Consider the following 56,653-nt stretch of genomic DNA (forward strand, 5'->3'; position numbering starts at 1 on the left):
GGCCGCGACCCTCGAGGTGATGAGCCGCGACGCCCAGCTGGCGCGTTACGTGAAGCAGCCGGCGTAAGGTGCGCCGCCGCTGGCGAAACTCTCGCGCCATTATCGTCCGGCGCGGGATGTGCTGAAGGCTGGTGCGCATGGCGCACGGTCTATCATCGCGCCACGGCACTCGCGACGTCTGAACGCCAGACAAAAAGAAGCCCGCCGATTGGCGGGCTGCTTTGTTTCTGGACGGGGCTTAGTTGCCGTATACCGGGAACTTGGCGCACAGCGCCTTGACCTGCTCGCGCACGCGGCCTTCGACTTCGTCGTTGCCGATGTTGGCCAGCACTTCGCAGATCCAGCCGGCCAGCTGGCGGCATTCGTCTTCCTTGAAGCCGCGGGTGGTCACGGCCGGGGTGCCGATGCGCAGGCCCGAGGTGACGAAGGGCGAGCGCGGGTCGTTCGGCACGCTGTTCTTGTTCACGGTGATGAAGGCGCGCCCCAATGCCGCATCAGCGTCCTTGCCGGTGATGTCCTGCTTGATCAGGCTGAGCAGGAAAAGGTGGTTCTCGGTGCCGCCGGAAACCACGTCGTAGCCATTGTCGATGAACACCTGAGCCATGGTCTGGGCGTTCTTCACCACCTGCGCCTGGTAGGCCTTGAACTCGGGCTGCAGGGCTTCCTTGAAGCACACCGCCTTCGCCGCAATCACGTGCTCCAGCGGGCCGCCCTGGCCGCCGGGGAATACGGCGGAGTTGAACTTCTTCTCCAGCTCTTCGTTCTTGCGCGCCAGGATCAGGCCGCCGCGCGGGCCGCGCAGGGTCTTGTGGGTGGTGGTGGTGACCACGTCGGCGAACGGCACCGGGTTGGGGTACAGGCCGGCAGCGACCAGGCCGGCGACGTGGGCCATGTCGACGAACAGGTAGGCACCGACCTTGTCGGCGATGGCGCGGAAGCGCGGGAAGTCCAGCACCTGCGAATAGGCGCTGAAGCCGGCGATGATCATCTTCGGCTTGTGCTCGACGGCCAGGCGCTCGACTTCGTCGTAGTCGATCAGGCCGGCATCGGTGATGCCGTACTGCACGGCGTTGTAGATCTTGCCGGAGAAGCTGACGCTGGCGCCGTGGGTCAGGTGGCCGCCATGGGCCAGGCTCATGCCCAGCACGGTGTCGCCGGCATTCAGCAGGGCCATGTATACGGCGCTGTTGGCCTGGCTGCCGGAGTGCGGCTGGACGTTGGCGTAGTCGGCGCCGAACAGCTGCTTGGCGCGGTCGATGGCCAGCTGTTCGACCACGTCGACGTACTCGCAGCCGCCGTAGTAGCGCTTGCCTGGGTAGCCTTCGGCGTACTTGTTGGTCAGCACGCTGCCCTGGGCTTCCATCACCGCCGGGCTGGTGTAGTTTTCCGAGGCGATCAGCTCGATGTGTTCTTCCTGGCGCTGGGCTTCCTGCTCCATCGCGGCAAACAATTCGGCGTCATAACGGGCAAGAGTCAAATCACGGCTGAACATGGCATTCCCCTGAGACAATCAGCTGGGCGGTAGAAGGAGGGGGCGGATTCTACCGCAAAGGTCGCATTCAGGCATATGAAGGTCGGTCATGAGGCTGACAAATGGCCTTCATGCAGCCCCGCGCCTTCAACTGAGCATGAACAGCGCGGCGCCGCCGAACTGCGCGCTGAACTGGCGCGCCTGCATCGGCTTGCCGAGCAAAAAGCCCTGCACCTCGTCGCAGTCGTGCATGCGCAGGAAGTCGAGCTGCGCCTGGGTTTCCACGCCCTCGGCGATCACCGCCAGGTTCAGGCTGTGGGCCATCGCGATGATGGCGCGGGCGATCTGCGCGTCCTGCTCGCCCTCGGGCAGGCCGTCGACGAAGCTGCGGTCGATCTTCAGCACGTCGATGGGGAACTGCTTGAGGTAGTTCAGCGACGAGTAGCCGGTGCCGAAATCGTCCACCGCGATGCACAGGCCCAGGCGCTTGAGGTCGGCCAGGGTCTGCATGGCGCTGGCCACGTCCTGCATCAGGATGCTCTCGGTCAGCTCCAATTCCAGGCAGGCCGGCGGGATGCCGCTATCGGCGATGATCGTGGCGATGCGTTTGTGCAGGTTGCCCTCGGCGAACTGGCGCGCCGACAGGTTGACCGAGATCTTCGGGATGCGGACGCGCTCCTCGTGCCAGGCCTTGAGCTGGCGGCAGGCCTCGGCTAGCACCCAATCGCCGACCTGTACCACCAGGCCGAGTTCTTCCAGCACCGGAATGAAGTCGTTCGGCGGCACCAGGCCGCGTGTCGGATGGCGCCAGCGCAGCAGCGCCTCGACCCCCGTCAGGCGCCGGCCGTCGCCGGAGAACTGTGGCTGGTAGTGCAGCACGAACTGGCCCTGTTCCTGGGCGTGGCGCAGGTCGCTCTCCAGCTCCAGCCGCTCCAGGGCGCTGGCGTTCATTTCGCTCTGGTAGAACTGGAAGTTGTTCTTGCCGCGTTCCTTGGCGTGGTACATGGCGGTGTCGGCGTTCTTCATCAGCTGGCTCAGCTCCTCGCCGTCCTGCGGCGCCAGGGCGATGCCGATGCTGGCGCTGACGAAGAACTCTCGCCCTTCGAGCACGAAGGGCCACGCCAGGCTGTCGAGGATCTGCTCGGCGACGTGGATCGCGCGGTTCAGCGCGCCCTCGCGGGTGGCGCGCGGCTGCAGCAGCAGGGTGAACTCGTCGCCGCCCATGCGCGCCACGGTGTCGTCGCCGTCGACGCAGGCCGACAGGCGCAGGGCCACGTCCTTGAGCATGCGGTCGCCGGCGGCGTGGCCGAGCGAGTCGTTGATCGGCTTGAAGCGGTCGAGATCGAGGAACATCAGCACCACCCACTCCTGATGCCGTTCGGCATACTGCAGGGCGCTGTACAGGCGATCCTGGAACAGGGTGCGGTTGGGCAGGTGGGTCAGGGCGTCGTAGTAGGCCAGGCGATGGATGCGCTGTTCGCTGGCCTTGCGCTCGCTGATGTCGCTGAAGAAGCACACGTAGCTGACCAGGTCGCCTTCCTCGTCGTGCACCGCGGTGATGCCGACCCAGGCCGGGTAGTTTTCACCGTCCCGGCGCTTGAGCCACACCTCGCCCTCCCAGCTGCCGCGCTGGTTGAGCTGGCCGAGGATGTACTGCAGGTGCGCCGCCTGCTGGCGGTCGGCGGTGAGCATGCCGGGCATCTGGTCGAGCACCTGCCCGGCGGAGTAGCCGCTGACCCGGCTGAAGGCCTTGTTGACCTGGACGATGTAGCCGGCCGGGTCGGTGACCAGGATCGCCGCGGTGGAATGCTCGAACACCGTGGCGGCCATGCGCAGGTCCTTCTCCGCGCGGCGCTGCTGGCTGATGTCGCGGCCGACGCCGAGGATGCCCTCGAAGCGTCCGTTCTCGTCCCACATCAGCACCAGGCGCAGCTCCACCGGGATCTTGCGGCCGTCGGCGCGCAGGCAGTCGAAGACGAACAGCTGATCCGGCAGGTCCTTGCGCAGACGCTCGAGGCGGTCGCGCTCGCCGAGGGCGTCGCGGATGCCCTCGAGCAGGATGTACAGGCCGGCCAGTTGCTTGGGGTTGGCCGCCAGGCCCTGGAAGCCATGGGCCATCATCCAGTCGACGGAGTAGCCCAGCACCGGTTCCACCGAGGGGCTGACGTAGTTCAGCGCCAGGCCGCCGTCGGTGGAGAAGATCACGTCGCTGATGCTTTCGGCCAGCAGGCGGTAGCGCTGCTCGCTGTCGCGCAGCGACTGGTTGCGCTCGATCTGTTCGGTGATGTCCTTGGCCACGCCGATCAGGCGACTGACCCGGCCACGCGGATCGCGTGCCAGGGCCTGTTCGCGGATGCTGAACCAGCGCCACTGGCCGTTGCGGTGGCGCCAGCGCAGCACCGATTCGAGCAGCAGGCCGTCGCCGATGACCTTCTGCAGGTTGCGGATGCGCCAGTAGTAGTCGCTGTCGTCCGGGTGCAGCACCTGCTCCCAGAACTCCCCGGCCATCGCCTTGAGTTCGCCGACGCTGTAGCCCAGCTGCAGGCCGAGGCTGTGGTTGCTGAACAGTACCTGCTGGTTCTGCATGTCGTGCACGTAGAGCAGGTCGGGCACCGAGCGAACCACCTCGGACCAGAAGCGCTCGCGCTCGATCAGCGAAAGCTCGATGCGCTTGCGGCTGGTGATGTCGCCGATGCTCAGGGTCACCGCCTGGTAGTCCTGGATCATCTCCGGCAGGCGCAGCACCAGCCAGACGTGGCGCTGCAGGCCCTGGGCGGTGACCAGCTGGGTCTCCAGTTCGACCAGGTTGGGCCCCTCCAGCACGGCCACGGCCAGCCGGTAGCGCAGATCGTCCGGCTGCAGCGGGCCACAGTCGATCAATTGCTGCCAGGCCTGCTCGGTGGACCTGACCCCGAGCAGGTTGAGCGCCACCTGGTTGGCTTCGGTGATGCGCAACTGCTCCAGTAGCAGTTCGTGATGCCGCGCGTCGGCCTGCAACCAGCGCTGCAGGCTATCGCCGTCGCGCAGCCGCTGCTGCAGCAGGAAGCTGCGCAGACCGCTCAGGTCGAGTACGCACAGGGCCACGCCGCTGCCTTCGAAGATGTCCTGGTAGCGTCGGCGGGTCTCCTGCAGCACGCGCATGGCCTGCTGCTCGTCGGTGACGTCGCGCAGCACCCAGACGTAGCCGGTCTGACGACCGCCTTCGCTGATGTCGCTGCGGGTCACGGCGAACAGACGCGCCCGCCCCAGCTCCTCCACCCGCACCAGCTCAGGCCCAAGCTCGCTGGCCTGCTGCGGGCTGTTGAGCAGCAGCGGGTCGAGATCGGGCAGCAGCTCCAGCAGGTGGCGATCCCCGGCCGCCTGGCTGCTCAGGCCGAACAGCGCCTCGGCCTGCGGGTTGAGGTAACGCAGGCGACCGTCGGCCTGCGTCACCAGGATGCGTTCTTCCACCGCGCCGAGTGCGCTGGCCGCCTGGCGCAGCGAGCGCCGCGACTCGGCGTTGAGGCGCTGCAGGCTGCGCTGTTCGCGCTGCAGGCCGTACAGGGTGGCCAGGGTCAGCAGGCTGCACAGGGCGAACAACAGGAACTTGCCGGCCAATAGCGGCATCAGCTGGCTGCCGGCACGGTCCGCATCGAACAGTGCGCGCAGTTGCCAGTCGCTGCCGCCCAGGGGGATCTGCTCCAGGCTCTGCGCCTGCTCCTCGGCGGTGACCGGGGCGGCGACGCGACCGCCCTGCTGCAGATCGTCGGCGCGGGCGATCACCCGGCGGCTCGGCAGATCCTCGAGCAGCCAGCGGTGGTCGCTCTGGTGCTGTTCGCGCAGCCAGCCGCGCAGCGCGCGGGTGCTCATGCGCAGGATGCGCGCGCTGCCGTCGGCCTGGCGCAGCAGCAGGTAGAGCGCGCCGCCGTCGCGGGCGTCGAAGGCGAAATGGTAGGGGGCCGCGCCGCTGCGCTGCAGCAGGTCGTGAATCAGCGTCAGGTCGGTGGCGGCTGCGGCGCTGTCGGCCAGCACCTGGCCCCGGGCGTCCAGCCAGGCCAGGCTGTGCAGGGTCGGGAAGATGCCGCGCAGGGGGATGAGCAGTTCGTCCGCGCTGGCGCTGCCCGGTTCGACGCCTTGCAGCATGGCCTGGCCGGCCTGCGCCTTGAGGCGCATGCCCAGGCTCAGATGCTTGGCCAGCTGCTCGCCATAGCTGCGGCTGAGCCGCTGCTGGTTGTCCAGCAACTGGCGGTATTCGTGCAGCAGCTGCCAGGCCAGCAGCCCCAGCATCGCCAGCACCAGCACCACCAGGGCGCGCTTGAGCGATTCGCGGCGGCGCGGTGCGTGCGACTCTCCCTGAGACGACGAAGGCGATGATGAGGAGGTCGACACGTCTTAGAACCTGTTCAAAAGTCTCGCGAGCTAGAGCAATGCAAGGCGCTACGTTACTAACAGCCTCCGGCTGGCCAAAACAGGCGAGGGGCGGTCGGAGTCGCGGGCGACTTTACGAGTTGTAAATGAGCAGTACTCGCTCCGCTCGCCCTTCGGGCCGGTCTAAAGGCTGTTCGGTGGCAAGCCACCGTCCGAGCCTGTTTTTAACGCAGCAGTGCCGACGCGCAGCAGACTTTGAACAGGTTCTGAACCTGCAGCTACTGCGGAGTGTCGGGCGCGCGGGCAAGCCTGCGCTCGCGCGAGTCGGCTAGCATGCCTGCAAACATGGCCAAGTGCCAGCCGAACCGACGAGCGTAGGTTTGCCCTGTCTCGCGCATTCCGGTAGCTTTGCCCCGCGCGCGTTCTGTTCATCTGCGCGGTACTTGGCGTTCGCCACAGCAGGGGCTAAGGTCTCTGCGCTTCGCGCCCGCGGCGCGCCGTTTTTACCCCTATTCCCATCAGTCAGGTTATCCATGGCTCAGTGCGTGGATCTGCGCTATTAGCTTTTAGTCACGTTTTACGATCTTCAGTCGATCCCTTGCGATCGTTGGCTTTCCAGCCTATTCAGCACGGTTTTTCCTCTCGATCTTGTGTTATGGCAGAGATTTTAGTTAGCTTTCGCTGATTCTGGGTCAAATTTAGGCTCCAAAACCTAACTTTTTTCGAAGTGCTCCTGTGATCGCTCCGGCCAGGTTTCGCCAGCAGATTTCCTCTCGTGAGAACAGCAGATAAAGTTCCTCTTATATAAAAGGCTTATTACTTCTCAGGGCATCCACAAGTCGGGCTTCCGCGATGCTGTCGAGAAAACTCAAACAGTGCGGGTGAGGTGATGACGGGCGTCTAGGTTAGACTCGCGTTTTTACGCGTATTCCAAGGAGCAGTTACGTGAACACGGAAAACCATTCCCAGACGGCCGCCTTTCTCTGGTCGATTGCCGACCTGCTGCGCGGTGACTTCAAACAGTCGCAGTACGGCCGCATCATCCTGCCGTTTACCCTGCTGCGGCGCATGGAATGTGTGCTGGAGCCGACCAGGGAAGCGGTGATCCGTGAGTCCTATGCGCAAGAGGGCCGGCCCGATCTGGTGCGTGAGCGGCTGTTGCTGCGCGCGGCCGGGCAGCAGTTCTTCAATGCTTCCAAGTTGACCCTCGGCACGCTGTCCGACACCCAGACCGCCGCTGACCTGATGAGCTATGTGCAGTCCTTCAGCAAGGACGCCCGCGAGATCTTCGAGCACTTCCACTTTGAAGACTTCGTGCAGCAGCTCTCTGCCGCCAACCTGCTGTATCAGGTAGTGCAGCGCTTTGCCGCCACCGACCTGAGCCCCGAGCGCATCAGCAACTTCGGCATGGGCATCATCTTCGAAGAGCTGATCCGCAAGTTCGCGGAAAGCTCCAACGAAACCGCCGGGGAACACTTCACCCCGCGCGATATCGTGCACCTGACCACCTCACTGGTGATCACCGGGCAGGACGACAAGCTCAAGCCCAACAGCATCGTCACCATCTACGACCCGACTGCCGGCACCGGCGGCTTCCTCTCCGAGGGTGACGAGTACATCCAGTCCATCAGCCAGCAGGTCACCGTGTCGCTGCATGGCCAGGAGCTCAACCCCGAGTCCTACGCCATCTGCAAGGCGGATATGCTGATCAAGGGCCAGGACGTCACCAACATCAAACTGGGCAACACCCTGTCCGACGACCAACTGGCCGACAGCCGCTTCGACTTCATGCTCAGCAACCCGCCATTCGGCGTGGAGTGGAAGAAGGTACAGAAGCAGATCACCGACGAGCACAGCGACAAGGGCTTCAACGGCCGCTTCGGCCCCGGCCTGCCGCGCGTGTCCGATGGCTCGCTGCTGTTCCTGCTGCACCTGGTCAGCAAGATGCGTGACCCGCGTGAAGGCGGCTCACGCATCGGCATCATCCTCAACGGCTCGCCGCTGTTTACCGGTGGCGCCGGTTCGGGCGAGTCGGAGATTCGCCGCTACCTGCTGCAGAACGATCTGGTCGAAGCCATCATCGCCCTGCCCACCGACATGTTCTACAACACCGGCATCGCCACCTATGTGTGGGTGCTGAGCAACCACAAGGCCGCCGCCCGCCAGGGCAAGGTGCAGTTGATCGACGGCAGCCAGCACTTTGCCAAGATGCGCAAATCCCTCGGCAGCAAGCGCCAGTACCTCACCGACGAGCAGATCGACGAGCTGGTGCGCCTGTATGGCCGTTTCGAGGAAACTGCGCAGAGCAAAATCTTCCCCGTTGAAGCCTTCGGCTATCGACGCATCACCGTCGAGCGCCCGCTGCGCCTGAACTTTCAGACCAGTGCCGAACGCATCGCCAAGGTGCTGGAAGAAAAAGCCATCGAGAAGCTGGAAGCCTCGGCCCGCCAGCGGCTGATCGAAGCCCTGCAAACCATGGATGCCAGCGTGCTGCACCGCAACCGCGAGCAGTTCAGCAAGTTGCTGAAGAAGGCGCTCAACGCCCGCGACGTATCCCCCAGCACGCCCGAACTGAAGGCCATCCTCAGCGGCTTAAGCGAGCGCGACCCCGAGGCGGATATCTGCCTGGTCAAAGGCCAGCCGGAAGCCGATGCCGGCCTGCGCGACAACGAAAACGTGCCGCTGGGCGAGTCGGTGTACGACTACTTCGAGCGCGAAGTGAAACCTCATGTGCCGGATGCCTGGATCGACGAGAGCAAGCGGGATGCGCAGGACGGCGAAGTCGGCGTGGTCGGTTTCGAGATTCCCTTTAACCGCCACTTCTACGTATTCCAACCGCCGCGCCCGCTGGAAGAGATCGACCGCGACCTTAAAGCCTGCACCGACCGCATCAAGCAGATGATAGAGGGGCTGTCGGCATGACAAATTTGTCGGGAGCAAATTTGAACAACGGCGCAGCCGTTGGCCCGCAGGGCGAGGGCATGGATAGCCCGAGTACGTTTCCGACATATCCGGAATACAAGGATTCCGGCGTGGAGTGGTTGGGAGCAGTGCCGGCGCACTGGGCTTTTACACCTATAAAGCACCTCGCATTACTCAATCCCAGGAAGTCAGACTTCGCTGGTGATACGGAGCAGCTGTGTAGCTTCGTACCTATGGAAAAGCTAAAGACAGGCGTCGTGCAGTTGGATGAAGAGCGTCCAATCGAGGAGGTTATTGGTGGATACACCTACTTCGAAGACGGTGATGTGCTGCAGGCTAAGGTCACGCCTTGCTTCGAAAATAAGAATGTTGCGATTGCCAAGGGGCTGACCAACGGAATTGGCTTCGGCTCTAGCGAAATAAACGTGCTCAGACCCTATCAGGGCGTTAATGCTGAGTACCTTTATTACCGCGTGCAGGAAGACAGTTACATGAGCTTCTGCACGTCCAGCATGATCGGCGCTGGCGGGCTGAAGCGGGTGCCCACAGATGTGATCAATAACTTCAAGATCGCAGCGCCAACGCTATGCGAACAAACCCAAATCGCCCGCTTCCTCGACCACGAAACCGCCCGCATCGACGCGCTGATCGAAGAGCAGCAGCGCCTGATCGAACTGCTCAAGGAAAAGCGCCAGGCCGTGATATCCCACGCCGTCACCAAAGGCCTCGACCCCACGGTAAAGATGAAAGACTCCGGCGTGGAGTGGCTGGGCGAGGTGCCAGCGCATTGGGATGTGCTTCCTGTGTGGATGCTTTTTCAAATGGGACGAGGAAGAGTTATTAGTCACGACGAAATCTCTGAAAATAGTGGTGATTATCCGGTTTACTCTTCGCAGACAGAGCGCGATGGAGTTATGGGTAGCATCAATACATATGATTTTGAGGGCGATTATTTGACGTGGACGACAGACGGGGCGAATGCTGGAACTGTATTTCGTAGGTCTGGAAAATTTAATTGCACTAACGTGTGCGGAACATTGCTTCCCAAGAGGAAAGATGACGATTTAAGGTATTTTGTCGATGCAGTGGGTATATGTACTGCAGCATTTATTCGTCACGACATTAACCCAAAGTTAATGAACAATGTGATGGCATCTATCAAAGTGCCTGCACCTCCTCTAATGGAGCAAACAGCAATTGCTGCTTATGTGAGCGCTTTCAAGGATAAAGAAACAGTGCTAATCCAAGAAGCATTCACTGGCATCTCCCTGCTTCAAGAACGCCGCTCCGCCCTAATCTCCGCCGCCGTCACCGGCAAAATCGACGTGCGCGACTGGCAGCCACCGGCCAGCACCCAAGCCCCCGAATCAGCAGTAGCAGAGGCCAACTAAATGGCGGATAGCAAGGAAGCCCAGTTCCAGCAGGACATCATCACCGCCATGGTCGCCCAAGGCTGGCTCACCGGCCCGGCCAGTGGTTACGACCGGCGCACGGCGCTGTATACCGAGGACTTTTTCGGCTACTTCAAGGAGGCCTGGCCGGAGCGTTGGGACAAGTTCGCCAAGGCCAACCCCAACAACCCGGAAGCCGTGCTGGTGCAGAAGCTGGTGCGCGAGCTGGAGCAGGACGGCACCCTGGACGTGCTGCGCCATGGCTTCAAGCTGCCGGGGGTGAAGATCGAGGCGTGCAGTTTCAAGCCCGACCACGGCATGAACCCGGACACTCTCAAGCGCTACCGGTGCAACCGCCTGCGCGTGGTGCCGGAAGTGTCCTACTCGCCGCACTTCAGAGAAGGTGAGTACAACCCGCGTCTGGATCTGGTGCTGTTCGTCAACGGCATTCCTGTCGCCACGCTGGAGCTGAAAAGCGAGTTCAAGCAGAGCGTGGAAAACGCCAAGCGCCAGTACCGCTACGACCGTCCGGTAAAAGACCCACTGACGCGCAAGCCCGAGCCGCTGCTGACCTTCAAGCGCGGCGCGCTGGTGCACTTTGCCGTGAGCCAGGATGAGGTGGCGATGACCACTAAACTGGCCGGCAAGGAGACCTTCTTCCTGCCGTTCAACCTCGGCAGCCTCGACGGCGGCGCCGGCAACCCGCCCGCGCCGGATGACAGCCAGTACGCCACCGGCTACCTGTGGCAGCGCCTGTTCCAGCCGGATGCCTGGCTCAAGGTGCTGGGCCGCTTCCTTCACCTGCAGAAGAGCGTGAAGGAAGATGCCGATGGCAACCGCATACCGAAGGAAACCCTGATCTTCCCGCGCTACCACCAGTGGGAAGTGGTCAACAAACTGATCGAGACAACCCGCGCCGAAGGGCCGGGCAAGCGCTATCTGATTCAGCACAGCGCTGGTTCCGGCAAGTCCAACTCGATTGCCTGGACGGCGCATCAATTGGCCTCGCTCTACGATGCTGACGGCCAGCGCCTGTTCAACTCGGTTATCGTGATTACCGACCGCACCGTGTTGGACAAGCAGCTGCAGGACACCATCTACCAGTTCGAGCACGCCCAGGGCGTGGTGCGCTGCATCACCCGCGATATCGGCAGCCAGAGCAAATCCGAGCAACTGGCCGAGGCGCTGGCCGAGCAGACGCGCATCATCATCGTCACCATCCAGACCTTCCCGGCGTTGTTTGATGCGCTGGACAAGTACCCGAGGCTTGCCAGCGGGCGCTATGCGGTGATCGCCGACGAGGCGCATTCCTCGCAGACCGGCTCATCGGCCAGCAAGCTCAAGCAGATTCTCGGCAGCGATGCTGTTGCTGGCAAAGAAGGGGACGCCGAAGAAATCAGCGCCGAAGAGCTGCTGGACGCAGCCGTGGCCGCCCGCGCGCCCAACGAGCGCATCAGCTACTACGCCTTTACCGCCACGCCCAAGGCCAAGACCCTGGAGCTGTTCGGTCGCCCGGCCAATCCGGCATTGCCGGCAAGCGCCGACAACAAGCCCGAGGCGTTCCACCTGTATTCCATGCGTCAGGCCATCGAGGAAGGCTTCATTCTCGATGTGCTGCAGAACTACACCACCTACAGCACCGCCTGGAAGATCGCCCACCCGGACGGCGACGACGAGGAAGTGGACTCGAAGAAGGCGCGCATGAAGCTGGCGCGCTGGGTACGTCTGCATCCTTACAACATCAGCCAGAAGGTGGAGGTGATCGTCGAGCACTTCCGCGCCAATATCCGCCACCTGCTGGGCGGCCAGGCCAAAGCCATGGTGGTCACCAGCAGCCGGCAGGAAGCCGTGCGCTACCAGTTGGCGGTGCAGGCCTATGTGAAGCAGATGGGCTACAGCGATGTGCACCCGCTGGTGGCCTTCTCCGGCAGCGTGCTGCCGGATGGGGTGATCCCCGAAGAGGTGACGGAAAGCAGCAGCCTGCTCAACCCCGGCCTGAACGGGCGTGATCTGGCGGAAGCCTTCGACACCCAGGACTTCAATGTGATGATCGCCGCCAACAAGTACCAGACCGGCTTCGATCAGCCTAAGCTGTGCGCCATGTACGTGGACAAGAAGCTGCAGGGCGTGGACTGCGTGCAAACCCTGTCGCGCCTGAACCGCACCTTCGGCGACAGCAAGCCGACCTTCATCCTCGACTTCTTCAACGATCCTCAGGACATTCTCGACGCCTTCCTGCCGTACTACACCAAGGCAGAGCTGACCGATGTGACCGATCCGCAGCTCATCTATGACCTGCAGAAGAAGCTGGATGCCGAGGGCATCTACCACTGGGAGGAAGTGAGCGCTTTCGCGCTGGCCTTCTTCGACCCCAAGGCCGCCGCCAGCAAGCTCAGCTACTACTGCGCGCCGGCCAAGGAGCGCTTTGCCAAGCGCTACAAGCTGGCCCAGGAATCACGCCAGCACGCGCTGGACTTCAAGCGTACCGCCGAGCGCAACGGCGACAGCGTGGGCCTGAAGAAGGCCGAGGCGGCCGTGAAGGAAGCCGGCGAGCAGGTGGATCAGCTCGACCTGTTCAAGAAGAACCTGCAGAGCTTCGTGCGTCTGTACGAGTTCCTCTCGCAGATCATTCCCTATGAGGATCGCGAGCTGGAGCAGCTGTGTGTGTATGCCAAACACCTGCACCCGCTGCTGCGCGTGGATCGCCTCGATCAGGAAGACGTGGACGTGGGCGAGCTGCAACTGACCCACTACCGCCTGACCAAGCGCGCCGAGCACCAGCTGCGCTTGAGTGAGGAGCAAGGCGACTACGGCCTCGACCCGGCCACGGGGTTGGGCAGCGGCAAGCCCCACGACCCGGAGAAGAAGCGGCTATCGGAAATCATCGAGGCACTGAACGATATTTTCGGCGCGGAGGTGAGCGATGAAGACCAGCTGCAATTCCTCACTGGCATCGCCAACCGCATCAGCCGCCAGGAGGATGTCATGGCCCAGGTGAACAACCACTCGGTCGAGCAGGTTATGCACGGCCTGTTCCCCAAACGGGTGCTGGATACCGTGCTGGACGCCATGACCGACAACGAAAAAATGTCGCTGGAAGTGCTGGATAACGAGACCAAGAGCCGGGCGTTTGCGTTGGTGATCTTGAAGATGCTGACGGGGGCTGGAGGTTTGGGGCAAGGTAACAGCGGCGCTGCTGTCTGACCTTCTTGAGCCTGGTATTACTTGCTCTAGTTAGATTTCAGATGGCTTTGGCAGAAGGCTTGAAGGTTCGCAGGCGAGTTCGCCTGCGATGCGGTAGAGCTTCTCGACGGTGATGTTGACCTCGCCACGCTCGATGCGACCTACATAGCTGCGGTCGAGACTGCACGCCAGCGCCAGTGCATCCTGGGAAATCCGGCAGGCCTTCCTCTGCATTCGGATGCGTTCCCCTAACGCCTTCGCCAACTTATCCATGACCGTCTCAATTCAACTTGAGGCGGCAATATCGTGCGTTTGCGGACGTATAGGCCACGGATTATAATCCGCATTTTCGCGCTATTTCTTCTGGTGCCCTCAATGAAATCGGCCTCGTTTATCTTCGACAGGCGTCTGTATGAGCTGCTTCAGGAGCCAGGGCGTACATCGTTTACGACCCGCGAACTGCGCGATGCCTATGCCGCTCGCTTGAGTGGCACACAATTTCGTATCGCCGATGTGCGCCGCTATGTGTATGAGCAGATTCGCCGATTAGTGCGCGCGGGCTGGGTTTCACCGGACGAGGACCGCCGTGTTCGAGGGCAGGTTTACCACCTGCAGCCGATTCCGACACATCTGCAACTCGAACTGATAGACAACGGTTTTGAGAACAGCCTGATGGCCGCCGGAATGCCCGAGCCAGGCACAGCGGTACGCGATGCGGAAGCTTTGCCGCTTGAGTCGTCAGCCAATACGGATTTGCAGTTGGAAGCGCTCCACAAGGAAATCCGCTTGGACTTTCTCACTTCAATGGGCGAGGCAGAGCGATTCAAACTGCTTCTGGAAGAAATGCCGCATTTACGGGACAAGCTTGAAGGCGATTACCTGGAAGCCAGGGATCGCAGTTCTCGCCTCTTGGGGCATCTGCGCGCCATTGAAAAGACCCTCAAAACGCTAGCTGCGCCACGATGAGCCGCTCGCTACGGAGCTGGCAGAACAGCTGCATCACTCGGGCGTTGGAGCACTTTACCGTCACGCCGCACTTCTTCTGCCAGGCAACGCCGGGAGCCGGAAAGACGCGCATGGCTGCAGAACTGGCCAGCCGACTGCTTGAGCAGGACAGAATCGATTTGGTGCTGTGCTTTGCGCCGTCCTGCCAGGTCGTGGAGGGTTTTCGTTCGACCTTTGCGGCTGTGCTAGGCAGGCGTCTCGACGGCCAGATAGGTGCCGTGGGCGCGGCTTATACCTATCAGGCTATGGAATACCGTGATGAGGGATTCTGGCAGCTGCTTGATGACTACCGGGTGTTCGTGGTCTTCGATGAGATCCACCATTGCGCCGGCCACGATCCGCTGCTCAGCAATGCCTGGGGGCAGCAGATACTGCATCGGATACAGGACCGGGCTGCCTTCACGTTGGCCCTGTCTGGCACGCCCTGGCGTTCGGACGACAAGGCCATCGCATTGGCTCGCTACTCTTCGCCCGAGGGGCATTTGATCTGTGATTACCGTTATGGCTTGAAAGACGCCATTGCCGACGGCGTGTGCCGATCCCCTCGCATTGTTCTGCTCGACAATCAGAAGGTGAAACTCACGGAAGAATTGGGTGCGGGTAGCTCCGTTAGGCTGTTTCCCAGCATCGCCAAACTGTTGGGCGAGTCACCTGTCACCTATGAGGAACTGCTGCGTCATGACGAGGTGATCAATCCAATCCTCGATCTTGGCTGCAGCAAGCTGAACGAGCTACGCCAGATCAAACCTGATGCCGCTGGTTTGGTGGTGGCCACCGACATCGAACACGCCCAGCAAGTTGCACTGGCTCTAGAAGCAATGGGTGAAGAGTGCCGCATCGTGACCAACAAAACCCCGGATGCGCAGCAGGTGATCAATGCATTCCGGAGCAGCGCCTGCCGCTGGATTGTGGCCGTCGGAATGATCAGCGAAGGCACCGACATTCCCCGCCTGCAAGTGTGCTGCTATCTCAGCCGTATCCGCACCGAACTGCATTACCGGCAAGTGCTGGGGCGAGTGCTGCGGCGCACAGGTGAGTCCGACGACCAGGCATGGCTATTCATGTTGGCGGAGCCAACGCTTCAGGGCTTTGCGGAGCGAATTGCGGATGACTTGCCTGATGACCTGGCAGTTTTGAGCGATGTGCAGATGCCTGGTTTTACTCCAGGGTCCAGACCTGAGCCGATGGGCACTTTGGGTCATGTCGAAGGTTTCGACGGTGCGGGGTTAGGTGGTGCAGAACCGGGTATTGGACCGCAGCCTACGGACATCATTTCGCTGGATGGCTTTGCAATTGAGCCCGCTTACCAGGTCAGCTTTTCCCAGCATTATCGGCAGCAGCTACTGGCTTGTTTTTGATGCTCAGCCAGTCGAGGGTGATCCAATGATGTTGGTGTTCATGATTCCATAACCGGCCGGCGTCGTGTGGAACGTAATCGTGAGGTGTGCATGGAGATTAAGTCGCAGGCATTGGTCGATGTCGTTGAGGATGTGATCTGCGACGTGTGCCGCTCTGGCACGGGTATTCCCGGCTATGGTCCCCAATACGGCAAGCTTGAAGCCCAATGGGGATATGGCTCCCAGCATGATGGGCAGCACTACCGGGTGCATCTCTGTGAGCCCTGCTTTTTCAGGGTGCTGAGTGGGTTGCGTCGGGAGCGTATGGTCAATGGTATGTTCGATGATGATCAGCCATTTGCTTCCGAAGATTTTGGTCTGGTCAGCAAAGACAACTACTGGGGAAAAAACTGATTGTAGGGTTGAAAATCCATCAGCCGCACCACGTCGAATCGCGGACAAATTAGGGGTAAGCGCGCGGCTTGCCCGTTCTGGTCTCGTAGATTGGAATAATTGAATAAGGAGGTAGCCGCTTTGACCCTTCCGCATGAAAGAACCCGGAGTGTCGTCAAGACCGAAGCTTTTCTCCGCGACCTCTCTCGTAACACCGAACTACCTGATGACATTCGCAGCTATGCGAAAAGCCTGCTCAGACACTACCCGTCCGCCGATCAAGTTTTCTCGCTGGGGCGCCTCGAAGAGTGCCTGGTAAACGACGCTCAAGATGATGAATATCGGCGAAGGGTGATTGCGTTCCATCAGCCGCTTTTCAGTTCGTCGTTAGACTTCACGCTATAGGCGTGAACGCCACGATGCTCAGCACTGATCAAGCCCAGACGGTATCCGCTCGGATTGCGCAACGAGTCAAGCGCCTACCTAAAGGGCAACCGTTCAGCATTAGTTGTTTCACAGGGTTTGGAACGAAAAACGCCGTATCCAAAGCAATATCTCGGCTGGTCAACCGGGGCGAGCTCGAAAGGGTGTATCGCGGGATTTATATGCGCCCGAAACCCGGACGCTACGTTGCCAGGGCTCGCCCCAATCCCTGGAAATTGATTAGCCTGATTACCAAGCAGAAACGCTTGTCTCTGCAGATCCACGGCGCCAATGCCGTCAGAAGGTTTGGGCTCAGCACCCAGATGCCACTCATTCCAATCTATTACACCAACGGAGCCAGCCGTTCAGTATTCATAGGGAAAGCTGAAATTCGGCTGATACACGCGGCACCGATGGTCATGCAGCATGCCGGTACTGAGGTGGGTGCCGCTATCAGTGCATTGTTTTATCTCGGTAAAGGCGGCTCAACTCCTGAATGTATTGCGGCGATCAAGAAAGGGCTCAGACCTGAAGACTTAGTCAAATTGCTGGCCTGCAAACTGCCGAAATGGATGCGAACGGCATTGGAAGCGCAATAGCTATATCGCTACCTTGCGAGCCGCAGGGTAGGGGCTGTAAGAACCAACGTGTTGCCGCCTGTGCATTTTCCACCCACATGCCGGAATTTCATTGACCCAGTTTCGAGCACCAAACGAGTTGTAGAATTTCGCTTTCAGACTGCTGGGTTGGGTCAGAATAGCGTCGGCACCTGGGTCAAAAATGCATTGGCGGTAACATTTGATGTTTGCGGCAGCACCGCCTCCTGTTCCGGATTGGCACAGCAAAAGACTTGATTCGAATTCGGAGGAAACATGGGTATTTCGTATTACCTTGCATGTTTGGAGACCCGGCAATATGTCTGGGTTGGCAGGCTTGACCCACAGGGGGAGGTGCCGGTGACGGATGTCGAAGGCTCCATCGCCATGTTCGCGCTGGTGAATCGGAACAAACCGTTGGTCGTCGTGAGCGAAAGCCATCCGATCCTCGAAGAGGGAATGGAGTGGTCGCCGCCGGCAACGCAAGAAACGTGCAGCGGACAACCATGACGAACCAACGCCAACCGCATCTCCGGACACTCGTCGCGTTACGAGTCATGGCACAGGTCGTCGACGAACAGCTTGAAGTGTTGGCGCTGATGGGAAATTGACCCAGTCGGATTGCTGATTTCTGCATCAGCAGCTGTGGATAAGCATACTCAGCGCAGCTGCTTTTGAATCCTCCTTTGGATAGCCCAGTTCAGTTGTCGAAGACCTGCCACATCCACCGCTGACATGGCACACCAGACCATGCTTGAGCTAACGCAGCGGGGCTGGAAAATCGGCAAAAGGCGCTCCGTTGCGCAGTGCCCCCGGTTAACCTCTTTTTACGAGCACGAGGACTGCCCGATGACAGAGACCCATGAAGACACCAATTGCGATGTATGCGATGCGCTACCACTACGAGAGTGCCGGGATACGGCGAGCAGTTCGGGACGCTCCAGGCGCTCTGGGGCTATGGCGCAGGGCATGATGGCGAACGCTATCGAGTCAACCTATGCGAAAGTTGCTTTTTCGCGGCTCTAGCGTTTTTGAAGCAGGAGCGCCGCGCGCAGAATCTGTTCAGCGATGAGCAGCCCTGCGAGCAACGCCCATTCGGACTAGTCGACCGTGATGACTACTTTGGCGATTCGTAGCCATATCGTAGAGATGAGGTTGTTGGCTCGCCAGCATCGAGCTCAGGCCATGTCAGCACGACTTCTCGCTACAATGGCGTCACCCCGCAATCGTCTAGGGATCTAGCTTGACTGACACAAAACTCACTGAAGTCGAGATGCGGCGCGCACTCGGTCTCGATCCCGCACCATCAGAATCGAAGCAGCCCATACCCAAACAGCACTCCACCTTCACACTCGTTGAATTGAGCGTGCGCAAGAACGGTGGCTCGCCGTTCCGATTCGAGCACCGCTCCCGCTCCATCTGTACTCTCGCTGCCCAACTCGAGGCCGAGAAAGCAGCACGGGAGAAAGGGTATGAGGTCTGGGTCGTGTTGGATATCAGGCAGGTTTCATCATAGAGCCGCAACTGCCGCCAGTCAGTCCAGCCTCGCTGATTGCTCTGGGGCAATGAACGCTTGAGTCAACTAGAGCGAGTCAGTTCGCACTCGGGCAGCTCTTGGCCGGCACCTGTCTCTTCCAGGGTAGGCCGCCTCAAGCCCTTACGTTACCGTCCATAACTGATCAATCCGCGTCGTATAGCTCGGACTCATCATCTCTCGCCGCATGCCCCAGTCCGGATTCGCCGGCACTCCCGCAGGCCGCATGGTTCCACGCCCCCATCGTGCATTGATCGCATCCATCACCCCCATCACCCGCTCAGCAGCCACCGGCGGTGTCGCGACGAACAGGTCATCGGTGAACTCGCCACGCTGGCGCAGATCAAGCAACAGGATCTCCGCCTTACTGAATGCAAAGCCGGCCCGGAAGATCAGTTCCAGCCCTGCGGAGGCGGCCTTGGTTATCAGTCGGGTATCGTCGGTCGGATAGGGCAACTCACAGATAATGCCCTTGGCGAACTTCAGCTCGTCCGGGTTGAACATGCCGGTGCGAATGCTGATCCGTACCTTCTTGCACAGGGAGCGCTGCGCGCGGAGCTTTTCGCAAGCCCGAGCGGCGTAGGTGGCCACCGCTTCACGGATCGGCGGCAGCTCATGCAAGCGTTTGCCGAACATCCGGCTGCAGCAGATCTCTTGCTTCTGCGGTACTTGTTCCTCGAGCGCCAGGCAGGATGTGCCGCGCAGTTCACGGGCCGTCTTCTCCACCACTACCGAGAACTTGCTGCGCAGTGTCCAGGCGTCAGCCTGGGCAAGATCCCAGGCAGTACGAATGTTCATGTCGGCCAGGTGGGCGGTCATTTGCCGGCCGATGCCCCAGACCTCGCTGACATCCATCACCCTCAGCAGCTTGTCGCGCTTTTCGGGCTGGCGGATATCCACAACGCCACCGGTCTGCCGCTGCCATTGCTTCGCCGCACGATTGGCCAACTTGGACAGGGTTTTGGTCTGGGCAATGCCCACCCCCACCGGGATGCCAGTGCAGCGCAGCACCCGTGCACGCATCTCCCGCCCCAGCCTCTCCAAGCTGCCAGGCATACCGGTCAGGTCGGCGAACGCTTCATCAATGCTGTACACCTCAAGCACCGGAGCCATCCCCTCGAGGATGGTCATCACGCGCTGACTCATATCGCCGTAAAGCGCGTAGTTGCTGGAGAACGCCAAAATGCCGTGCTGCCGAAGCTTTTGCCTGATCTGAAAATACGGTTCACCCATCTTGATGCCCAGCGCCTTGGCCTCGGCCGAGCGGGCGATCACGCAGCCGTCGTTGTTCGACAGCACGACGATAGGCGTACGCAGCAGATCCGGGCGGAACACCCGCTCGCAGCTGGCGTAGAACGAGTTGCAGTCGATCAGGGCAATTGCCGACTCAGCCTGGGGCATGGCAGCGCACGCTGTGAGTGACCACGCCCCAGATCAGTAGCTCATCCCCCTCGAGTACGTAGCGCGGCGCGTAAGCCTGGTTCTCCGCCCGCAGAACGATCTGCTCGCCTTCCTTCGCCAAGCGCTTCACCAAGGCATCGCCGTTGAGCGCGGCGATGACGATTAAGCCCGGCCGCCCCTCCAGCGCCCGATTCACGATAGCCAGGTCGCCATCGAACATCCCTGCGTTGATCATGCTGTCGCCGCTGATGCGCACCAGATACATATGCGGCGCGCGGAGGTCGAGAAGCTCGTCGAGGGATATCTCGGCTTCGATGTGATCCTGCGCCGGCGAGGGAAACCCGGCCGGGACGCGGAAGGAATACAAAGGCAGGCACGCGGAGCTGCTGCTAAGTGGCCCGAGGATCGTGCAGGACATGGTACACCCGTAATAATGCTGTATTTATATACAGTACAGAACAAACCAACCAGCCTACAATCAGAATGAGGAAGGGGATGACGAGCGGGCGGTCATGTGCGGACGATTTGCGCAGTATCAGGGGATGGCGGATTACCTGCGGGAGCTGAACAGCGAGCAGGAGGTGATCAGCGGCTATGACAACCTGCCGATCGAGCGCTACAACGTGGCACCACATACCACCGTGCAGCTGCTGCACGCGGAGGGAGGTGGCCTGACGATCGCCGCGGTGAGATGGGGGTGGGCCCCGCACTGGGCGAAGAAGGGGAAAATGCCGCCGCCTATCAATGCCCGCGCCGAAACAGTGGCGAGCGGAAAGTTCTTCAGGCAGATATGGCCGCACCGCGCGCTGGTCGCCGCTGACGGCTGGTATGAATGGGTGAAGGACGAGGCCGATCCGAAGCACAAGCAGCCCTACTTCATCCGCCTGCGCAGCGGCGAGCCGATGTTCTTCGCCGCCATCGGCCAGCTCCCGCCCGCCGGCAGCGAGGTTCGCGAGGACGATGGGTTCGTGATCATCACCGCCGACGCCCAGGGCGACATGCTGGATATCCACGATCGCCGGCCAGTGGTACTACCAGCCGACTTGGCCCGAGAGTGGATAGACCCGAACACGACTCCACAGCGGGCAGATCAGATCGTGCAGGAGCTAGGCCTGCAGTCCGAGGCGTTCGAGTGGTATCAGGTCGGCAAGGCGGTGGGTAACGTGAAAAACACCGGGCCAGCGCTGATTGTCCCCCTTGATTCCAAGGAATCACCCGACTGGCTCTGATCGACCGGAGGCGAGATGCGCCAGTCAGCTGCGACTGGCGGGAAGCGGCCAATAGCGGGCGCTCATGCATGGGGTTAGCGGACCCTCTTTGAGGGTTGGGGGTATCAAAAACCGGGGCGATTCTCACACGGTTGCCAAAGTGAGAAATGAGGCGCTGCGCTATCACAAGAAAGTCGCCCCCAACAGGCTTAGATGAAAGGACTTCGGGGAGCGAGGCCCCCTAGTTCGCTACCGACTACCCACGTAAAGCTGGGAAGGGTCAGAGGGGCTCCTGAATCCCACGATGGAGGTGTTTAAGTTTCACTGCCATCACTACTTCCATCATTTACTACCAAGCAGCTGGTTCGGTTACGCCAATAACCAGGCGAGCACTTATTCCAGCGGCTGAAGGCGCGCGAGAAACTGGCGCCATCGGCATAGCCTAGGCGTTGGGCGATGCTGCCCAGATCCAGGCGTGAGTCGAGCAGCAGGCGTTCGGCCAGGCGGCGCTTGATCTGTTCGTTGAGCTGCTGGAAGGAGTGCCCCTCGGCGGCCAGGCGGCGGTGCAGGGTGCGTTCGGACAGCCCCAGGTGCTGGGCCACGGTGCGGCTGGTGAGCAGGCTGGCCGAGTCGCGGATCACTACCTGCTGCACCAGACGGGCCGTCGGCGGGGCGACCAGATCATGGGAAATCTCGTTGCACAGGCGCTCGCACAATTGTTCGCCTTCAAGCTGGGCGCTGATATGCGCCTGCGGCAGGTTGAGGTGCAGTTCGGCGTTGCTGAACAGGATGCCGTCGCGCGGCGCACCGAAGCGCACCGGGTAGGGGAAGTCACGTTGCAGGGCTTCCAGGTCGCCCGGAGCCGCGGCCGTCATTTCTACCGCCAGGGGCACGGCCGGGCGCTGAAGCAGTTCGGCCGTCACGCTCAGGCAACCGGCTAGGCCGCGCTCGATCACGAAGCGCCGGGCGTCCTGTGGCAGTACGCTGGCATCGAAAAGCAACCAAGTGCCGCGCTTGTCGGTTTCGATGCGGGCCGGGCAGAGAGTGAGGGCGAGCAGCTGATAGCGCTGGAAGGCGGCGAAGGCCTCGTCGAGCGTGCGGCTGGCCAGCATGGTGAAGCCCAGCAGTCCGAGCGAGGTCAGGTGGTAGTGCTTGCCTGCGACAAAACCCAGGCCGGGGCGGCCAGCGTGTTCCAGCAGGTTGCGGATCACCGCCAGCTCCTGCCAGGCCTCGATCTGCGCATTGGATTGTTGCAGCGCATCCGTGGCGATGGCGCTGCCGAGCAGGCAGGTTGCTGGGCCCACGCCCTGAGCGCGGGCGACTTCGAGCAGGTAGCGCACGCCGGTCAGCGGGCGGCTCTGGCGCCAGTTCATCGCAGGCCTCTTGTTTGGCAGTAGTTAACAATTTTTGGCGGTAATTATCATAGATCGTTCAGCCGCTCGCGTCGCATTCTGCTGCCACGTCCAACAGCCTGAGTCCCTGCCATGAACGAATTCATCTACGCCCTGCCCAGCCACAACCGTGCGGCCGACTATCGCCATATCCAGGTCACCCCGACCACCGGCGCCATCGGCGCGGATGTCGAGGGGCTCGACCTGAAGAGCCTGAGCGAGGAGGGCTATGCCGAGCTGCGCCAGGCCCTGCTAGCGCACAAGGTGGTCTTCATCCGCGAGCAGGAGCTGAGCCCCGCCGATCTGGAACGGGTCACCCAGCAGTTCGGCGAGTTCGGCCGTGAGCCCTATGTGAAGACCATGGCCGAGCACCCGCACGTGGTGCAGGTAGTCAAGGAAGCTGACGAGAAGGCGCCCTTCGTGTTCGGCGGTGCCTGGCATACCGACTGGACCTTCCAGGAGCGTCCGCCGGCCTTCACCCTGCTCTATGGCCACGACATCCCGCCCTTTGGCGGGGACACCTGCTACGCCAACATGGCGCTGGCCTACGAGTGGCTGTCGCCGGGCATGCAGGCGCTGCTGGAAAACCTCAACGCAATCCACAGTCCCGAGCGCGCCTACGGCGTTGGCGCCAACCACAATGCGCTGCTGGAGAACATGGCGATCAACTTCGGCAACGATACTTCCGCGGACACCCGCAGCCATCCGCTGGTGACCCGCCATCCGGAAACCGGCAAGAAGGTGCTGTTCGTCAACCCGGGTTACACCGTGGGCATCGAGGGGCTGCGCTCGGAAGAGTCCAAGCCGCTGCTCGACTACCTGTTCAGCCTGGCCACATCGCCGGCCTTCACCTGCCGCATGCGCTGGCGCCAGGGCACCCTGGCCATCTGGGACAACCGCAGCACCTGGCACCTGCCGATTTCCGACTACCACGGCATGCGCCGCGAGATGTTCCGGACCACCGTGGTCGGCGAGGTGCCCAGCCGATGAGCCAAGCATTGGGTGTCAGTGAATATCTGCAGGCCGCCGCCGACCATCTGGCCGAGGCGCGCAGTCGGCGCCAGCCCGGCCCGCTGGTCAGCGAGCGCTTCGCCCTGAAAGGTCTGGACGACGCCTATCAGGTGCAGGCCGTGGGCATGCGTCAGGCCCTGGAACAGGGCCGGCACCTGAGCGGCGCCAAGGCCGGGCTCACCTCGGCGACCCTGCGCGCCGCGCTCAAGGTCGAGGAACCGGTGTATGGCTGGCTGTTCGCCGATACCGCCTGCCGCTCGGGCGAGAGCATCGCCTGGGAACGGCTGCTGCAGCCCCGGGCGGAGATCGAGCTGGCTGTGGTGCTGGGGCAGGATCTGCCGGCAGGTGAGATCGAGCTGGAGCAGCTGCTGACCGGCATAGCCGGAGTGGTACCGGCGCTGGAGATCAATGACTCGGCCTTCGAGGGCTGGAAACTGACCCTGCTCGACGCGGTTGCCGACAACCTGTCGTCCGGGCTCTATGTGCTGGGCGAACAGGTGGTGCCGCTGGCGCAGCTGGCGGGGCAGACGCTGAGTGCCGAGTTGCAACGCAATGGCGAGTCGGTGCACTCCGCTATCGAGTTGTCCCTGTCCGACTGCCTGGCCACGGCCCTGTGGCTGGCGCGCAAGCGGGCCAGCCTGGGCCAGCCGCTGCGTGCTGGCGATGTGCTGCTCACCGGCGCCCAGGCGCCGATGCTGGAACTGGCGCGCGGCGACCGCCTGAGCTTCCGTATCGGCGGGCTGGGTGAGGTAACGTGCGCGTTCATTTGAGGTTGCTCGCTTGATCGTAGTGCCCTGCGCCTTTGGTGCCATTCTCAACGATTGGTTGGCCAGCCTTGGTCTGTCTCGCCCTTCCGCCGCCCCGCGTGGGGTGGCGCTCTCACTCGAACAGTGGGAGGCGCAAGTGCATGCGGCGATTGCCTTGGCCCCTGGCCCCGCGCGCGGACTCGACATCGGTCGGCATGTGCGCCTGCAGCATGTCGGACCGCTGGGCTACCTGCTGGTCAACACCCGCACTCTGAGCGAGTTTTTCGAGACCTACCTGCTGCTGGATCAATGGTTTTATGGCTGCGACTGGGCCCAGGTCAGCGTCACACGGGAGCAGGTGGTCATCAGCTGGGACGAGCGCTTCGGGCGTCCCGACAGGCTGCTGGAGCAGCTGCATGTGATGGCCCTGCTCAGCGTAGTGCGCAGCGTTTGTCCGGCTGCCGGTCAGCCGCTGCGCATTGGCTTGATGGGCGCCGCCGAGGGTGAAGGCCTGGGCAACAAGTTCCTCGCCAATATCCGCGAGACCGACGCCATCGCCCACGTGGTGCGCTGCTTCGAAGACGAAAACGTCATCCACGTCGCCAACAGCGTCGACCCCAAGCGCGATATCGAGATCATCGACCTGGAACTGATCATGGCCGACCTCGACAGCTGCGAGAAGCAACTGCAGCGCGTCACCCGCAGCGCCAAGGGCGGCGACAAGGAAGCCGTGGCCCAGAAGGCCCTGCTGGAAAAGCTCATCCCCCACTTCACCGAAGGCAAGCCCGCACGCAGCCTGCTGAAGAACCTGGGTGACGACGACAAGCGCCTGGCCAAGACCTTCCACCTGCTCACCACCAAGCCGGTGATGTATATCGCCAACGTCGCCGAGGACGGCTTCGACAACAACCCGCACCTCGACGTGGTGCGCGCTATTGCCGAAGAAGAAGGCGCCATCGTGGTGCCGGTGTGCAACAAGATCGAAGCCGAGATCGCCGAACTGGACGATCTGGAAGAAATGCAGATGTTCCTGGAAACCATGGGCATGACCGAGCCGGGCCTCAACCGCGTGATCCGCGCCGGCTACCAGCTGCTCAACCTGCAGACCTACTTCACCGCCGGGGTCAAGGAAGTACGCGCCTGGACCGTGCGCATCGGCGCCACCGCCCCGCAGGCCGCCGCCGTGATCCACACCGACTTCGAAAAAGGCTTTATCCGCGCCGAAGTCATCAGCTATGACGACTTTATCCAGTACAAGGGCGAGGCTGGCGCCAAGGAGGCCGGCAAATGGCGCCTGGAAGGCAAGGAATACATCGTCAAGGATGGCGACGTGATGCACTTCCGCTTCAACGTCTAAACAGAAATTAGGATTTCACCGGATCTTACCGGATACGAAACCCCTTGAGGAATAAAGCCTTAAGGGGTTTTTCTTTTCCGAAAAGGTCCGAAAAGAATCTATACGATCCGCATATTTACCGGGTACGCTACCGGGTATCGAAAAATTCACCTCCCCATATAACCGGGTATACCAGGATTGAGCAGCCATGCCGCTTACCGATACCGAGTGCCGTACCGCCAAGCCCAAGGAAAAGCCCTACAAGCTCACAGATGGCAATGGCCTTTACCTTGAGGTGAAGCCTAACGGGGTTAAGGCATGGCGCTATCGGTTCGAGCTGAACGACGGAACTAGCAGGAAGGAAAGCGTGTTCGCGATTGGGGACTATGTAATCGCGCCCAAAGGGGAATCACCCGAGCACGCCGAAGAGCGCCGCAAAGGGCGCCGCTTCACTCTTGCAGAGGCACGCGATGAGCGCGTGAAAGCCCGTGCCCTAGTCATACAGGGCATCAATCCCGCGCACCACCGGCAACAGGAGCGGGTGAAGCGCGACCACGAGAAGGCCATTACGTTTGAAGCCGTCGCCAAAGAGTGGCTTTCACTGAAGGACTGGGAGGAGATCACCAAGTCCAGACGACTCAACATGCTTGAACGCGTCGTATTTCCCAAAATCGGTGAACTGCCGATCAAAGCCATCACCCCCATGCACATTCTTGAAGTGCTCAGAGCAGCCGCTCAAGATAATGGCCCATCTGTTGCCGCAGAGGCCAAGCGGAGCATGTCCGGAGTTTTCGAACTGGCAATTTCCACGTTGCGAGCCAGCACCGACCCGGTACACCCCGTTCGAAAAGCCCTGCCAGCCAACAAGACTCAGCACAAACGCCCTCTCTCCACCGAAGAAATTGGCCAACTGTTACGCGATGTCGAATCTCACGGCGGACGCCATGAGACCCTCTGCGCTTTCCAGCTCATGTGGCTGACTCTGTGCCGCCCCAATGAAGCTGTAGAGGCTCAGTGGGCAGAATTTGACCTGGAGAAGGCGCTTTGGCGCATTCCCGCCGAGCGGATGAAAAAGCGCAAAGAGCACACGGTGCCACTGCCGCGACAGGCAGTCGAAATACTGCGAGGCCTGCATTCCATCACAGGAAAATACACCCACGTATTTCCTCACCGCGACGTACGCACCCGCCCAATGGTTGCGGCCTCATTCCGCCAGATGCTCAACACCCTTGGCTGGGGAGGTAAATACAGCCCGCATGCCACGAGGACAACGGGCAGCACCAGACTCAATGAGATGGGCTATTCAGCAGACTGGATCGAAAGACAGCTCGCCCATACCGAGCAAAACGCTGTCCGCCGCACCTACAACCATGCCGAGTATTTGAGTGATCGAGCCATGATGATGCAGAGATGGGCGGACATGCTGGACAGCTGGAAAAAGGACTTAGGCTGAATGGAAAGAGACGTCGCTGATTACGAAAACATCGGCTGGCGCTTTCACCCGAATGCACCAACTACCCGAGAGAGGTTTGTGAGCTTGCGCTTGCCCATGATGAACGCGACCAGACCGAGGCGGCCTATTCGCGCTCCGACCTTCTGGAGAAGCGCAGTGCACTGATGGCGGAATGGGCCAAGTTCTGCACGAGCAAGAAGTGACCCACAGCAAGCCCAAAGCAGCCGGTAACAACAGGCAGTTCCCCACGCATAGGCCACGCATGCCGCATTAGGATCATTAGGATCATTAGGATCATTAGGATCATTAGGATCGGGCGAACCCTGGGTGAGAAGAACGGCTCTAGGCAGCCACTCTGCTATGTCGACAGCCGGCCTAATAAATTAGCACCGCCCATTTACAGCGATAGCTGCACCTGTGATTGCACTAGCCTCCTGAGAGGCTAAAAATACGATCACATTAGCGACCTGCTCTGGCGTAACCCAGCGGGTGGCATCCGCATCAGGCATATCGAGGCGGTTCTGCGGGGTATCGATGATCGATGGCATGATCGCATTGACCGTGATGCGCTGATCTTTCAACTCTTCGGCCAACGCCTCCGTAAGGCGCATCACCCCGGACTTTGCTGCAGCATAGGCCCCCATGCCTAGGCTGGCCTTACTGGCCGCTCCGGCTGCAATGTTGATAATGCGCCCGGCTTCGGCTTTCTTCAGGTGTGTCAGCGCGGCCATGCTAGCCGTTGCGGCAGTGCGCACGTTCATTTGATACATCAAATCCCAGGTCGCAAGATCGCCGCCCTCGATGGTCTCCCAGCGAAAACCACCCGCCACGTTGATGAGCGCATCTAATCCTTGAAAATGCTGCTGCACCTGCTGCATTGCACAATTTGCCATGTGCAGATCGGTTAGATCGACCGCGCCGATAAGCAGTTTTTCAGAGCGCGCCGTGTCGGCCAGGGGTCGCGGCACGCTGGCCTGATCAATCAGGGCCACCCGCCAACCATTGGCCGCGAACGCCTCGCCTACCGCTATACCTAGACAACCGAATCCACCGCTAATTGCGACTACTTTACTCACGCTTATTCTCCTTGAAGTGGACTACACCAGGGCTGCACTGAGCACTGAGCCCCGGCACGAGTGGTCAGCTAGGTTGCCACTATTGCCGTGCAGAACCTGTCGCCGAGCCGACAAGTGGGCACAGTCAAGAGTGCTAACTTGCCTGGTCGCTGAGTCGCTGAAAGCCATCAGCCGCTCAACTTTCTTGAGTCGAGAGAAAAGGATCGCGCGCAATGAATCTGATCGTGTTTGCCATACCGATTTTTTTAACCACCACCTTGCTGGAAGCATGGCTGGCGCACCGCCGCGGGCTAGCGGCGTATTCCATACCTGATGCCATCAGCAGCTACCAATATGGTCTATTGAGCCAGGTGGTTGGGGCGTTCACCAAGTTGGCGAAACTGGGCGTTTACACTCTGGTATTCGAAGCCTACCGCGCCACGACCTTGCCTAGCGATAGCCTGTGGGTATGGGTCGGAGCCCTTGTGGCCTACGACTTTTTCTACTACTGGCATCACCGTATGAACCATGAAATTGGCTTGCTGTGGGCCGGGCACGTATCGCATCACTCTTCCGAGTACTTCAACCTGGCAACAGCCTTACGCCAGTCCTCGACGAGCGCACTTCTGGGCTGGATATTCTATCTACCGATGGCAGTGGCCGGTGTGCCGCCCAGCGTGTTTGCCGGGGTGTTGCTGATCGACTTGCTTTACCAGTACTGGGTGCATACCGAGGTAATTGGTCGTTTGGGCTGGCTTGATCGCATCTTCGTCACACCCTCAAACCATCGCGTCCATCATGGGCAAAATGACTACTGCATGGACACAAACTACGGGGGCATTCTGATTCTCTGGGATCGCCTATTCGGTACCTTCGCCGAGGAGCGCAAGGACGAGAAGGTCATCTACGGCGTGCGCACACCGTTGCAGAGCCTTAACCCATTCTGGGGCAACATGCATTACTACATTGAGCTCTGGCAGAAATCCAAAGCCACCCCGGGCTGGCGGGCTAAACTTGGCGTCTGGCTGGCACCACCTGGTGGCTGGCACGATGAGGCGAGCGAGCCTTACGAGCCGTCGCAGTTTAAGTATTACGATCCGTGTACACCCGATGCGGTCAAACGCTATGCGGTAGTGCATCAGGTGCTTGCAATGTTGTTCCTCATGCATTTTCTGACGCTAGTCAACACCTTGCCGAAGACCTTACTGGCACTCTACGCCGCTGGCTTTGCCATTTCGGCAATCTCTCTCACGTCACTATTGGAAGGACGTGCCAATGCACGGCGTTTTGAGCAGTGCCGTGTCATAGGACTGGGCATTGCCTTTGCTGCTCTACCTGACTGGTTCGGTTTTAGTATGCCCATCGCACTCAAGCTGATGTTATTGGTTGTAATGCTAGGCAGCGCTGCATGGCTCAGCCGCACTTCCTTCAAACCTGCTGCTTTGTGGACTTCCCAATGAATGCCGATGCCATTTCCGACTTGATCTTGGCTGTGGTTGCCTTTTCCATTGCCTTTGTCCAGCTGCGCCAGCGCCCTGCTCTAGCCATTGGTTGCGGCCTGATCGGCCTGGCGGCAGCGATTGGTACACTGCATTACCAGTATGGTGAGTTGTTCGCCGGCCCACATCGCTTTACCGGCCTGGTTGCCGCCAGCGCAGGTTTCCCGCTGCTGGTCATTGCACTGCGCTGGCCAGATGACTCTGTTGCTCAGCGCATCACGGCCGCAGGGCGCTTCGCGCTCTTGGTTGGGAGCTTCGGGGTGGTGATTAGCGTGTCGGGATTTGACACCTGGCGCATGCTGGTGCCTCTTGGCTCTGTCTTGTTAATCTGTGCCACAGCCTTAGTGACGCGGCGGGTAATGCCACTCGGGGCGGCGCTAGTGTTCATCGTTAGTCTAGCGGCCGGTGCAACCGGTGAAGAGATGCTCGGACCGCTATCTGGCATCCAATGGCTGCACTACTTGCTGTCTTTAGCCCTGCTGCTGCTGCACCGGGATAGGGTGGTGCCGCTGTTAGCTGCGAGCCGTTAATTCGGCTTCCCCTGCATCCCATATCTTGGGAAACTGTCGAATGTGGTTAAGACCCAACATCGATGTTTCCAAGGTTTCCAAATGCAAAACATAGATGACGCAGCCCATCAGACAATCTACCGCCTGCGCGAGGCAGATGACTGGTTCGCAAGCTTGCCGGGGGAAGTGCAAGACAAAATCATCCAGTCTTCCGTATTGCGCCACTATCGCAAAGGGCAGGTGATCACTGCCCAAGGCAGCCGACCGACTGCAGCCTCAGTAGTGCTTGAGGGGCGCGTGCGGGTTTCGCGGCTGCTATTCGAGGGTGAGGAGAAGCTTTATATGATTGGCGAGAGAGGATTTTGGTTCAACTTCCTCGACCTGATTACAGGCGAAAAGGCCGATGTGGCTGTGATCGCCGATACCAATGTGCAATTACTAATGCTGCCTCTGCAGCAATTCGAGCGAATCCTTGAAGAGGAACCTCTCTATTGCAAGGCAATTACACTTTTTATTGCCAAGCGCTATGCCGCTTTTATGCGGCACTTTGCCGATGGCCAGATGATCGTGCCGCTGCAACGGCTGCGTACAGGTTTAGCAGAACTGTTGTTGCTGCAACCACAGGCAACAGGCTCTGAGGAAGTTATTTTGAATGTTTCTCAGGCGGATTTAGCCTCCATACTTGGTTCTTCCCGCCAGACTATCAACGGGCTGCTAAAACAACTGGAAAAGGCGGGACTGATTAAGATCGGTTTTCGGCATATTCGAGTAATTGATCCAGCTGGGCTTTCTGAGCACGCGGCTAACTGAGCCGGCACTAATCTCGATGTAATTTTCGCAGGGCCGAGTGCATCGCTGTTGATCATGAGTGGACTCACCACCTGACTTCATCAGTACCACCTGACCACAATGCTAGAGGTGAACCGGCCCTATCAATAGCCCCGGCTTTCCTAGAGACCTTTGGGCCTAATAACTGCCCCCGCACGAGGGCCGCTTGGTCACCAATCAAAGACTGCTTTTGGCCGATTCCTGCCTAATCCGACAGGCTCAAAGCGGACAAAAGCGGTCAAAAGCGGCCATTATTGGCCAGCGGCAACAGACCGCTTCATTCACAAGAAAATTATTCAGGCGTGAGCATGGAAATCAAATCGTTGGCGACGGTAGCCATGATTGAGGATGTGATCTGCGACTTTTGCTCCTCTGGTACCCTCATCCCCGGTTATGGCTTGCAATATGGCCGGGTCATCAACTCGCACCCATCCAGAACTTAGCGCGGAGCATGGTCCGAGTGTTCGGATTTCAGGACGTAGCTGCCATGAGTCTTTTCCAGGTATAAGTTTCTGAACACCGGATCAGCTCTTCTTTCGAAGTTGTGAAACCGGCCGCTCCAACATCGATTGCGTTAGCCCGTGCATATCCGCATTGGCTTGCCAGATCAAAAACCGGCTATGCATATCTCGAACAGCCGCTAACAGCTTCTGCTTGGTCGCTGTCAGTTCCTCGATGCGCTCGTTGGCTGTCTGAATATCGCCAATCCAGCCCGGCTTCAGCTTCTTGGCCTTCAATGCCGCCTTGCGATTCTTCATCGCCAAATCCACGGCAGGTAGATTCATCAGGGACTGGCGAGCACGACTGATACCCAGTTTTTCTTTGCAGGCGTCAACGAGCAAAGGCCAGGTCAGCTTCGGCTCTGACCATTCCTCAATCAGCTTGATGATGCGTTTCTCATCCTTTGGTGTTAAATGGCCCATCGTTAACCCTCGATCTCATCCAGCAAGGCCAAGACGTCATCCAGCGATGGCAACGTCTTTTGCGCCTGGCTCTCTTCAATGACTTTGACTTCGATCAGTCCCGACATTGCGGCGGCGTTCTTGGCCAGCGTCCAACCGTTATCGGCGTTCCACACAATGGCACCTTTTTCGAGTTCCGGGTTTTCCAGCATTTGGATGAGCGCCTCGCACTTAAAAAGCTTCTCACTCAGTTTTTTTGCCGACTCCGACGCCCCAAACACACCCCGAGACTGCGCATCCTGGGCTTTATCGAAACGGCGTTTGAGGTCGTCGCGTTCTTCCTTGAGGTTGGCCAGCTTCACGTCATCCCCCTTGACGCAACCAAGCTGTCCGCAATCCAAACAGGCACCCATTTTCGGGCAGGGCTCGGACGCAAGGTTGTGCACACAAACGCCGAGATGGGTTTGATGGACAATGCGGTCCTGCTCACCCTCGCGCAGTTCCATCACCTCAATCAGGCTCAGCGGCTGATTGGTTTTGACCTTCTCCAGACGCTGAGCCGCTGTGCTCTGCTTGGTTTTGGGGTGGTACGCCGCAACCCCTTGGGTGCGTTCCTCGATGGTCTCGTGGTTGTAGACCGATCCCATCGTCGTGCGCCCGGAGAAGGCGTCAATCAGCAGCTGCGACAGACCGGCCTGGTGCATCCGCGTGTTCAATTCGTGCCGAAACGCGTGCGTGTTGACCTTGACGCCGGGGTATCCATGGCGCTCGAACAGACTTTTCCTTGCCGGGTTGTTCGAACTGCCTAATTCCACAGCCATTCGGGTAGCGCTCGCCGCGATCTCTACACCAAACCCGTGTGTCACAGCAATGTGACCTGAGTCTTCAGCCAGCGCTCCCGTGCGCACGGTGAACAAGGCATCACGGTACTTCACCCGTGCTTTACCCTGCGTGTACGGCGTGGTGTATGGAAAATCCTTCGGGAGATACTTCTCCCGCAACAGCACATTGAGCTTGCGCAGCGTGATCACACACCGGTCGTCAAACTCAACACCCTGGAGCTTGCCCTTGGCGTGGATCTGCTTCCCTGTGCTGGTATCCCACCCTTCACGGATTTCGGCCAACAGGTCTCGGGCGGAGGGGCTGAGCGCCTTTTTCTGCTCCAGGGGTTTGAGGAAGTTGGCATTGAATTGGGATCGCCAAGCGTTCTCACGACTGGAGAGTTTCAGCGCGGCACAGGCTTCGGCATAGGTGAGCGGTTCATCAGGTCCCTTGGGTGGCAGCCCTTCATGGGGCGGGAACTCATCGGGATGGTCTTCCAGCCAGGCGGCGTAAGCCCGCGCCTCATCGGTGATCGGTTGCAGTAAGGTGATGACCCGCTCGACGACCGGCTCCATCTCGGGCTTAACGACGGGCTTCAGCGTGACCTGGTTTATCTTTTCCGCATACCAGCGCAGGAACAGGCGCCGATTGCCCTGGGTGTCCTCTTTGAACACTAGGCAATCGAATTCAACATCCGCCAACTCACCCACGCGACTGGGCGCACTCAGCAACAGCGCACAGGCGGATGTCACAACGATATCGAGGGGGCGGGTCAATTCGTTATTGAACATTTCCCCGAGGGCTTCGATCGCTTTAGGGCTGGGCAGCTTCTGTTCCCGATCCGCTTTTTGTTGCTTGAGCGTGCCACGCGGCTTCAGCGTCAGCGGAGAGGTCCACCGAAAATCGGTCTTGAGCAGTTTTTTGGCCCGCATTAGGGTGATGAGGGCCTCAAGTGCCAGCCCGGAACGGTATGCGGTGTCGCCTTTTGCCCAGTGACGGTTCAGGTGCTCGCACGCTTTATCACAGACAGCGGCGTACACCTGCGTCACATCTCGCGTGCCGGTCAACTCGAACAAGGCGGCTTCCAGCACCTTCAGGGCATCCAGCCAGTTTCCAACAGCCTTTTTCTGCAAATACACCCGCCGGTACACCATGATGGCCTTGGCAAACCCCGTGAAGGGTGCCTGCATCGCCTTTGGGGCAACTCTGGTCGATCCCAGCGCCGTGAAGCTACAGCCTTTGAGGCCATGCTCGTGCCAACTGCCGTCTTCCCAGCAAATACTCGCGTGCACGCGATTGGGAATGCCTTTGGGAAGGGTCTGTTTTGCCCATTGGATAAACGCCGCGAGCTGAGCCTCCGCAGCCAGTTGGCTCCTGGGCTTAAAATCGACAATGTTGTTCGTTGGCTCAGAATCAAACGCTTCGGTCATTCGCCTTTCCTCCCTGATTGGCGCATGGCCTCACAATCCAGAATCACCTTGCGGCACGCCAGAATGGCCCGATCCCAGAGCACGCCGATCGTTTTATCCGTGGCAAGGGTTTGCGCCCGACGACGTTCCAATCGCTCCAGGACCGCGCCGTGATCGGCGTCCAGCAGGGGTTGGAATTTTCCGCAGGGGTAACAAGTGAAGGGGGCATCGAGATGGCAGGCGGCAGTGGCACCGCACACTGCCACATCCTCGATTTGTCGATCCGCTCGATCCCCGTTCTTTGCTGAGGTGCGATCCGTGACGATGATCCCGGTGAACGCATTCACAACCAAGGCCAGATGGTCGCTCATCTTCGCGTCGATCAACGCCAGCAGTTCAGCCGACACCTGGCGGTACTTTCGCACTGTCTGAGTATTTTTGTGCATCAATGCGCGGGCCATCGACCACTCATCCAGCCCCGCATTGGACAGGTCCGTGCCGAGGGTGTGCCTGAACCGGTGTCCCCGTGTCACTTTCAGCGGCTGATGGGTGCGAGGCGAAATCGGAAAGCCCTCCATCCGCTCGATTCGCTCAAGCCATCTCCGAACCGTGGCTGCTCCAACATGAAAGATCGGCTGCGGTGCCTCTTCGAGGGCTTTTTGCAGGGGGCTATCTAGCAAAACAGGGGGATCAAGCCGCTCCGAAAATTCTGCCTCATCATCCAGCCTCCGACGAAAGAGCGGCACATTCTCAATGGCTGCATTCCAGTCGGCACCGTCTGGATAGGTTTGCCAGAGTTGCGCCAGAACCATGTCCTTGTAGGCCTGCACGGTGTTGTAGAGGTCCTCATCCAGACTGAAGGTTTCGGACTTTGTTCGCCAACCTGCCTCGTCGTCTTTTTGCTTTGCCCAATGAAACCTGACCTTGCAGCTCTGGTCGGTTTTCGTGAAATCACCAAAAACCATCATGCGTACCTGAGCGCCACGCTGCCCGTAAATCATCAACAGGCGCAGATACAGGTACTGCTCGGGATCTAGCTGACCGTGACAGAACTGCTCATGTATCCATTGGTGCAGCGCGTCCTGCTCCACCTGCGTGAACGGGCCTTCTTCGGGGTCCAGGCTGAGGACCACATCCTTGCGGGAACCCTTTTTCCTGGGCAGTGCCTGGTAGGCCTCGATCAGGGTTCGCAGCGGACGTTGTTCGAGGGATTCGCAGTCGTGCCAAAAGGCCATGAAAGCGCCGAGAGAACTGGATTCGTTCCCATTAAAGCGCTCCCGCAGAGCGATCAGGTGATCCTCGTTGAGCGGGTCAAGCCCGGCCTGAGCAGCCCGCGACAACACACTGGCGAGCTGAGCAACCGAGTTCGCTGCCTGATCGGCCATTCGATACGCCAGGGCGGCGTGCAACCAGGGCTGCCAATCCGGCGAGACGCAGGCAAGGGCCGCTTTCCAGTTGACTGAGACTCTGGCCGATTTATCCGGTTTCCACATCGGTTCTGCGGGTATGAACACCTCACCACATTTCGCCAAGCGAGGCGCGCTCAGCCATGCATCGAGGCTGTCCTTCGTGGGTGCCTGAAGTGCTTCGACGGCGATGTTCACGCTGAACCTCCTGGTGTCGTGCCGGCCTTCTGACGATTGGCCTTAAACCGCTCGGCCCGTTTCTGTATCGCTTTGTCTGCCTCCTCCTTCCAGAACTTCGCGCCGTAGAGGCCGGGCATGTTCGATTCGGGACTCCAGCCGAACATCCATGTGAGGGTCTTTTGAACTTGCGTGGTGCGATCCACCGGCGTGAGCGCTGCCAGTTCCTCACGCATGCTTTCCAGCATCGTGTAGACCGCGTCATGCCTGAGAATATGCGGGTGCACATGAGCCAGTTCCGGTGCTATTTCTCGGACCCTGGATAGAACGCCATCGATTGCTTTGATGGTCAGAGGGCCACCCTCATTTCGCTTGTGCGCCACCAGCAAAAACGGATGCTTTCTCGCTTGCGATGTGCCGCTACGGGGTTTTCTGTGGCGATACTTCGATTCGTACTCAGTGATTGCGTCATACAGGTCATCGGTCATCACCAGCATGCGCTCGTTGGTTTTGAATTGCGGGGCCATCGTTCGTGGATCGAGGCTCTCATCCTCCAGGTTGACCACCGCCAGTTGACGACTGTGCCAGTGAATATCGCTGGTCTTGATCAGCAGCATCTCGGAGCGTCGCAGCCCCATGTCGAGACCCAGCAGCAAAATGATGTAGTTACGCAGCCTGATGGCTTCATCTGAAAAGGGGTTCTCGGCGCTATCCGGATGCATGATTTCCAGCAATCGAGTTCGCTCCTGGCTGGTAAGCCCTTTCATTTCGTCGATTCGCGTTTCTTTCCACGAAGGGCGGGCCGCTTTGATCTTGCGTTTGATGCGCCCCTTCAGGTCGTCAATCGCCTCATATCGTGTTGAGTGATCACCCAACTTGTCATAAAGGAAGGCCAGATAGTCGCGTACCGCCTCGATTCGCTGCTGCGCATGGACTTTGCCAACGGATTTGTAGGCAGTCGGATGCAAACGCATCCCCGCATACTTCATGGCCAAGGTTTCCTTACTAAACCCCGCGTCCGACACAAATCTGGAAAGCTCACTGTCTGTCAGGTATCGGCTGGCAGGGCGCTGTTCGAGGTGAGAAATCAGATCAATGGAGGAAAAAGCCAGAAACTCCTCAAACACAGCCAGATGCTCAAGGTACTTCTTGGTTGTTTCGAGGGCTCTGCCCGAGTGCTCCATGGTGATGTATAGGTTGGGGTAGTAGACCGGGATGTAGTCTTGCACCAGCAGCTTTCTTCGAGCAGCATTCACCACCTGCTCTATGACCTGGAAACCCATGTCGCTCCCCCATAAAAAATGACTTTTCTAAGTGTAGTCATGAACAGGATGAGGTCAACGCAAACCTGACTTTTTTTCGTATGGTCATGGATATAGGCTGGTCAACTCAAAACCTAACGTTTTACTTCTCCGAATTTAAGCGTTTTCGCTACCATTAAAGCACTGAAAAAACAGGATTAAAGGCGAATCAAACCATGTCCAAAAGTGACAAAGCAGGCAAAACAGGCTCTTACGTCTACAGCATGCATCGGGTCAGCAAGGTCGTCCCGCCGAAGCGTGAAATCCTCAAGGACATCTCCCTGTCGTTCTTCCCTGGCGCCAAGATCGGCGTGCTCGGCCTCAACGGCGCCGGTAAATCCACCCTGCTGCGAATCATGGCCGGCGTCGACACCGAGATCGACGGCGAAGCCCGGCCGATGCCGGGGATCAAGGTCGGCTACCTGCCGCAGGAGCCGCAGCTCGACCCGAACAAGAGCGTGCGCGACATCGTCGAAGAGGCCGTAGGCGAGATCAAGCAGGCCCAGGCCCGTCTCGACGAGGTGTACGCCGCCTACGCCGAGCCGGACGCCGACTTCGACGCACTGGCCGCCGAGCAGGCCAAGCTCGAGGCGATCCTCCAGGCCTCCGACGGCCACAACCTGGAGCGCCAGCTGGAAGTCGCCGCCGACGCCCTGCGCCTGCCGGCCTGGGACGCCATGATCGAGCACCTGTCCGGTGGCGAGAAGCGCCGCGTGGCGCTGTGCCGCCTGCTGCTGTCGGCCCCCGACATGCTGCTGCTGGACGAGCCGACCAACCACCTGGACGCCGACTCGGTGGCCTGGCTGGAGCGCTTCCTACACGACTTCCCCGGTACAGTGGTGGCGATCACCCACGACCGCTACTTCCTCGACAACGTCGCCGGCTGGATCCTCGAACTCGACCGCGGCCACGGCATCCCCTACGAGGGCAACTACTCCGGCTGGCTGGAATCGAAGGCCAACCGCCTGGCCCAGGAAGCCAAGGCCGAGGCGTCGCACGCCAAGGCGATGAAGGCCGAACTGGAGTGGGTGCGCCAGGGCGCCAAGGCGCGTCAGTCGAAATCCAAGGCGCGCTTGCAACGCTTCGAGGAGATGCAGTCGCAGGAATTCCAGAAGCGCAGCGAGACCAACGAGATCTACATCCCGGCCGGCCCGCGCCTGGGCGACAAGGTCATCGACTTCCACAACGTGTCGAAATCCTTCGGCGACCGCGTGCTGATCGACGACCTGTCCTTCAGCGTGCCGAAAGGCGCCATCGTCGGCGTGATCGGCGGCAACGGCGCGGGCAAGTCGACCCTGCTGCGCATGATCACCGGCAAGGAGCAGCCGGATTCCGGCAGCATCGAGATCGGCGAGACCGTGCAGATCGCCAGCGTCGAGCAGAGCCGCGACATGCTCGAAGGCAACAAGACCGTGTGGGAGCAGATTTCCGACGGCTTCGACATGATCAAGGTGGGCAACTACGAGGTGCCGTCGCGCGGCTATGTCGGGCGCTTCAACTTCAAGGGCGCCGACCAGCAGAAGTTCGTCAAGGACCTCTCCGGCGGTGAGCGCGGTCGTCTGCACATGGCCCTGACCCTGAAGCAGGGCGGCAACGTGCTGCTGCTCGACGAACCGTCCAACGACCTCGACGTGGAGACCCTGCGCGCGCTGGAAGAGGCGCTGCTGGACTTCCCCGGCGCCGCCATCGTGATTTCCCACGATCGCTGGTTCCTCGACCGCATCGCCACCCACATCCTCTCCTACGAGGACGACGGCAAGGTCAGCTTCTTCGAGGGCAACTACAGCGAGTTCGAAGCCGATCGCAAGAAGCGCCTGGGCGACGCCGCCGCGCAGCCGCACCGGGTGCGCTACAAGAAGTTGGCGCAGTAAGCGTCAAGCGGATGAAGAAACGGAGCCTGCGGGCTCCGTTTTTCGTTGCGGCAAGAGTAGGGGCGTCGATCTCCTGGTGCGTGTGGCGCCGCCTGCGCGCTCAGAGCCTGGCCAGCAGTCTCTCCAGCGCCTCGGCCTGATCCTCGGCCAGGTCGATGATATGAAAGCCCGCCCAGCAGTGCCGGCCGTCGGCGCCGGGGCGGCTCCATAGACAGTCGGCGCCCAGGCGCACCTCCTGCATCTGCTGCGTGCCCGCGCTACAGACCAGGCGGCACTGCAGCAGCGCATCGACGGTCTGCGGGATCTCGCTGAACAGCATGAAGCCCTCGCTGGACAGGTCGACGATGCGGCCCAGGCGCTGGCCGCTGTTGAGGTCGAAGACCTCCAGCTGCAGCTCGGTGCCATGGCGACTGTGTTGGCGGCGTTCTTCCATGGGATTTCCTCAGCGGGCTTCGGGCGTGCGCTTGGTCAGGCGCTGCAGCACGCGGTAGATGGCAGTCAGGGCGCGGTCGACCAGTGGAGCCGCGCGCTCGGGGGCGAGGATTCGGGCCAGGCCCTGCTCCATCTCGCTGGCCAGCAGAGTCAGCGGCTTGACCGCCACGCGCTGGCCGCTGTTGTCGACGAACATGTAGTTGTGGGTGGTGGGGCTGAACCAGGACAGCTTGAGCGCGCGGCTATGCTCGCCGTCGACGAACTCGAACCAGGTGCCGAACTCGACGCTGGCCAGCTCCTTGGCCAGCGCCTGGGCGCGGGCGGACAGCTCTGCGGGTGGTGGCGCGCGGTGGGCATCTTCGCCAAGCATGGCGCCCAGCGGACTTTCCGGCAGGTTCGGCACGAGCTGGGCGGCCAGCTGCGGTTGCTTGGCCTGGACCGCGTGCTGGCAGGCGACCAGGTCCTGCAGCAGGCGACGAATGCCATCCTGGTGGTGGCCGCCGAGCAGCTCCAGGCCCTTGCGCAGGTCGCTGAGCAGCGGTACGCGCAGTTCCTGCAGGCGCGACAGATCCTCCCCGTCCAGTGGCGTGCCGCTCCAGGCCAGTTGCTCGGCGACTTCGCAGTGACGTCGCCATTCGTCGCTGTCCTCGCCATGACGCAGGAGGACGAAGACCAGTACATCGGCCCAGGTCAGCTCGAGGAAGTTGCGGATGATCGCCGGCAGGTCGCGCTGGCCGATGCAGCGCTGCACGACCTGCTGCGCCTGCTCGCGCGCGCTGAGCAGGCGGTCGCGGCCCTTGGCGGCCTCCACGGCGCGGCGTTCGCGCAGTTCCACCTTGTGCCGCAGGGTGTCGACGTACTGGTTGAACTCCTCCAGCAGGCTGTCGAACAGCGCCAGGTCGCCGCCGAAGCCATGGATGACCCGTTCGACCACCCAGTGCATCTTCGCCAGCAGGCCGCGCTTGTCGCCGTCGTTGCCGTACAGCACGCCGGCCTGGGCCATGGCGTTGAGCAGGCGGCGCGCGGGATGATGGTGCTGGGTAAACAGCGCCTTGTCCTGCAGGGCGATCTTCAGATAAGGCGTATGCAGGTGCGACAGCGCGGTCTTGCAGCTGTCGGGTAGGTTCTGATCGTCGAGGATGAAGTCGAACAACATGCCCACCAGGTCGATCACGTCGGCTTCCTGGTCGGATACCCTGCTGTCGCCGGGCAGGTTGCTGTGCGCCTCCAGCTGGCGCTGCAGGTCGGTCTTGAGGTCCGTTACCGCCTGTGGCCGCTGCAGGCGGCTGGCCAGGTCGCGGGCCGATTGCTGTTGCATGCGGTTGAGCGCGGCGAGCAGCTCGTCGGCGTTATAGGTGCGGCTGGCCTTGGGTGGCGAGAAGCTGGCGATGCTGCGAGTGCCGCCCAGCAGCGGAGCCTGCGGGTCGCTGCGGCGTTGCTCGTCGAGCAGGCTGGTGAGGCCGCGCAGCAGCGTGCCCGGGTCGCTCGGTGGCGGTGCGCTCAGATCCAGATCGAGCAGCGCCGGCTCGGCTGGAGGCATGCCGGTGCCTCCCGGTGCCTGATCCCGTGCTGCGGGTGGTTCGTTCCCGGTGGCCTGCGCTCGGCTCGGGCTCGGGCTCGGGGTGATCTGCGCGCTGTACTTGAGGTTGGGCAGCACATTGGCCGCGACCAGGCGCTGGTTCAAGGCGTCGTAGAGTGCATCCAGGTTCTGCATCACGTGACGATCGAAGAGCATGTAAAGAATGGTCTTGATCTGCAGCGGGAAGGGGCAGGGCGCCAGTGCATCGCGAAAGGCCTGGGCGATGGCCTGCGGGCCGAAGGGGTTGTTGTCCTCACCGAGTTGGTGGCCGTTGTTGAGCAGCGCCAGGCGCTGCTCCAGGGCGAACAGCGGCTGGGTGCAGCGTGCCTTGACCCGGCTGACCATGTTGGTCACCTGCAGGCTTTCCTCGTAATCCTCGTTCCGTACCAGGGCCAGCTGTTCGGGGTCGAGGTCCGCGGGCACCCGCTGCTGCAGTTTGCCGTCGAGGAAATCGGTGAAATTGCGCGCGATCTGCTGGTGGTAGCTGCGTTCGATCTGCGGGCGCTCGCGCCGGATCTCGCGCATGCTGTCGAAGAACAGCGTCTGCACCTGGTTGTTCTCGGCCTTCTCCGCACATTCGAACAGGGTGTCGTCGACCTGGCCGAATACGCCGCTGAGGTGCTCGGCCAGGCGATTCATCACCAGCTTGCGGCAGCTCTGCACCAGCTCGCCGAAGCGTGGCTGAATGCCGCGGCTGGCGAGGGTGGCCACGCTTGGCTTGGGCGGGGGCGTGTCCTGCTTGCTCATGGACTGTCCTGAGTGACGTCGTCGGCTGGCTCGTCTGCGTCGGCGGGCCTCAGTTCGATGAAACTTATAGTAGTCCAGGCTCGCGCTGCAAAGCATTGTCATAAAAGCAGTTTGCAGGGGTTGACAGGGAAGTTTTGCGACGTAAAATGGCGCGCCTCTGAAGCGGGAAAGCGAAAGCCCAACGCTGCAGGGGATGGAAGACCGAAGTTCCGCGATAGCTCAGTCGGTAGAGCAAATGACTGTTAATCATTGGGTCCCTGGTTCGAGTCCAGGTCGCGGAGCCAACTTCCAGACGGGGTATAGCGCAGTCCGGTAGCGCGCTTGCTTTGGGAGCAAGATGTCGGGAGTTCGAATCCCCCTACCCCGACCATTTTCCGGGTCGTTAGCTCAGTTGGTAGAGCAGTTGGCTTTTAACCAATTGGTCGTAGGTTCGAATCCTACACGACCCACCATAATTTTCGACGAAGCCCGCCATGTGCGGGCTTTGTCGTTTCTGCGTGGCGGTTCCAGGCTGCGCGCTTGCCTCCTCTTTCCCGCTTGGGGGAGAGGGCCTCGCCTGAGTTACCCTCTACCGCCCTTCGGGCACCCTCTCGCGCAAGCGGGAGAGGGCATCGGAAGGCCGCACAGCGGCCGCTGTTAATGCAGCTTCAGGCGTGGCTCGGTGCTGCGGCCGATGCGGTCGCTGAGCATCAGCAGCAGGGTGCGCAGCGGGCCGTACAGCGCCATCTGGTGCATGCGGTAGAGCGACACGTAGAACACCCGCGCCAGCCAGCCCTCGAGCATCACGCTGCCGGTCAGGTTGCCCATCAGGTTGCCCACCGCGGAGAAGCTCGACAGCGAGATCAGCGAGCCGTAATCGCGGTAGCGGTATTCCGGCAGCGGCTGGCCGGCGATCTTCAGGCGCAGCGACTTGGCCAGCAGGGAGGCCTGCTGGTGCGCGGCCTGGGCGCGCGGCGGCACGTTGCGCCCCTCGCTGCCCGGCTGCGGGCAGGCGGCGCAATCGCCGAAGGCGAACACGTCGTCGTCCAGCGTCGTCTGCAGGGTCGGGCGTACGACGAGCTGATTGATGCGGTTGCTTTCCAGGCCGTCGAGGTCCTTGAGAAAGCCCGGCGCGCGGATGCCGGCGGCCCAGACCTTGAGGCTGGCGGCGATGAACTGGCCGTCGGCGGTCTTCAGGCCTTCGGCAGTCACTTCGCTGACGGCGGCGCCGGTCAGCACGGTGACGCCGAGCTTCTCCAGGGTCTTGTGCACCGGCCCGGCGATGCGCTCGGGCAGCGCCGGCAACACCCGCGGGCCCGCCTCGATCAGGGTGATGCGCATGTTCTCCGGGCGGATGCTGTTCAGGCCGTAGGCCGCCAGTTGCTGGGCGGCGTGGTGCAGCTCGGCCGCCAGTTCGACGCCGGTGGCGCCGGCGCCGACGATGGCGATACTGATCTGCCCGCCGTCCTCGCCTTCGCTGGCATGGGCGCGCAGGTAGTGGCTGAGCATGTGCCGGTGGAAGCGCTCGGCCTGCTCGCGGGTATCGAGGAAGATGCAGTGTTCGGAGGCGCCGGCGGTGCCGAAGTCGTTGGTGGTGCTGCCGACCGCGATCACCAGGCTGTCATAGCCGATCTGCCGCTCGGGCATCAGCTCCTGGCCGTCGTCGTCCAGGGTGGGCGCCAGGGTGATGGTCTTGCCGGCGCGATCCAGGCTGCTCATGCGGCCGAGCTGGAACTCGAAGTGATTCCACTTGGCCTGGGCCACGTAGTTCAGTTCGTCTTCCGACGAGTTCAGCGAGCCGGCGGCCACTTCGTGCAGCAGGGGCTTCCAGATATGAGTGAGATTGGCGTCGACCAGGATGATCCGGGCTGCGCCGCTCTTGCCGAGATTTCTACCCAGACGGGTGGCCAACTCCAAACCGCCGGCGCCGCCGCCGACTATCACGATGCGATGGGACATGGATGATGCTCACAAGGCTTTGAAAAAGACGGTGTGAGTACGAGCGGGCGAGCGCGAGGCAGCTCATAGCACCAGTCGACTCAAAAGGCGGCTCAGCAGGCCGAGGCCGATGACCGCGCAGAGGATGACCGCCAGCAGGCGCCAGACCCGGAAGGGCTGGCGCTCGATCTGGTGGTGCGGCGCGCTCAGATACTGGTCGACCTTCTGCTGGTCGTCGGGGCTCAGGCGGCTGGTCATCGGAGAGGGGGCCTCTGCTTGAATGCGGCTATTCTAGGCGCGGCGCCCGGGCTTGGCGAGTTCTCGCTGTCACAGGCCGATGCCGATGTCGAACAGCAGGCTGCGGCCGAGGTTCTGGCGCAGGAAGTCCGGCGCGTCCGGGTGGGCGAACAGCACGCGAGCGAAACGTGGACCGACCACCGACAGCGAACGCCAGCCCTGGCGCAGGTATTCGGTGGGGGGCGGGAAATGGCTGTTGCAGTCGAGCACCGCGCGCTTGAGGCTGACGAAGGCAAGCAGGTCGAGCTCGCCCAGATCGATGCCGCGCTCGAGATAGTTGTGCGCCTTCTTGCGCAGGGTAGGCGCCAGGCGCGCCTGCAGCTCGCTGGCGGCGATGCGCCTGGGGCGGGCTTCGCGGCGTACCAGCTGGCTGAGGGAAAAGGCGCTGCGCCGCCGCTCCAACTCGGCGCGCCATTCGTCGTTGAGCCGGCGACCCTCGTCGAGGACGAAGAACACTTCGAAGTTGGCGTCGCGAAACAGCACGTCCGGCGGCTCCTGCTCGCTGGGGCTGAAATCCTCGTTGCGCTGGGTGACGTTCAGCGCCTGCAGCAGGCGCTGGCAGACCCAGCGTTCGCGCTCCCATTTCTTCGCGTTGGAAAGGAAGGCGTTGGCTTGTTCGGCTTGGTGGGTTAGCAGACGCAGATAGTCGGAGTCGTCCATGAACCTAGCTTAGCCCGGCCTCGGGGCGGCTCGCCAGCGCGAGTCGTCCGGCACGGGTCGCCGGTGTAGACTGCTCGGCAGCACGGGAGGGTGACATGCGCAGAGATGACGCAAGCAAGGTGACGGCATGATCGCGGCGGATCTGTTGGCGACCACGACCCTGGCGGCCGGCTGGCTGATCTATCTGCCGGCGCTGCTGTGGGCCGTCTGGCGTACGCCCTGGGTCGAGCTGTTCAGCGACCTGCGCCGTCAGCACCTGTTGTTCGGCACCATGCTCGGCCTGTTCCTGCTGTGGCTGGTGCGGCGCGATTTCGACTCGGGACTGTCCTATCACTTCATCGGCATGACCGCGGTGACCCTGCTGCTGGATTGGCCGCTGGCCGTGCTGGCTGGCATGGCGGCGCAGCTCGGTCTGCTCGCCATCGGTCGCCAGGACCTGGCCGCGCTTGGCGTCAACGGCGTGCTGCTGGTGCTGATCCCGGTACTGGTCACCGAAGCCTGCGCGCTGCGCGTGGAGCGCGCGCAGCCGCGCAACCTGTTCGTTTACATCTTCTTCTGCGGCTTCTTCCCGGCGGCGCTGGCCACCCTGCTGACCCTGCTCGGTGGTCTCGGCCTGCTGTGGCTCGACGGGCTGTTCCCGATGCCACCCTGGCTGGACGATTTCGCCGGCTACCTGTGGCTGGTGATGTTTCCCGAGGCCTTCATCAACGGCACCGTGGTCACCGCGCTGGTGGTGTTCTATCCGGACTGGCTGGAGACTTTCAATCGCAGCCGCTACCTGCAGGCGCCCTGGAAGGACGGCGGGCGCGACGAGTGAATCGTTCGTCATCGCCCGGCTGAATGGCCGCGCGCAGTTTGATCGGGGTCAATGTCCGGACGGGGTTTCGCGCCATGCTGGGAGCGAACTTAGTCGAGGAGTCGGGCATGAGCATTCACGGCTGGGCCAGAAGTGCGCTGGAGGCCGACCTGCAGGGCGCCGAAGCGTTGGGATACGACCGCCTGCTGGCATTGCGCGCGCTGCTGGCGGAGATCGTCGAGCAGAGCAGGGGGCTGCGCGACCCCGAGGAGCTGGCGCACGAGTTGCAGTTTCTCGCCGACAATCTCGACGACGAGCGCGATTATGCCTTTATGCGGCCCTGAATATCGCCTACGGATGGAGCCCTGTAGGAGCCCCGCCCCGGGGCGAAGCGTTGGGGTTCACCATTGCCGGATGAGCGCATTCGCCGCGGGGCGCGGCTCCTACACAGACCACGGCCGGTGGAGGCGCGCCCTCAAGGTTCAATGCGGGCGTGTCGGCAGGTCGCCGCTGAACAGCTCGTCTTCCAGGTTGTCGCCGGGTATCGCATGTTCCTCGGCGGCCCAGGCGCCCAGGTCGATCAGCTTGCAGCGCTCGCAGCAGAAGGGGCGGTAGAGGTTCTCCGCCTTCCACTCCACGGGCGCGCCGCAGGTGGGGCATTGGACTGTGGTGGTCATGGCTGGCCTCCGCGCAGGGTCAGGTAGAAGTTGTGCAGGCGTTCGACCTGCTCGTCCAGCGCGGCCAGGTCGCGGTCGTTGAGCAGTACGTCGTGCGCATGGCGCAGGCGTTCCTCGCGGCTGGCCTGGGCCTGAAGAATGGCGCGCACCTGCTCCTCGGTGCTCTGGTCGCGGGCGATGGTGCGCTGTACCTGCAGCTCTTCCGGCGTATCCACCACCAGCACGCGCTGGGTCAGGTGGTGCTGGCCGGACTCGATCAGCAAGGGCGACACCAGAATGGCATAGGGCGATGTGGCACGCGCCAGCACCTGCGTGATCTCCTGGCCGATCAGCGGGTGCAGCAGGTTCTCCAGCCAGCGGCGCTGCCCGGGGTCGGTGAAGATCAGCTGGCGCAGGGCGGCCCGGTCCAGCTGGCCATCGGCCTGCAGTACGCCCGGGCCGAAGTGCTCGACTATCCTGGCCAGCGCCGGTCTGCCGGGTTCGACCACCCAGCGTGCGGCGTGATCGGCATCCACCAGATGCACGCCGCGCTCGATAAAGCCTTGCGCCACCGCGCTCTTGCCGCTGCCGATGCCGCCGGTCAGGCCGAGAATCCAGGGTTTCATAACGCCGTTGCGGTCTCGTTGCTACTCAAGGCCGCGATTGTAGGGGGGATTCGGCGGTGATGCGAACTAATGCACGTATCGCCCCGGGAGCTTCTTCAACCGCGCCCCGCGGCGAACTGCCTATGGGGACGCAAAAGTTAAACGCTTCGCCCCGCGGTGGGGCTCCTGCAATGTGCTCTGGTGCGGATGTCTGCCTGGTTCAGAACCCGGCAAATTTCAGGTAGCTGCCGGTGATCGCCTCGCCCCACAGCAGGGCGATCCAGCCGGCGATGGCCAGGTAGGGGCCGAAGGGAATCGGCGTGCTGCTCTCGGCGTTGCGCAGGCGCAGCATGATCACCCCGAGCACCGCGCCGACCAGGGACGACAGCAGGATGGTCAGCGGCAGAACCTGCCAGCCGCCCCAGGCGCCGAGCATGGCCAGCAGCTTGAAGTCGCCGTAGCCCATGCCTTCCTTGCCGGTGATCAGCTTGAACAGCCAGTACACCGACCACAGGCTCAGGTAGCCGGCAATCGCACCCCATAGCGCGTCTTCCAGGCTGGTGAACAGGCCGAAGTAGTTGGCGATCAGCCCCAGCCACAGCAGCGGCAGCACCAGTGCGTCGGGTAGCAGCTGGTGGTCGGCATCGATCAGGCTCATGGCCAGCAACCCCCAGCTGAGCAGCAGCATGGCCCCGGTTTGCCAGGTGAAGCCGAAATGCCAGGCGACATAGGCGGAGAGCAGGCCGCAGGCCAGTTCCACCAGCGGGTAGCGCTTGCTGATTGGAGACTTGCAGTTGGAACATTTGCCGCGCAGCAGCAGGTAGCTGATCAGCGGGATGTTTTCCCAGGGGCGAATTTCATGGCCGCACTGCGGGCAACTGGAGTTGGGCAGGATCAGGTTGAAGGTCTGTGCCTGCGGTGGGGGCGGCAACTCCAGCACCTCGCGAGCCTGGGCTTGCCAGTCGCGCTGCATCATCTGCGGCAGGCGGTAGACCACCACGTTGAGGAAGCTGCCGATCAGCAGACCGAGCAGGCCGGCGCACAGAGAAAAGGCCAGCGCATGGCTGGCCAGGAAGTCGAACAGTGGCATCAGACAACGTTACCCAGCTGGAAGATCGGCAGGTACATGGCGATGATCAGGCCGCCCACCAGCACGCCCAGCACCGACATGATGATCGGCTCCATCAGGCTGGTGAGGCCGTCGACCATATTGTCGACCTCCTCCTCGTAGAAGCTGGCGACCTTGTCGAGCATCTCGTCCAGCGCGCCGGACTCTTCGCCGATGGCGGTCATCTGAATGGCCATGCTGGGAAAGGTGCCGGTGCTGCGCATGGAGAAGTTCAGCTGCATGCCGCTGGAGACGTCGGCCTTGATCTTGTTGGTGGCGTTCTTGAACACCACGTTGCCGGTGGCGCCGGAAACCGAATCCAGCGCATCGACCAGCGGCACGCCGGCGGCGAAGGTGGTCGACAGGGTACGGGCGAAGCGGGCCACGGCGGACTTGTATAGGATGTCGCCGACGATCGGCAGTTTCAGCACGCCGTGGTCTATCCAGTCGCGGAACTTCTGCGAGCGCTTGTGCGCCTCCTTGAAGGCGAAGGCAGCGGCGAACATCAGCAGCAGTACGATGAACCACCACTCCTGCAGTGTCTGGGAAAGGCCTATCACCATCAGGGTAAAGGCCGGCAGCTCGGCACCGAAGTTGGCGAACACCTGCTCGAATTGCGGCACCACCTTGATCAGCAGGATGGCCGAGACGATGATCGCCACCACGACCACCGCGATGGGGTAGTTCATCGCCTTCTTGATCTTGGCCTTGAGCGCCTCGGTCTTTTCCTTGTAGGTGGCGATGCGGTCCAGCAGGCTTTCCAGGGCGCCGGCCTGCTCGCCGGATTCCACCAGATTGCAGTACAGCTCGTCGAAGTACTGCGGCTTCTTGCGCAACGAGGCGGCGAAGCTGTTGCCCGCGGCCACCTCCTGCTTCACCTCGTCCACCAGCTTGCGCATGTTGGGGTTGTCGAAGCCCTCGCCGATGATGTCGAACGACTGCAGCAGCGGCACGCCGGCCTTCATCATGGTCGCCATCTGCCGGGTGAACAGGGCGATGTCCATCGGCTTGATCTTCTTGCCGGCACCGAGTAGCGGGGCCGACTTCTTGCGCACCTTGGTCGGGTTGATGCCCTGCTTGCGCAGCTGCGCCTTGACCAGCGCGGGGTTCTGGCCGCTGATCTCGCCCTTGACGGTGGCGCCCTTCTTGTCTTTGCCTTCCCAGCTGAAGGTGCTGGTCTTGAGCGCTTTTGCTGCCATGGTTAATCCTTGGTCACGCGGTTGACTTCCTCGAGGCTGGTCACGCCTTGCATGGCTTTCACCAGGGCCGAGGTGCGTAGATCATTAAAGCCGTCTTTGCGCATCTGCGCGGCAATCTCGATGGAGTTGCCGTCTTCCATGATAATGCGCTGCAGGCTGGGCGTGTTTTTAACCACTTCATAAATACCGACGCGGCCCTTGTAACCGCCCTTGCAGTTGTCGCAGCCAACCGGGGCGTAGAGTTTGAAGGTGCCGATCTTGTCTTCGGGGAAGCCTTCTTCCAGCAGGGTCTCGCGTGGCACCTGGATTTCCTTCTTGCAAGTGGTGCACAGCTTGCGCGCCAGGCGCTGGGCGATGATCAGGTTGACCGAGGTGGCGATATTGAACGAGGGCACGCCCATGTTGCGCAGGCGGGTAAGGGTTTCCGCGGCGCTGTTGGTGTGCAGGGTCGACATCACCATGTGCCCGGTCTGCGCCGCCTTGATGGCGATCTCGGCGGTTTCCAGGTCGCGGATCTCGCCGACCATGATGATGTCCGGGTCCTGGCGCAGGAAGGCGCGCAGCGCCTGGGAGAAGTCCATGCCCTGCTTGGGGTTGACGTTGACCTGGTTGATGCCCTCCAGGTTGATCTCCACCGGGTCTTCGGCGGTGGAGATGTTCACGTCCGGGGTGTTGAGGATATTCAGGCCGGTGTAGAGCGACACCGTCTTGCCCGAGCCGGTGGGGCCGGTGACCAGGATCATGCCCTGCGGCTGCTTCAGGGCATTCATATAGAGGTCTTTCTGCTCCGGCTCGTAGCCCAGGGCGTCGATGCCCATCTGCGCGCTGGTGGGGTCGAGGATCCGCATCACGATCTTCTCGCCCCACAGCGTGGGCAGGGTGTTGACGCGGAAGTCGATGGCCTTGGTCTTGGAGATCTTCATCTTGATCCGGCCATCCTGCGGTTTGCGCCGCTCGGAAATGTCCAGCGCCGCCATCACCTTGAGGCGGGCGGACAGGCGCGGGGCCAACTGGATCGGCGGGCGGGCCACCTCGTGCAGCATGCCATCGGTACGAAAACGCACCCGGTAGACCTTCTCGTAGGGCTCGAAGTGCAGGTCCGAGGAGCCGCCGCGGATGGCGTCGAGCAGCATCTTGTTGACGAAGCGCACCACCGGGGCGTCGTCGGCATCGCCGCCGGACGAATCGTCCTGCCTGTCGTCGTTGACCGATTCGACATCCAGTCCGTCCAGGTCGACGTCCGCCAGTTCCTCCAGGCCGGTAGCGCCCGTGTCGAAGAACTTGTCGATGGCCTCGCCGAGCTTGTCGTCCTCGACCAGGATCGCCTCGGTATTGAGGCCCGTGCTGAACTGCACGTCGGTGACAGCCTGGTGGTTGGTCGGGTCGGACAGGCCGACGAACAGCTTGTTGCCACGGCGCCATAGCGGCAGTACGCGGTGCTGGCGGATCAGCTTCTCGCTGACCAGCTCGCGGGGCTGGCTGTCCCGGTCGATGGTATTAAGGTCGAGAAAGGCGACGCCGAACTGCTCGGCGGCCAGCTCGGCGAGGTCGCGGCCGCGTACCAGCTTGTTCTGCACCACATAGGTAACCAATGGCACCTTGTTGCGTTGTGCCTGGGTCTGAGCCTGCTGGGCCTGTTTTTCGTCCAGCAGTTCGGCGACCACCATTTGCCTGGCCAGTCCGGAAAGAATGACTGTGGGTTCGTTCATGCCCGCCTCGCGTTTCTGATCGGTGTCTTATATCAGGAGTTACAAATACTGGCCATGCGAGGGGCCGGAGGTGACGCATTCGGTCACTTTTTGCGGTTGGCAGTCTGGTGGCGGCGGGGTACGCAGTGGAAACTGCCAGGAAACGATTGGGTGTGCAGGTTGGCACGGTTGATGCTGTACCCGAGGCAGGTCGCAGACCTTTAATCAACTAGGAGAACACTATGAAAGCTCAGAAAGGCTTTACCCTGATCGAACTGATGATCGTGGTCGCCATCATTGGTATTTTGGCTGCTATCGCTATTCCGCAGTATCAAGATTATGTGACCCGCTCCAAGTGGGCTGAGAACAACTCCGTGATCGCGCCGACCAAGCTGGCGATTGCCGAGTGTCTACAGAATAACAATAGCGATCTCACCTTGTGTGACACTCTGGCCGAACTGACTACTGCCACTGGTTACGCTGCTCTGCCGGCTGCCAGCAACAACCTGTCCAGCGTTACCCTCACCGCTACCACCGCGGCAATCGTGGTTACCGGTACTGCGTCTGTGGGCAGCTGCGTGGTGACCTGGACCCCGAGTGTAGCCGACCGCAACAAGGTTACTTGGGCCGGCGCTACCAGCGGCACCGACTGCGGCAAAGCCAAGACCGGTATTTGATGATGGGGGAAATCGGGGGCTGCCCCCGATTTCCACTGATCCTCCGCGCCCTGCTTCTTGCGGGGCGTTGTCGTTAAGGGAGAGGGGATGGTAGGCCCCGATTAGTTCCTTTGTTTCCCCGCTGTTTTCTCTCATTTTCCGAACCGGGATGCTTGACTACTAGTGCATTGGCTGTAAGCAGGATGATTCCATTGAGCATGGCTTGGGCAGCCAGGATGCGTTCGAGCGGATTTTTTTGGTTGCGATGCCGACCACGTGTTCGCTGGCAATTGGTAGTTCACTGTAGCCGTTATCCAACAGGCCGTGGCGTACCTGGTTTTTGCCTCGGGATGAAGCTTCGGGATTCTCGTGGCGGCCCCAACCTCCTTCACCGTGGTGCGCGCGGCTTTTACAGGGCAGCGTTTCTAGTGGAGCCTGGCTGCTCGGCTGCTCGGCTGCTCGGCTGCTCGGCTGCAGGGCGCAGGGTGAATGACGCTTTATCATCCACCATCCTGGCGATCGTGGTGGATCTCTGAGGCGTGATCCACCCTTCTGAGCCGATCGCGTTTGCGGCCTCATCGACCGAGTTGTCATCGCTCGGTCGCTGATAGCTGTGCGGCCTTAAAGCATCAACCGCATCGACAGATCCACCGCCTTCACATCCTTGGTCAGCGTGCCCAGCGAGATATAGTCCACACCCGTCTCGGCGATACCGCGTAGGGTGCTGTCGTTGATCCCGCCGGAGGCTTCGAGCTTGGCGCGGCCGGCGGTCAGGCGCACGGCTTCGCGCATGTCTTCCAGCGGCAGTTCGTCGAGCATGACGATATCGGCGCCGGCCTGCAGAGCCTGGTGCAGTTCCTCCAGGCTTTCCACTTCCACCTCCACCGGCTTGCCCGGGGCGATGCGGTGGGCGGCGGCCACGGCCTGGGCGATGCCGCCGCAGGCGGCGATATGGTTTTCCTTAATAAGGAAGGCGTCATACAGGCCGATGCGGTGGTTGTGGCAGCCGCCGCAGGTCACCGCGTACTTCTGCGCCAGGCGCAGGCCGGGCAGGGTCTTGCGGGTGTCCAGCAGCTTCACCGCGGTGCCTTCGACCAGGTCGGCGTAATGGCGGCAGCGGGTGGCGACGGCCGACAGCGTCTGCAGGAAGTTCAGCGCGCTGCGCTCGCCGCTGAGCAGGGCGCGGGCCGGGCCTTCGAGGCGGAACAGGGTCTGGTCGGCGCTGACCCGGTCGCCGTCCTGCACCTGCCAGTGCACCGCCACGCGCGGGTCGAGCTGGCGGAATACCGCATCGACCCAGGCCGTGCCGCAGATCACCGCCGCCTCGCGGGTGATGACGCGGGCGCTGGCCAGGCGTGCGGCGGGAATCAGCTGGGCGGTGATGTCGCCGCTGCCGATGTCCTCGGCCAGGGCGCGGCGGACATTGGCCTCGATTTCGGCGGTGAGGTCGGCGAGGGTCAGGTTGGGCATGGTCGGCTCCGGTCTGGGATGCGGCGATTATAGGGGCAGCCGACCATTGGTGCAGCGTGCTGGTCTTGCGGCAGTTACGCTGTCTGTATCCGTCTGGCGGCTCGCATCTACCGTTGGGCGGATCGGCGGCGCATCTGTGATGCGCTTCATGGATGCGTGAAAAATGGGCTTGGTATGCGGTACGGGCTCTCTATAATGCCTGTGCTTTCCGCATTATTGACGCCATGCATTTGACGTTACGGATGACGCTCGGTTGCAGCTGTGCAGACCAGAAGCCCCAGCCCCGGGCAGTCTGCAGGAGATTGAAATGAAGACCGACGCGAATGTGGTGCCCCTGACCAAGGCCGCCACAGAGCAATCGCCAACATCGCCGGTAGGAAGATTGCCCGTGGCGCTGATCCAGGTGCGTGACAAGGCCGCGCGACAGCTCCAGCGAACGCTGCAGAGCCTGTTCGACAACGCCGACGACAGTCTCTTCGAGATGGCCGACCGGGCTACCAGCAATGCCGAGCAGAATACCTTCTTCGAGGCCATGCGCGACCTGCGCCTGAAGCGCAAGAACATCGAACGCGGTTTCCTGCAGAAGGTCTTCGAGGCGTTCTCCAACCTCAATCAGTATGAAATCGGCAAGTCGCAGCCGCAGCTGGGGGCGGTCTCCTTCGACAGCCTGACCCTTGTGCAGGACGACGAGCTGGAGGAGAGCGTCGCGCTGGATGCCATGGTGGCCAAGGTGATGAGCCGCGACGGCATCGCCCTGGAGCACCTGACCACCCGTCTCAACACCTTGATCAGCAAGAAACTCGACGACAAGGGCAACCCGCTCGGCCCGGTACTGCTCAGCAGCTGCTTCCTCGATGCCTGCAGCAGCCTCGGGGTGGAGATCAAGGTCAAGCTGATCATCCTCAAGCTCTTCGAAAAATACGTGCTCGGCGGTTGCGAGCAGCTCTATGCCGAGGCCAATCAGGTGCTGGCGGCCGCCGGTGTGCTGCCGGAACTGAAATCGGTGGCGCCAAGCCGGCAACCGCGCCCGGGTTCGCCCGCACGCTCTACTGCGGCCGCTGGCGAGGAAGGCTTTCCGCTGCTGGCGGGGGGCGACGAAGGCATGCAGGAGGTGTTCGGCGCCCTGCAGGAACTGCTCTCCCAGGTGCGCGGCACGGCGATGCCGCGGCGCGCCCAGGTGGCCGATGCGCTGCCGATCTCCAGCAACGACCTGATGCGCCTGCTGTCGTACATGCAGCAGCGCGCGCCTGCGCAGATCGACCTGGCCGATTTCGACCTGCGCGAGCAGCTCGAGCAACTGCTCGCCCGGGCCAGCGCCAAGAGCGGCAAGGCGCGGGTGGTCGGCGAGGTCGACGAGGACGTGATCAATCTGGTGTCCATGCTGTTCGAGTTCATTCTCGACGATCGCACCCTGCCGGACTCGCTCAAGGCGCTGATCGGCCGCCTGCAGATTCCCATGCTCAAGGTCGCGGTGCTGGACAAGACCTTCTTCAGCCGGGGCAGCCACCCGGCGCGGCGCCTGCTCAACGAGATCGCCTCCGCCGCTCTGGGCTGGGGCGAGCAGGGCGACGCGCAGCGTGACAGCCTGTACCAGAAGATCGAGCAGGTGGTGCAGCGTCTGCTCAACGATTTCGTTGACGATCCGACCATCTTCTCCGAGCTGCTCGCCGAGTTCATGGCCTTTACCGGTGACGAGCGTCGCCGCAGCGAACTGCTCGAGCAGCGCACCCGCGATGCCGAGGAGGGCAGGGCCAAGGCCGAGCTGGCCCGTCGCGAGGTGGAGCATGCGTTGAACGAACGGCTGCTGGGCAAGACCCTGCCCGAGGTGGTGGTGCGTTTGCTGCAGGAAGCCTGGAGCAAGGTGCTGATGCTGACCTGCCTCAAGCACGGCGTGGACTCTGCGGAATGGCAGGCCGCTCTGCAGACCATGGATGACCTGGTCTGGAGCGTGGCCCCGCACGAGGAGCCCGAGGCGCGCCTGCGCCTGCTGGAGTTGGTGCCCGGCCTGCTCAAGGCGCTGCGCGAGGGCATGACCAGCGCTGCCTTCGACCCCTTCTCCACCAGCGAATTCTTCAGCCAGCTGGAGTCGCTGCATGTGCAGGCCTTCCAGCGCTTCAAGCGCGTCGTGGCGGAGGCCGAACCGGCTCCGGCCGCGGACGCGCAGGCGCCGCAAGCCGAGGGCGAGATGCCCCTGCTGGAGTTGCCGCCGGCCGAGGAAGCCGAGGACGCACCGGCGATGGTCGAGGTGGTCGAGGAGATCGTTCTGCTGGCGCCCGGCCAGAGCCGCCCGCAGGAACCGGAAGCGGTATTGCCGGACGACGACGAGGCGTTGTTGCAGGTGGACAACCTGCGCGTGGGCAGCTGGGTCGAAATCCAGGAAGACGAGGAACACAAGCTGCGCTGCAAGCTGGCGGCCATCATCAAGCCCACCGGCAAGTTCGTGTTCGTCAACCGCACCGGCATGAAGGTGCTGGAGAAGACCCGCACCGGCCTGGCCGTGGAGTTCCGCCGCAACGCCATCCGCCTGCTCGACGATGCGCTGCTGTTCGACCGTGCCCTGGAATCGGTGATCGGCAATCTGCGCAAGCTGAAGAACACCTGAGACGTTCTGCCGGGCCAGTTGCTTGGCCCAGCTTGGCGCTCAGCGCAGCGAAGCCCGGCGGGGAGGCAACGCCCCGCTCGACGATCCGCATGTCGCCCGCGTCGATGTTGCGCTTCGTCGCAGGCCTCTCGGGTCAACCTGCGACTGTTCTTTGCCAGCCAGGGAAGTTCTGAAAGAAGCCATTTCTCGTCACTCCCGCGAAGGCGGGAGCCCAGGGACTACGCAGGTTGTGGATTATTCCCCTTCGGGCCAGCGCAAGCGCTGTTCAGCGATAAGGCTGCTGCCCCGCTTGCGCCCGATTATTTCCGGGTTTCCCTAGGGGTGTGTCCAGCCCATGGACCTGGTGTCCGCTTCGTGGTACGCGCGGCGCACCCTACCCAACTGCTCGAACCTGTGGGAGCCCCGGGGCGAAGTCTTTGGCTTTTGCGGTATCGCGATCCGCCGCGGGGCGCGGCTCCTACCTGACACGGGGTACGCCGCGATGGTCCCCGGCGCCGCACATCCTGTTGCTGTCTCGCCCTTGGCCGCTGCGGCCGGCTGCTCTAGAGTGGGGGCTCGTTCAGGAGCGCCCCATGCAGCTTGACCCCTCCACCGGCTGGTTCCAAGGCATCTGCCATTGCCCTTCGCCGAACTGCAACGCGCGGCCGCAGGGCGAGATTTCCCTGCTGGTGGTGCACAACATCAGCCTGCCGCCCGGGCAGTTCGGTACCGGCAAGGTGCAGGCGTTCTTCCAGAACCGCCTGCCGGTGGGCGAGCACCCCTTCTACGCCGAGATCGCCTCATTGCAGGTGTCGGCGCATTTCTTCATCGAGCGCGACGGCGCCGTCACGCAGTTCGTCTCCTGTCTGGAGCGCGCCTGGCATGCCGGGCAGTCCCGCTTCGACGGGCGCGACAACTGCAACGACTTCTCCCTCGGCGTCGAGCTGGAGGGCACCGACGATGAGCCCTACAGCGATGCCCAGTACGCCAGCCTGGCCGAGCTTAGCCGGCAGTTGCTGGCCGCCTATCCGGCGTTGACGCCGCAACGCATTCGCGGCCACAGCGATATCGCCCCGGGCCGCAAGACCGATCCGGGCCGGGCGTTCGACTGGCAGCGCCTGTATGCCGCCCTCACCGATCGAAAGGAGTGATGACGATGAGTTTTCTGGTGATTCTGCTGGTGCTGTGGGTCGAGAAGTTCTCCGCCTGGCGCCTGCGCATCCAGCAGGACGGTCCCTGGCTGGAACAGTTGCGGCGTCTGCAGCGCGGCAGTCTGCAGGGCGCGCCCTGGTTGTGCCTGGCGCTGCTGGTGCTGTTGCCGGTGCTGGCCCTCGG

General features: G+C 61.6%; 47 protein-coding genes, 3 tRNA genes and 3 pseudogenes (2 of these 53 running past the window's edge). 31 read left to right on the top strand and 22 right to left on the bottom strand.

What is annotated here, in order from left to right; genetic code table 11:
• Window positions 1-67, top strand: the final stretch of a protein-coding gene (locus ACUTAF_RS00645) for a DUF3015 domain-containing protein (protein ID WP_445578171.1). 440 nt of this gene lie to the left of the window's left edge; only the last 67 of its 507 coding nucleotides appear in the window; its start codon lies beyond the left edge, outside the window; it ends in the stop codon at window positions 65-67.
• A gap of 171 nt (window positions 68-238) precedes the next feature.
• Here ACUTAF_RS00645 and glyA read toward each other — a convergent pair whose 3' ends face one another.
• Both glyA and ACUTAF_RS00655 read right to left on the bottom strand, forming a co-directional pair.
• Window positions 239-1,492, bottom strand: coding sequence for a serine hydroxymethyltransferase (glyA, locus tag ACUTAF_RS00650; RefSeq protein WP_445578172.1), 1,254 nt, complete (start codon window positions 1,490-1,492; stop codon window positions 239-241).
• 126 nt (window positions 1,493-1,618) lie between these two features.
• Window positions 1,619-5,737 (bottom strand): EAL domain-containing protein, encoded by a 4,119-nt coding sequence (locus tag ACUTAF_RS00655; RefSeq protein ID WP_445582374.1) that lies wholly within the window; start codon window positions 5,735-5,737, stop codon window positions 1,619-1,621.
• Between the two features lie 1,026 nt (window positions 5,738-6,763).
• On the opposite strand from ACUTAF_RS00655, the gene ACUTAF_RS00660 reads away from it, so the two are divergent.
• Genes ACUTAF_RS00660 through ACUTAF_RS00670 form a run of 3 tightly spaced genes read left to right on the top strand, consistent with a single transcriptional unit; the run spans window position 6,764 to window position 13,335 of the window.
• Window positions 6,764-8,740, top strand: a complete 1,977-nt coding sequence (locus tag ACUTAF_RS00660; protein WP_445578173.1) for a type I restriction-modification system subunit M — start codon at window positions 6,764-6,766, stop codon at window positions 8,738-8,740.
• On the top strand, window positions 8,737-10,131 hold the full coding sequence (locus ACUTAF_RS00665; protein WP_445578174.1) for a restriction endonuclease subunit S: 1,395 nt from the start codon (window positions 8,737-8,739) through the stop codon (window positions 10,129-10,131). The genes ACUTAF_RS00660 and ACUTAF_RS00665 overlap by 4 nt, the downstream gene beginning before the upstream one ends.
• On the top strand, window positions 10,132-13,335 hold the full coding sequence (locus ACUTAF_RS00670) for a type I restriction endonuclease subunit R (protein ID WP_445578175.1): 3,204 nt from the start codon (window positions 10,132-10,134) through the stop codon (window positions 13,333-13,335).
• A gap of 30 nt (window positions 13,336-13,365) precedes the next feature.
• Here ACUTAF_RS00670 and ACUTAF_RS00675 read toward each other — a convergent pair whose 3' ends face one another.
• Window positions 13,366-13,587, bottom strand: a complete 222-nt coding sequence (locus ACUTAF_RS00675) for a helix-turn-helix domain-containing protein (RefSeq protein ID WP_023109449.1) — start codon at window positions 13,585-13,587, stop codon at window positions 13,366-13,368.
• 102 nt (window positions 13,588-13,689) lie between these two features.
• Here ACUTAF_RS00675 and ACUTAF_RS00680 point away from each other — a divergent pair, with 102 nt between their 5' ends.
• The 7 genes from ACUTAF_RS00680 (at window position 13,690) to ACUTAF_RS00710 (ending at window position 18,584) form a co-directional block, all read left to right on the top strand.
• Window positions 13,690-14,280 carry a hypothetical protein gene (locus ACUTAF_RS00680; RefSeq protein WP_055985793.1) on the top strand — a complete coding sequence of 197 codons (591 nt, stop codon included), beginning with the start codon at window positions 13,690-13,692 and terminating at the stop codon, window positions 14,278-14,280.
• Window positions 14,277-15,677, top strand: a complete 1,401-nt coding sequence (locus ACUTAF_RS00685) for a DEAD/DEAH box helicase (protein WP_445578176.1) — start codon at window positions 14,277-14,279, stop codon at window positions 15,675-15,677. Before ACUTAF_RS00680 ends, ACUTAF_RS00685 begins: the two co-directional genes overlap by 4 nt.
• A 90-nt stretch (window positions 15,678-15,767) precedes the next feature.
• A complete protein-coding gene (locus tag ACUTAF_RS00690; RefSeq protein ID WP_201720764.1) occupies window positions 15,768-16,070 on the top strand; it encodes a hypothetical protein in 303 nt (100 codons plus the stop codon).
• A gap of 120 nt (window positions 16,071-16,190) precedes the next feature.
• On the top strand, window positions 16,191-16,454 hold the full coding sequence (locus ACUTAF_RS00695; RefSeq protein WP_041104676.1) for a BPSL0761 family protein: 264 nt from the start codon (window positions 16,191-16,193) through the stop codon (window positions 16,452-16,454).
• 14 nt (window positions 16,455-16,468) lie between these two features.
• Window positions 16,469-17,071, top strand: a complete 603-nt coding sequence (locus tag ACUTAF_RS00700) for a DUF6088 family protein (protein ID WP_445578177.1) — start codon at window positions 16,469-16,471, stop codon at window positions 17,069-17,071.
• A gap of 273 nt (window positions 17,072-17,344) precedes the next feature.
• The gene (locus tag ACUTAF_RS00705) at window positions 17,345-17,578 is read left to right on the top strand and encodes a hypothetical protein (RefSeq protein WP_055985788.1); all 234 of its coding nucleotides are present in this window, start codon (window positions 17,345-17,347) and stop codon (window positions 17,576-17,578) included.
• 733 nt (window positions 17,579-18,311) lie between these two features.
• On the top strand, window positions 18,312-18,584 hold the full coding sequence (locus tag ACUTAF_RS00710) for a hypothetical protein (protein WP_445578178.1): 273 nt from the start codon (window positions 18,312-18,314) through the stop codon (window positions 18,582-18,584).
• 141 nt (window positions 18,585-18,725) lie between these two features.
• Here the strand turns inward: ACUTAF_RS00710 and ACUTAF_RS00715 are convergent, their stop codons facing one another.
• Window positions 18,726-20,003, bottom strand: a complete 1,278-nt coding sequence (locus tag ACUTAF_RS00715; protein ID WP_445578179.1) for a Y-family DNA polymerase — start codon at window positions 20,001-20,003, stop codon at window positions 18,726-18,728.
• Window positions 19,990-20,421, bottom strand: coding sequence for a LexA family protein (locus tag ACUTAF_RS00720; protein ID WP_397487421.1), 432 nt, complete (start codon window positions 20,419-20,421; stop codon window positions 19,990-19,992). The genes ACUTAF_RS00715 and ACUTAF_RS00720 overlap by 14 nt, the downstream gene beginning before the upstream one ends.
• Window positions 20,422-20,515: 94 nt before the next feature.
• Here ACUTAF_RS00720 and ACUTAF_RS00725 point away from each other — a divergent pair, with 94 nt between their 5' ends.
• A complete protein-coding gene (locus ACUTAF_RS00725) occupies window positions 20,516-21,232 on the top strand; it encodes an SOS response-associated peptidase family protein (protein ID WP_445578180.1) in 717 nt (238 codons plus the stop codon).
• Between the two features lie 293 nt (window positions 21,233-21,525).
• Here ACUTAF_RS00725 and ACUTAF_RS00730 read toward each other — a convergent pair whose 3' ends face one another.
• The gene (locus tag ACUTAF_RS00730; protein WP_092377772.1) at window positions 21,526-22,584 is read right to left on the bottom strand and encodes an AraC family transcriptional regulator; all 1,059 of its coding nucleotides are present in this window, start codon (window positions 22,582-22,584) and stop codon (window positions 21,526-21,528) included.
• Window positions 22,585-22,695: 111 nt separating this feature from the next.
• Between ACUTAF_RS00730 and ACUTAF_RS00735 the strand changes: the two genes are divergently transcribed.
• From ACUTAF_RS00735 to ACUTAF_RS00760, 6 genes and pseudogenes are all read left to right on the top strand, one after another.
• A complete protein-coding gene (locus ACUTAF_RS00735; protein WP_092377775.1) occupies window positions 22,696-23,592 on the top strand; it encodes a TauD/TfdA dioxygenase family protein in 897 nt (298 codons plus the stop codon).
• On the top strand, window positions 23,589-24,383 hold the full coding sequence (locus tag ACUTAF_RS00740; RefSeq protein WP_092377778.1) for a 2-keto-4-pentenoate hydratase: 795 nt from the start codon (window positions 23,589-23,591) through the stop codon (window positions 24,381-24,383). Before ACUTAF_RS00735 ends, ACUTAF_RS00740 begins: the two co-directional genes overlap by 4 nt.
• Before the next feature lie 19 nt (window positions 24,384-24,402).
• A pseudogene (locus ACUTAF_RS00745) lies at window positions 24,403-24,849 on the top strand (AraC family transcriptional regulator ligand-binding domain-containing protein); the annotation flags it as partial.
• Window positions 24,850-25,716 (top strand): annotated as a pseudogene (ychF, locus tag ACUTAF_RS00750) (redox-regulated ATPase YchF); the annotation flags it as partial.
• A 187-nt stretch (window positions 25,717-25,903) separates the two neighbouring features.
• On the top strand, window positions 25,904-27,148 hold the full coding sequence (locus tag ACUTAF_RS00755) for a tyrosine-type recombinase/integrase (RefSeq protein ID WP_042855650.1): 1,245 nt from the start codon (window positions 25,904-25,906) through the stop codon (window positions 27,146-27,148).
• A 50-nt stretch (window positions 27,149-27,198) separates the two neighbouring features.
• Window positions 27,199-27,351 (top strand): annotated as a pseudogene (locus tag ACUTAF_RS00760) (integrase); the annotation flags it as partial.
• Between the two features lie 180 nt (window positions 27,352-27,531).
• Here ACUTAF_RS00760 and ACUTAF_RS00765 read toward each other — a convergent pair.
• The gene (locus ACUTAF_RS00765) at window positions 27,532-28,224 is read right to left on the bottom strand and encodes an SDR family NAD(P)-dependent oxidoreductase (RefSeq protein ID WP_021219117.1); all 693 of its coding nucleotides are present in this window, start codon (window positions 28,222-28,224) and stop codon (window positions 27,532-27,534) included.
• 212 nt (window positions 28,225-28,436) lie between these two features.
• Here ACUTAF_RS00765 and ACUTAF_RS00770 point away from each other — a divergent pair, with 212 nt between their 5' ends.
• From ACUTAF_RS00770 to ACUTAF_RS00780, 3 genes are all read left to right on the top strand, one after another.
• Complete coding sequence (locus ACUTAF_RS00770) at window positions 28,437-29,663, top strand: sterol desaturase family protein (RefSeq protein ID WP_043241603.1); 1,227 nt, start codon at window positions 28,437-28,439, stop codon at window positions 29,661-29,663.
• On the top strand, window positions 29,660-30,232 hold the full coding sequence (locus ACUTAF_RS00775; RefSeq protein ID WP_021219115.1) for a hypothetical protein: 573 nt from the start codon (window positions 29,660-29,662) through the stop codon (window positions 30,230-30,232). The genes ACUTAF_RS00770 and ACUTAF_RS00775 overlap by 4 nt, the downstream gene beginning before the upstream one ends.
• Window positions 30,233-30,313: 81 nt before the next feature.
• Window positions 30,314-31,021: a Crp/Fnr family transcriptional regulator gene (locus ACUTAF_RS00780; RefSeq protein ID WP_313404646.1), complete on the top strand. Its 708-nt coding sequence runs from the start codon at window positions 30,314-30,316 to the stop codon at window positions 31,019-31,021.
• A 542-nt stretch (window positions 31,022-31,563) separates the two neighbouring features.
• Here ACUTAF_RS00780 and ACUTAF_RS00785 read toward each other — a convergent pair.
• The 4 genes from ACUTAF_RS00785 to ACUTAF_RS00800 are packed head-to-tail and all read right to left on the bottom strand — an operon-like array spanning window position 31,564 to window position 37,038.
• Entirely contained in the window at window positions 31,564-31,962 is a 399-nt protein-coding gene (locus ACUTAF_RS00785; RefSeq protein ID WP_445578181.1) for a hypothetical protein, read from the bottom strand.
• 2 nt (window positions 31,963-31,964) lie between these two features.
• The gene (locus ACUTAF_RS00790) at window positions 31,965-34,193 is read right to left on the bottom strand and encodes a hypothetical protein (RefSeq protein ID WP_445578182.1); all 2,229 of its coding nucleotides are present in this window, start codon (window positions 34,191-34,193) and stop codon (window positions 31,965-31,967) included.
• Window positions 34,190-35,776 carry a site-specific integrase gene (locus ACUTAF_RS00795; RefSeq protein ID WP_445578183.1) on the bottom strand — a complete coding sequence of 529 codons (1,587 nt, stop codon included), beginning with the start codon at window positions 35,774-35,776 and terminating at the stop codon, window positions 34,190-34,192. The genes ACUTAF_RS00790 and ACUTAF_RS00795 overlap by 4 nt, the downstream gene beginning before the upstream one ends.
• Window positions 35,773-37,038, bottom strand: coding sequence for a site-specific integrase (locus tag ACUTAF_RS00800; protein ID WP_445578184.1), 1,266 nt, complete (start codon window positions 37,036-37,038; stop codon window positions 35,773-35,775). Before ACUTAF_RS00800 ends, ACUTAF_RS00795 begins: the two co-directional genes overlap by 4 nt.
• A gap of 194 nt (window positions 37,039-37,232) precedes the next feature.
• Here ACUTAF_RS00800 and ettA point away from each other — a divergent pair, with 194 nt between their 5' ends.
• Complete coding sequence (ettA, locus tag ACUTAF_RS00805; RefSeq protein ID WP_445578185.1) at window positions 37,233-38,927, top strand: energy-dependent translational throttle protein EttA; 1,695 nt, start codon at window positions 37,233-37,235, stop codon at window positions 38,925-38,927.
• A 100-nt stretch (window positions 38,928-39,027) separates the two neighbouring features.
• Here ettA and ACUTAF_RS00810 read toward each other — a convergent pair whose 3' ends face one another.
• Window positions 39,028-39,360: a PilZ domain-containing protein gene (locus tag ACUTAF_RS00810; RefSeq protein ID WP_445578186.1), complete on the bottom strand. Its 333-nt coding sequence runs from the start codon at window positions 39,358-39,360 to the stop codon at window positions 39,028-39,030.
• Window positions 39,361-39,369: 9 nt separating this feature from the next.
• Window positions 39,370-41,685 (bottom strand): DUF1631 domain-containing protein, encoded by a 2,316-nt coding sequence (locus tag ACUTAF_RS00815; RefSeq protein WP_445578187.1) that lies wholly within the window; start codon window positions 41,683-41,685, stop codon window positions 39,370-39,372.
• 208 nt (window positions 41,686-41,893) lie between these two features.
• On the opposite strand from ACUTAF_RS00815, the gene ACUTAF_RS00820 reads away from it, so the two are divergent.
• The 3 genes from ACUTAF_RS00820 to ACUTAF_RS00830 all read left to right on the top strand — a co-directional run bounded on the left by ACUTAF_RS00820 (window position 41,894) and on the right by ACUTAF_RS00830 (window position 42,137).
• A tRNA-Asn gene (locus ACUTAF_RS00820) sits at window positions 41,894-41,969 on the top strand.
• A gap of 9 nt (window positions 41,970-41,978) precedes the next feature.
• Window positions 41,979-42,055 (top strand) — tRNA-Pro (locus ACUTAF_RS00825).
• 6 nt (window positions 42,056-42,061) lie between these two features.
• Window positions 42,062-42,137: transfer RNA gene (locus tag ACUTAF_RS00830), tRNA-Lys, on the top strand.
• A 184-nt stretch (window positions 42,138-42,321) separates the two neighbouring features.
• Here ACUTAF_RS00830 and ACUTAF_RS00835 read toward each other — a convergent pair.
• The 3 genes from ACUTAF_RS00835 to ACUTAF_RS00845 form a co-directional block, all read right to left on the bottom strand.
• Window positions 42,322-43,623, bottom strand: a complete 1,302-nt coding sequence (locus ACUTAF_RS00835) for an NAD(P)/FAD-dependent oxidoreductase (protein ID WP_445578188.1) — start codon at window positions 43,621-43,623, stop codon at window positions 42,322-42,324.
• A gap of 63 nt (window positions 43,624-43,686) precedes the next feature.
• Window positions 43,687-43,860: a DUF3094 family protein gene (locus ACUTAF_RS00840; protein ID WP_445578189.1), complete on the bottom strand. Its 174-nt coding sequence runs from the start codon at window positions 43,858-43,860 to the stop codon at window positions 43,687-43,689.
• Between the two features lie 69 nt (window positions 43,861-43,929).
• Window positions 43,930-44,559 (bottom strand): DUF1780 domain-containing protein, encoded by a 630-nt coding sequence (locus ACUTAF_RS00845; protein ID WP_445578190.1) that lies wholly within the window; start codon window positions 44,557-44,559, stop codon window positions 43,930-43,932.
• A gap of 127 nt (window positions 44,560-44,686) precedes the next feature.
• Here ACUTAF_RS00845 and ACUTAF_RS00850 point away from each other — a divergent pair, with 127 nt between their 5' ends.
• Window positions 44,687-45,376: an energy-coupling factor ABC transporter permease gene (locus ACUTAF_RS00850; protein ID WP_445578191.1), complete on the top strand. Its 690-nt coding sequence runs from the start codon at window positions 44,687-44,689 to the stop codon at window positions 45,374-45,376.
• Between the two features lie 107 nt (window positions 45,377-45,483).
• The gene (locus ACUTAF_RS00855; protein ID WP_445578192.1) at window positions 45,484-45,699 is read left to right on the top strand and encodes a hypothetical protein; all 216 of its coding nucleotides are present in this window, start codon (window positions 45,484-45,486) and stop codon (window positions 45,697-45,699) included.
• 138 nt (window positions 45,700-45,837) lie between these two features.
• Here the strand turns inward: ACUTAF_RS00855 and yacG are convergent, their stop codons facing one another.
• From yacG to pilB, 5 genes are all read right to left on the bottom strand, one after another.
• Complete coding sequence (yacG, locus tag ACUTAF_RS00860; RefSeq protein ID WP_445578193.1) at window positions 45,838-46,032, bottom strand: DNA gyrase inhibitor YacG; 195 nt, start codon at window positions 46,030-46,032, stop codon at window positions 45,838-45,840.
• Window positions 46,029-46,637, bottom strand: coding sequence for a dephospho-CoA kinase (gene coaE, locus ACUTAF_RS00865; RefSeq protein WP_445578194.1), 609 nt, complete (start codon window positions 46,635-46,637; stop codon window positions 46,029-46,031). Before coaE ends, yacG begins: the two co-directional genes overlap by 4 nt.
• A gap of 199 nt (window positions 46,638-46,836) precedes the next feature.
• Window positions 46,837-47,706: a prepilin peptidase gene (locus ACUTAF_RS00870; protein ID WP_445578195.1), complete on the bottom strand. Its 870-nt coding sequence runs from the start codon at window positions 47,704-47,706 to the stop codon at window positions 46,837-46,839.
• Window positions 47,706-48,923, bottom strand: a complete 1,218-nt coding sequence (locus ACUTAF_RS00875; protein ID WP_445578196.1) for a type II secretion system F family protein — start codon at window positions 48,921-48,923, stop codon at window positions 47,706-47,708. Before ACUTAF_RS00875 ends, ACUTAF_RS00870 begins: the two co-directional genes overlap by 1 nt.
• A gap of 2 nt (window positions 48,924-48,925) precedes the next feature.
• Entirely contained in the window at window positions 48,926-50,632 is a 1,707-nt protein-coding gene (gene pilB / locus ACUTAF_RS00880) for a type IV-A pilus assembly ATPase PilB (RefSeq protein WP_445578197.1), read from the bottom strand.
• 221 nt (window positions 50,633-50,853) lie between these two features.
• On the opposite strand from pilB, the gene ACUTAF_RS00885 reads away from it, so the two are divergent.
• A complete protein-coding gene (locus tag ACUTAF_RS00885; RefSeq protein ID WP_445578198.1) occupies window positions 50,854-51,288 on the top strand; it encodes a pilin in 435 nt (144 codons plus the stop codon).
• 600 nt (window positions 51,289-51,888) lie between these two features.
• On the opposite strand, the gene nadC is transcribed toward ACUTAF_RS00885, so the two are convergent.
• Entirely contained in the window at window positions 51,889-52,737 is an 849-nt protein-coding gene (gene nadC, locus ACUTAF_RS00890) for a carboxylating nicotinate-nucleotide diphosphorylase (protein WP_445578199.1), read from the bottom strand.
• 307 nt (window positions 52,738-53,044) lie between these two features.
• On the opposite strand from nadC, the gene ACUTAF_RS00895 reads away from it, so the two are divergent.
• The 3 genes from ACUTAF_RS00895 to ampE form a co-directional block, all read left to right on the top strand.
• Window positions 53,045-55,339 carry a DUF1631 domain-containing protein gene (locus ACUTAF_RS00895; RefSeq protein WP_445578200.1) on the top strand — a complete coding sequence of 765 codons (2,295 nt, stop codon included), beginning with the start codon at window positions 53,045-53,047 and terminating at the stop codon, window positions 55,337-55,339.
• 572 nt (window positions 55,340-55,911) lie between these two features.
• Window positions 55,912-56,469 (top strand): 1,6-anhydro-N-acetylmuramyl-L-alanine amidase AmpD, encoded by a 558-nt coding sequence (gene ampD, locus ACUTAF_RS00900; protein ID WP_445578201.1) that lies wholly within the window; start codon window positions 55,912-55,914, stop codon window positions 56,467-56,469.
• 5 nt (window positions 56,470-56,474) lie between these two features.
• Window positions 56,475-56,653, top strand: partial view of a regulatory signaling modulator protein AmpE gene (gene ampE, locus ACUTAF_RS00905; RefSeq protein ID WP_445578202.1) — the start only. It continues 655 nt past the right edge of the window; the window shows 179 of its 834 coding nt (coding positions 1-179); it begins with the start codon at window positions 56,475-56,477; its stop codon lies beyond the right edge, outside the window.

The sequence above is a fragment of the Pseudomonas sp. SP16.1 genome, from assembly GCF_052682975.1.

Excerpts from the sequence above, each read along its gene's own strand:
- ACUTAF_RS00840 (WP_445578189.1), bottom strand. The coding sequence starts at position 43,860 with ATGACCAGCCGCCTGAGCCCCGACGACCAGCAGAAGGTCGACCAGTAT.
- pilB (WP_445578197.1), bottom strand. The coding sequence starts at position 50,632 with ATGAACGAACCCACAGTCATTCTTTCCGGACTGGCCAGGCAAATGGTG.
- ACUTAF_RS00790 (WP_445578182.1), bottom strand. The coding sequence starts at position 34,193 with ATGACCGAAGCGTTTGATTCTGAGCCAACGAACAACATTGTCGATTTT.
- ACUTAF_RS00665 (WP_445578174.1), top strand. The coding sequence starts at position 8,737 with ATGACAAATTTGTCGGGAGCAAATTTGAACAACGGCGCAGCCGTTGGC.
- ACUTAF_RS00675 (WP_023109449.1), bottom strand. The coding sequence starts at position 13,587 with ATGGATAAGTTGGCGAAGGCGTTAGGGGAACGCATCCGAATGCAGAGG.
- ACUTAF_RS00670 (WP_445578175.1), top strand. The coding sequence starts at position 10,132 with ATGGCGGATAGCAAGGAAGCCCAGTTCCAGCAGGACATCATCACCGCC.
- ACUTAF_RS00895 (WP_445578200.1), top strand. The coding sequence starts at position 53,045 with ATGAAGACCGACGCGAATGTGGTGCCCCTGACCAAGGCCGCCACAGAG.
- ACUTAF_RS00770 (WP_043241603.1), top strand. The coding sequence starts at position 28,437 with ATGAATCTGATCGTGTTTGCCATACCGATTTTTTTAACCACCACCTTG.
- ACUTAF_RS00855 (WP_445578192.1), top strand. The coding sequence starts at position 45,484 with ATGAGCATTCACGGCTGGGCCAGAAGTGCGCTGGAGGCCGACCTGCAG.
- ACUTAF_RS00810 (WP_445578186.1), bottom strand. The coding sequence starts at position 39,360 with ATGGAAGAACGCCGCCAACACAGTCGCCATGGCACCGAGCTGCAGCTG.
- ACUTAF_RS00845 (WP_445578190.1), bottom strand. The coding sequence starts at position 44,559 with ATGGACGACTCCGACTATCTGCGTCTGCTAACCCACCAAGCCGAACAA.
- ampD (WP_445578201.1), top strand. The coding sequence starts at position 55,912 with ATGCAGCTTGACCCCTCCACCGGCTGGTTCCAAGGCATCTGCCATTGC.
- ACUTAF_RS00655 (WP_445582374.1), bottom strand. The coding sequence starts at position 5,737 with ATGCTGGGGCTGCTGGCCTGGCAGCTGCTGCACGAATACCGCCAGTTG.
- ACUTAF_RS00835 (WP_445578188.1), bottom strand. The coding sequence starts at position 43,623 with ATGTCCCATCGCATCGTGATAGTCGGCGGCGGCGCCGGCGGTTTGGAG.
- glyA (WP_445578172.1), bottom strand. The coding sequence starts at position 1,492 with ATGTTCAGCCGTGATTTGACTCTTGCCCGTTATGACGCCGAATTGTTT.
- ACUTAF_RS00725 (WP_445578180.1), top strand. The coding sequence starts at position 20,516 with ATGTGCGGACGATTTGCGCAGTATCAGGGGATGGCGGATTACCTGCGG.
- ACUTAF_RS00800 (WP_445578184.1), bottom strand. The coding sequence starts at position 37,038 with ATGGGTTTCCAGGTCATAGAGCAGGTGGTGAATGCTGCTCGAAGAAAG.
- ACUTAF_RS00715 (WP_445578179.1), bottom strand. The coding sequence starts at position 20,003 with ATGCCCCAGGCTGAGTCGGCAATTGCCCTGATCGACTGCAACTCGTTC.
- ACUTAF_RS00700 (WP_445578177.1), top strand. The coding sequence starts at position 16,469 with ATGCTCAGCACTGATCAAGCCCAGACGGTATCCGCTCGGATTGCGCAA.
- ACUTAF_RS00730 (WP_092377772.1), bottom strand. The coding sequence starts at position 22,584 with ATGAACTGGCGCCAGAGCCGCCCGCTGACCGGCGTGCGCTACCTGCTC.
- ettA (WP_445578185.1), top strand. The coding sequence starts at position 37,233 with ATGTCCAAAAGTGACAAAGCAGGCAAAACAGGCTCTTACGTCTACAGC.
- ACUTAF_RS00850 (WP_445578191.1), top strand. The coding sequence starts at position 44,687 with ATGATCGCGGCGGATCTGTTGGCGACCACGACCCTGGCGGCCGGCTGG.
- ACUTAF_RS00875 (WP_445578196.1), bottom strand. The coding sequence starts at position 48,923 with ATGGCAGCAAAAGCGCTCAAGACCAGCACCTTCAGCTGGGAAGGCAAA.
- coaE (WP_445578194.1), bottom strand. The coding sequence starts at position 46,637 with ATGAAACCCTGGATTCTCGGCCTGACCGGCGGCATCGGCAGCGGCAAG.
- nadC (WP_445578199.1), bottom strand. The coding sequence starts at position 52,737 with ATGCCCAACCTGACCCTCGCCGACCTCACCGCCGAAATCGAGGCCAAT.
- ACUTAF_RS00785 (WP_445578181.1), bottom strand. The coding sequence starts at position 31,962 with ATGGGCCATTTAACACCAAAGGATGAGAAACGCATCATCAAGCTGATT.
- ACUTAF_RS00735 (WP_092377775.1), top strand. The coding sequence starts at position 22,696 with ATGAACGAATTCATCTACGCCCTGCCCAGCCACAACCGTGCGGCCGAC.
- ACUTAF_RS00885 (WP_445578198.1), top strand. The coding sequence starts at position 50,854 with ATGAAAGCTCAGAAAGGCTTTACCCTGATCGAACTGATGATCGTGGTC.
- ACUTAF_RS00680 (WP_055985793.1), top strand. The coding sequence starts at position 13,690 with ATGAAATCGGCCTCGTTTATCTTCGACAGGCGTCTGTATGAGCTGCTT.
- ACUTAF_RS00685 (WP_445578176.1), top strand. The coding sequence starts at position 14,277 with ATGAGCCGCTCGCTACGGAGCTGGCAGAACAGCTGCATCACTCGGGCG.
- yacG (WP_445578193.1), bottom strand. The coding sequence starts at position 46,032 with ATGACCACCACAGTCCAATGCCCCACCTGCGGCGCGCCCGTGGAGTGG.
- ACUTAF_RS00775 (WP_021219115.1), top strand. The coding sequence starts at position 29,660 with ATGAATGCCGATGCCATTTCCGACTTGATCTTGGCTGTGGTTGCCTTT.
- ACUTAF_RS00870 (WP_445578195.1), bottom strand. The coding sequence starts at position 47,706 with ATGCCACTGTTCGACTTCCTGGCCAGCCATGCGCTGGCCTTTTCTCTG.
- ACUTAF_RS00720 (WP_397487421.1), bottom strand. The coding sequence starts at position 20,421 with ATGTCCTGCACGATCCTCGGGCCACTTAGCAGCAGCTCCGCGTGCCTG.
- ACUTAF_RS00755 (WP_042855650.1), top strand. The coding sequence starts at position 25,904 with ATGCCGCTTACCGATACCGAGTGCCGTACCGCCAAGCCCAAGGAAAAG.
- ACUTAF_RS00705 (WP_055985788.1), top strand. The coding sequence starts at position 17,345 with ATGGGTATTTCGTATTACCTTGCATGTTTGGAGACCCGGCAATATGTC.
- ACUTAF_RS00815 (WP_445578187.1), bottom strand. The coding sequence starts at position 41,685 with ATGAGCAAGCAGGACACGCCCCCGCCCAAGCCAAGCGTGGCCACCCTC.
- ACUTAF_RS00690 (WP_201720764.1), top strand. The coding sequence starts at position 15,768 with ATGGAGATTAAGTCGCAGGCATTGGTCGATGTCGTTGAGGATGTGATC.
- ACUTAF_RS00780 (WP_313404646.1), top strand. The coding sequence starts at position 30,314 with ATGCAAAACATAGATGACGCAGCCCATCAGACAATCTACCGCCTGCGC.
- ACUTAF_RS00740 (WP_092377778.1), top strand. The coding sequence starts at position 23,589 with ATGAGCCAAGCATTGGGTGTCAGTGAATATCTGCAGGCCGCCGCCGAC.